We start from the raw sequence: 54,318 nt of genomic DNA on the forward strand, positions 1-54,318 counted from the left end.
AGTTCCTCGGCCGCCGCCGCCACGGTGCCGACGTTGCTGGCCGCCTCCTCGGCCGCGGCCGCGACGGTGGTCGACTGCCCCGCGGTCTCGGCCGCGGTCTCCGTCATGCCGCGGGCCGTGGCCTGCAGGCCGGCCGCCGCGGTCGAGACCTGCGCGACGATCCCGCCGACGGCGTCGGCGAAGCGGTCGGCGACCTGCCGCATCGCGAGGCCGCGCTGACGCTCCGCGTCCTGCCGGGCCGCCTCGGCCTCGGCCTCCAGCTGCCGGGTGCGGATCAGGTTGTCCTTGAACACCTGCACGGCGCGGGCCATGGCGCCGATCTCGTTGCGCCGCCGGAGGCCCGGGACGGCAACGGCGGAATCCCCGGCCGCGAGGGCCTCCATGGCCACGGTGATCCGCCGGATCGGCCGGAGCACGCCGCGGAACAGGGCGAGCAGCCCGAGAGCGACGAGCAGCAGGGTCGCGACCAGGGCCGCCCCGTCGCGCCACAGGGTGCTCCGCGCCGCCCCCGACAGGGCCTCGGCCCGCGCGACCATCTCGTCGAGGCAGACGAAGGCGAGGTCGACGAGGGTCACCTGCTCGGGCGTGTCGAGCTTGCGCGCCTGGGCGAGCGTCAGGCCCGGCGGCGCGCCGCGAGCCAGGGCCTGCGCCACGGCGCGCCGGCGGGCGAGGGGGGCGCCCTCGAAATTGTTCTCCCGGGCCCGCCGGAACGCGGCCTGGACCGTCCCGGACGCCTCGGCCGCGGCCTCGATCGCCGCGTTCCAGGCCGCGTCGAGCCGTCCCCGCTCCTCGGCGGCCGCGACGGTCTCGTCCAGCGACCAGGACGCCCCGGCCGCCAGGGACGTCTGCACGCGCAGCGCGACGGCGCCGTTGGCCATGCGCGTCGCCCACGCCGCCCGCTTCAGGGCGAGGTCGCGCCGGAGGAGCCCGTCGGACAGCGGGATCGCGGCGTCCACGGCGTCGCTCGTGGCGATCAGGGCATCGAGCATGGCCTGGAGGGCGGCCCTGGCCTCCGCCGTCACCGCGCCGTCGCGACGCGCGCCCGGCACGTCCAGGGCGGCGTCGACCCGCGGCCGGAGGCGGTCGAGGCGGCCGCTCGCCTCGTGCAGCCGGCCGACGGTCGCCGCCACGGCGGGGAGTTCGAGGCCGTCGAGGAGCGGCCGGGCCGCGGCGAGCCCCGCGATGGCCCGCTGCCGGTCGGCGTAGAGCGACGCGCGAGTCTCGGCCTCGACGGGCTCGGCGGCGGCGAGGAACTGCAGCGTCGCGCCCCGCTCGAACCGGGTCACGTTCAGCGTCTGGAGGAGGGCGCGGCTCGCCCGCACCAGCGCGATGACCCGCTCGGCCTCGGCGGCGTGCTGCCGCGCCTCCCGCACGGTGCCCGTCGCGAAGCCGAGCATGATCGTGGCCATGACGACGAGGACGAGGCTCATGGTCGTCCGGATGGACAGGTCCCCTACGCGCATCGTGCCTCGGCTCCGGCCGCCCGTTCGATCGGGCATGCCGGAGCATAGCAAGTTTTTCCCCGCACAGCCGGGACAATGCGGGCGGACCAAGGCACAGAACCGTCTTAAAATTTCCCTTTCCGAACTATCTTTCCGCCAAAAGACCGGGAAATGGTCAGGCACAAGCGCAGATATTCTCAGTCACCAATCGATCGGACGCGGATTTTTTGCAGAAACACTTTTATCTTCCCTGTGCGCAACGACACTCACGCTCGGAACGGCGCGCCGTCCGAGGGGTCTAGCGTCCCTCTCAGGGGGCGCCGCGTCAGCCGGCCAGAAGCGCGGCGAAATGGGCGACGAGCCGCCGGGCGACCTCGTCCTTGCCGAGGCGCGGCCAGGTCTCCACGGCGCCGTCCCGCCGGATCAGGTGCACCGTGTTGTCGATGCCGCCCATGACGCCGCCCTCGGCCGACACGTCGTTGGCCACGATGAGGTCGCAGCCCTTCCGGGCGATCTTCGCCCGGGCATGCTCGACCACCGTGTCGGTCTCGGCCGCGAACCCGACCACGAGGGGCGGGCGCCCGGCCGGCCGGCGCGCGATCGTGGCGAGGATGTCGGGGTTCTCGACCAGCGGCATCGGCGCCGGCCCGGTTCCGTCCTTCTTGATCTTCTTGCTGCCCGCCTCCTGCTCCGGGCGCCAGTCGGCGACCGCGGCGGCGAAGACCGCGATGTCGGCCGGCAGCGCTTCCTCGACGGCGGCCAGCATCTGCCGGGCGGTCTCGACCCGCACGACGGCGACGCCCGGCGGGTCGGGGAGCGCCACCGGCCCGGAGACCAGGGTCACGGCGGCGCCGGCCGCGGCGGCGGCGGCCGCGATGGCGTGGCCCTGGCGGCCCGAGGAGCGGTTGGCGATGTAGCGGACGGGGTCGATCGGTTCGTGGGTGGGGCCCGAGGTCACGAGCACGCGCCGGCCGGCCAGGGGCCTGTCCCCGCTCGGGGTGCCGAGCATCTGCTCCAGCGCGTCGGCGATCTCGTTGGGCTCGGCCATCCGGCCGGGTCCGGATTCGGGCTCGGCCATCCGGCCGGCGTTCGGGCCGACGATCCGGACGCCGTCGCCCTCCAGGACCGCGCGGTTCCGTCGGGTGGCGGGGTGCGCCCACATCTGGACGTTCATGGCCGGCGCGATCAGGATCGGCAGGGTCGTGGCCAGCAGGACCGTGGTCGCGAGGTCGGCCGCGTGACCGCCGGCCATGCGGGCCATCAGGTTGGCGGTCGCGGGCGCCACCACCACGGCATCCGCCTGACGGGCGAGCTTGATGTGACCGATCTCGGCCTCGGAGGCGCGGTCGAACAGGTCGGTATGCGCCCGCTCACCGGCGAGCGCGGCCGCCGCCAGCGGCGTCACGAATTCCTGCGCCCCCGCGGTCAGGACCGGGCAGACGCTGGCGCCCCGCTCGCGCAGCCGCCGGATCAGGTCGAGGGCCTTGTAGGCCGCGATGCCGCCGCCGATGACGAGGAGGACGCGGCGATGGGCGAGGGTCTCGGTCATGCCGCCGACCCTCTGCGCGCCGGCGCGCGCGCGTCAAGCCGCCTCAGGCGGCGGCCGGGACGGCCGGCGCCTTCAGGCCGCCGAACCGGCGCTCCCGGCGGCCGAACTCGGCCACGGCCTCGGCGAGGTCGTCGGGCCCGAAATCGGGCCACATCCGCTCGGTGAACAGCAGCTCGGCGTAGGCCGCCTCCCACAGCATGAAGTCGGAGAGGCGGCGCTCGCCACCGGTGCGGATCAGCAGGTCGACATCCACCGGCGAGCCGTGCATCGGACCGGCCACCAACTTGCCGAAGCTCTCGCGCGTCGGCTCCTCGCCGGCGAGGCGCTGCGCCGCCGCGATGATCGCGTCGCGGGCCGAGTAGTCGACGCAGATCCGCAGATGCAGCCGGGTCCCCGCCGCCGTGGCGGCCTCGGCGGCCGCGATCGCCTGGGGGATGCCGTCGGGCAGACGGTCGCGCCGACCGACGACGCTGAGACGGGTGCCGGTGCGGGCGAGGCGCTGGGTCTCGTTGCGCAGGTACGAGCGCAGGAGCCGCATCAGGCCGCCGACTTCCTCGGCCGGCCGCTGCCAGTTGTCCGCCGAGAAGGCGTACAGCGTGAGCGTGCCGATGCCGTGATCCGGGCACGCCTCGGCGGTGCGGCGGATCGCCTCGACGCCCCGGTGGTGGCCGGCCAGCCGCGGCAGGCCGCGCTGCGTCGCCCAGCGCCCGTTGCCGTCCATGATGATCGCGGCGTGCAGGGCTCCCGGCACCGCTTCGCTTTGCATCGTAAAGTCTCCCGGCATGGGCGTGGCGTAGAGGTCTATCGAAACGGGATTAACATTCCCGGCGGGACGGGCGGTCTCACGCCGTTTTCGTGGCCGGATCGAGGCCGCGGACACCGGACTCGGGGCCGCGCTCGGCCGCCTCCGCGGCGTCGCGCACCACCTGCTCCAGCACGCCGAGATAGCCGATGAAGCGCCGACGCCCGACCGCCGTGAGGCGGCAGATCGTCTGCGACCGATTCTGCGCGAAGCGCTTCTCGAGGCTCACCAGATCCGCCTCGCTCAGAACGGCCAGGTGGCGGCTGAGATTGCCGTCGGTCAGCCCGCACAGCCGCTTGAGATCCGGGAAGGGCAGCCCCTTCGGGTGCGCCACCAGGGAGGTCAGCACGCTCAGGCGCGCCCGCTCGTGGATGATCCTGTCGAGCCCCTCGTAGGAGAAGCGCCCCTCGGAACGGTCAGCGGTCGTCATCGAAGGCCCGGGCCCCGTGATGGATGATCCCGGCCAGCCACGCCTGGCCGATCAGGAAGGGCAGGCCCATCGTCCAGGGCGACAGGGCCCGCGTCTCGGCCGAGACCGCCAGCACGGCGAGGCCGGCGAGCAGGTACCAGGCCCCGACGCCCTGAACCGCCCGGGGCAGGATCCGCGCCGAGGCGAACAGGCCGAGGCCGACCAGCACCTGCCAGAGACCCGGCAGCATCCAGACCTCGCCGGGGGCGAAGCGGGCGATGACTAGGGCGAGGCAGGCCCCCGCGCCCGCGGCCGGCAGGAACACCTCGATGGCGTTCCACACCATCGCGTCGGCGAGGCCGGAATGCAGGCGCCGGCTGCGCCGGACCGCCTCGACGCCGATCATCGCGAAGGCCGCGAGGGCCGCCGCGATCCAGAGGCCGAAGAACAGGCCCGGCCGCGCCGCGGGATCGCCGAGCCACAGCGCCTGCCCCGCCGCGCAGGCGAGCGCGAGGCCGCCGGTGCCGGCGACCGTCGCCGCGCCCAAGCCGCGGAACGCCGTATCGCGGGCGATCTGCGAGCGGATGGCCACGATGTCGGCCAGCGCCTTGTCCAGGTCCTGCATGTGCCTCAAGCCCCCGGCTGCAGCATGCCGCACACCCCACTTTGCAGTGCAAAGTATCGACCGGGTCGGCTCACCGCAAGCCGATTTCCCGCGTGCGGAGGCCGATCTTCTCAGCATCCGGCATCGCGGTCGAGTTCGCTCCCAGGGGAATTCTACCTAACGGCTGTATTCGCCACACCGTCTTTAGTGGAATGGCGCAGCGCTCCGCGGCCGGTCCTCGGCATGGCCGGCGGCGGACGAAAGCCGTCAAACCGCACCCGCGCAGGGTTTCTCGGAGCGCGATCCGGGCCCATATTGTTCTCATGCCCGCACCGAAGAAACCGCGCGCCGCCTCCGTGACGGCCACGTCCGCCAAGGCGTCGAAGCCCGAGCTGAAGCCCCTGGACACCTATCTGGCGGAGCTTCTGAACCCGGCGCTCAACCGGAACCGTCCGGCCACCGTCGAGCCGCCCCCCGAGGCGCCGGCACGGCCGGGCCGCAAGGCGGGGGGCAGGAAGGGCAACCCCAAGGACGGGGTGCCCGCGGCCGCGACCCGGAGGGCCGAGATCGCCCGCGACGGCTTCGCGGAGGCACCCCAGGCCGGCTACGCGCTCGGCGACGCGGCCGATGTCGACCCCCGTCTGGCGCAGGCGCTCGGCCTGACGCCGCCCGAGGACGGCCCCGCGCCGGAGGGCGCCGAGCTGCCGGATCCCGGCGGCGACGGCGGCGCCTCGGCGACGGTGAGCGCGCTGGAGCGGCTGCTCACCGAGGGCAACCCGCTGTTCAAGGACGGCAAGACCTGGACGCCCCACCGGCCGGAGCGGCCGCAGAAATCCGAGGGTGGCGTCCGGTTCACGCTCAAATCCGACTTCACCCCGGCCGGCGACCAGCCCCGGGCGATCGCCGAGCTCGTCGGCGGCGTGCAGGCGCTGGAGCGCGACCAGGTGCTGCTCGGCGTCACCGGCTCGGGCAAGACCTTCACGATGGCCAAGATCATCGAGGAGACGCAGCGCCCGGCGCTGATCCTCGCGCCCAACAAGACGCTGGCCGCGCAGCTCTACGGGGAGTTCAAGGCGTTCTTCCCCGACAACGCGGTCGAGTACTTCGTCTCCTACTACGACTACTACCAGCCCGAGGCCTACGTCCCGCGCTCCGACACGTTCATCGAGAAGGAATCCTCGATCAACGAGCAGATCGACCGGATGCGCCACGCCGCCACCCGCGCCCTGCTGGAGCGGGACGACGTCATCATCGTCGCCTCGGTCTCGTGCATCTACGGTATCGGCTCGGTCGAGACCTACACGGCGATGTCGTTCACCGTGAGCCTGGGCGAGCGGATCGAGCAGCGCCAGCTGATCGCCGACCTCGTGGCGCTCCAGTACAAGCGCATCCAGTCGGATTTCGCCCGCGGCACCTTCCGGGTCCGCGGCGATTCGATCGAGCTGTGGCCGGCCCACTTGGAGGATCGCGGCTGGCGGATCGGCCTGTTCGGCGACGAGGTGGAGAACATCGTCGAGTTCGATCCGCTCACCGGCAAGACGATCTCCGAGCTGAAGTTCGTGAAGGTCTACGCCAACTCGCACTACGTGACGCCGCGCCCGACGCTGCAGCAGGCGATCAAGGGCATCAAGCACGAGCTGAAGGGCCGGATCGAGGAGCTGACCAGGATGGGCCGCCTGATCGAGGCGCAGCGCATCGACCAGCGCTGCACCTTCGACATCGAGATGATCGAGGCGACCGGCGCCTGCAACGGCATCGAGAACTATTCCCGCTACCTCACCGGCCGGAAGCCCGGCGAGCCGCCGCCGACCCTGTTCGAGTACCTGCCCGACAACGCCCTGGTCTTCACCGACGAGAGCCACGTCACCGTGCCGCAGATCGGCGGCATGTACCGGGGCGACTTCCGCCGGAAGGCGACGCTCGCGGAGTACGGCTTCCGGCTGCCCTCCTGCCTCGACAACCGGCCGCTGCGCTTCGAGGAATGGGACGCGATGCGGCCGATGACGGTCCACGTCTCGGCGACGCCAGGCAAGTGGGAGATGGAGCAGACCGGCGGCGTCTTCGCCGAGCAGGTCATCCGCCCGACCGGCCTCGTCGACCCGGTGATCGAGGTGCGCCCGGCCCGCAGCCAGGTGGACGACCTGCTGGGCGAGGTCCGCGAGGTGGCGCAGGCCGGCTACCGGACCCTCGTCACCACGCTCACCAAGCGCATGGCCGAGGACCTCACCGAGTACCTGCACGAGAACAGCGTGCGGGTGCGCTACATGCACTCCGACATCGACACGCTGGAGCGGATCGAGATCATCCGCGACCTGCGGCTCGGCGCCTTCGACGTGCTGATCGGCATCAACCTGCTGCGCGAGGGCCTCGACATCCCGGAATGCGCCCTGGTGGCGATCCTCGACGCCGACAAGGAGGGCTTCCTCCGCTCGGAGACCTCGCTGATCCAGACGATCGGCCGCGCCGCCCGCAACGCCGACGCGCGCTGCATCCTGTACGCGGACAATATCACCGGCTCGATGGAACGGGCGATGGCCGAGACCGAGCGCCGACGCGCCAAGCAGCTCGCCTACAACGCGGAGCACGGGATCACGCCGCAGAGCGTGAAGCGCGGCATCGCCGACATCCTCAGCAGCGTGTTCGAGCGCGACCACGTGCAGGTCGATACCGGTCTGGCCAAGGACGCGATCACGGTCGGCCACAACCTCAAAGCCGTCATGGCGGACCTGGAGAAGCGCATGCGGGCGGCCGCCGCCGACCTCGACTTCGAGGAGGCGGCGCGGCTGCGCGACGAGCTCAAGCGGCTCCAGGCGACCGAGCTGCTGGTCTCCGACGACCCGATGGCCCGGCAGGGCGACGTGGAGCGCGAGGCCGGCAAGTTCGGCCGGAAGCCGCCGCGCGGGGGCAGCCGCATCGCCAGGCCCGACCTCGACAATATGGGCCCGGGGACGGACCGGGAGCTGCCGGTGGGCGGCGCGGCGCCGGTCTGGCAGGAGCGGCCGAAGCCGCGCTCGACGCAGGGGCTCGGCGGTCAGAAGCCGAAGTACAAGGGCGGCGGTGGGCGACGGCGGGGCTGACCCGGCCGCCGGGACCTCAGGCGGCCTCGCTGCCGCGGCCGAGGCCTTGTCCCGACCCGGCCTCGCCGGCATCGACGATGGCCTGCGCGATCCGGACCACGAGGACGTGGCAGGCCTCGTCGTAGGCGTGGGAATCCGCGCGGACCGCCGCCTCGACGACGGTCCCCGCCTGCTCGCGCACGATTTCGCGGGCGGTGCGCAGCGCGTCGGCGTAGGGCTCAAACGGTCGGGGCATCGTCGCGCTCCGGAGACGCCGGGCCTGGCCCGGATAGGCGGCTGGAACGAGCCGGGCGACGAAACTGTTCCCCCGGCCGCTGGACGTCGATGCCGCAGCGGCCCAGATCAGCCGCGATGAGTGACGAGCACGCGATGGCCTCAGAGACGAACCCGCCCCCGACCCTCGACGACGAGACCCTGGCCTTCGCGGCCCGGGTCTTCCAGTACGCGCGGATGGGCCACGCCGAGGAGCTCGCCGACCTGTTCGGGCAGGGGCTGCCGGCGAACCTGCGCAACGACAAGGGCGACAGCCTGCTGATGCTCGCCGCCTATAACGGTCAGGCGGAGGCCGCCCGGGTGATCCTGGAGGCCGGCGGCGACCCGGAACTCGCCAACGACCGCGGCCAGACGCCGCTCGCCGGCGCGGCCTTTAAGAACGACCTCGCCGTCGCGCAGCTCCTGCTCCGGCACGGGGCCGCGGTGGACGGGACCGGCGACGGCACCCGCACGGCGCTGATGACCGCGGCCATGTTCGACCGCACCGAGATGGTCGACCTGCTCCTCCAGCACGGCGCCGACCCGGATCGCCGCGACGCCTCCGGCCAGAGCGCCGCCGACATGGCCCGGGCCATGGGCGCCCAGGCGACGCCGGCGCAGCTCGACGGGGCGCCCCGGCGGCAGGCGTGAGGCCGCGTCGCGAGAAGACCTGTTCGGGCGCGACGGGCGCCGCACACGGGAGCACAACCTTGTCGCGATGGATCGGGGCCGCCCTGCTGGCCTGCCTTGCCGGAACCGCCTCCCTCAATACGGCCTCCGCCGCCGAGACGCCCTGGCCGGCCTTCGGGCACGACCCGAGCAACCGCAACTTCTCCGAGCTGACCCAGATCAACCGCGACACGGTCGGCCGGCTGCGTCCCGCCTGGATCTTCCAGACCGGGGTCACCGGCTACTTCCAGGCCCAGCCGGTGATGGTGGACGGCACCCTCTACGTCTCCACGACGCAGAACAACGTCGCCGCCCTCGACGCGAAGACCGGGAAGCCGCTCTGGACCTACACCCACAAGCCGCGCACCGAGAAGATCTTCGGCCCGCCCTCCAACCGCGGGGTCGCGGTGTCGGGGGGCCTCGTCTTCGAGGCGACCATGGACGGGCAGCTCATCGCCCTGGACGCCAGGACCGGCCGGATCGTCTGGGAGAAGGAGGCGGTGCGCCCGGAGGAGGGCGAGACCGAGACCGCCTCGGGTCTCGCCGCGACCCTCGGCGGCAAGCCCGTCCAGGGTTCGAGCCGCCTCGGCTTCAAGATGCCGCCGCTCGTCGCCGACGGGCTCGTCATCGTCGGCGTCACCGGCGCCGGCTACGGCCTCCACATCGAGGACGAGGCGGGCGGCCTCGACGGCGGCTCGGTGGTCGGCATCGAGGGCGGATACGGGCGGCGCGGCTGGCTCGCGGCCTACGACGCGAGGACCGGCGAGGAACGATGGCGCTGGTACGTGACGCCCTCGGAGGGCTGGGAGGGCGGCTTCGTGGAGAAGACCGCCGACGGCACGCCGCTCCACCGCGACATCGCCGCCGAGAAGGCGGCGGCCCCCGCCAACCGCGACGCCTGGCGGGTGGGCGGCGGCTCCCTCTGGATGACGCCCGCCTACGACCCCGATCTCGGCCTGATCTTCCTCGGCACCGGCAACCCGGCGCCGCAGAATTTCGGCCTGTCGCGCCCGGGGGACAATCTCTACACGATGTGCCTCGTCGCCCTCGACGTGAAGACCGGGAAGCTGCGCTGGTACTACCAGCAGGTGCCGCACGACGAGTGGGGCTACGACGTCGCCGCGCCGCCCTTCCTGCTGGACATGCCGGGCGGCGCCAGGGCGGTGGCCTCGGCGAGCAAGACCGGCTGGATCTACGTCCACGACCGCGCCACGGGGAAGCTGCTCGCGCGCTCGGCCCCGCTGATCGAGCAGAAGAACCTGTTCGCGCCGCCGACCCCGCAGGGCACCGTGGTGGCGCCCGGCCCGCTCGGCGCGGTCTCGTGGCCGCCCACCGCCTATGACGGGACGCGCGCCTACGTGCAGGTCCGCCACGGGGCGACGACCTACACGGTGAAGACCGTGCCGGCCGCCGCGGGGCGTCCGGAGATCCGCTACACGGAGACCGGGGAGGCCAGGGGCGAGCCGTCCTTCAGCACGCTCACGGCCGTCGATCTCGCGGACGGCGGCCGGATCGCGTGGTCGGTGCGCGGCGCGAGCCGCCTCTCCGGGGGCACCCTGGCGACCGCCGGCGGGCTCGTCTTCTCGGGCGAGGAGGACGGCCATCTCGACGCCCACGACGCGCGGGACGGCCGGATTCTCTGGCGCTTCCAGTGCGGGGCCGGCATCAGCGGGCCGGCGATGACCTACGCGCTGGACGGCAAGCAGTACGTCGCGGTGGCGGCGGGCGGTGCCTCGTTCACCAGGGCGTCGGGCTTCGGAACCGGCGACGCGCTGCTGGTCTTCGCACTGCCCGATTGACCGCGGCCGGCCCACAGCGCGGACGGATGTCGCGGCGCGCCGGACTCGCGACGCTGCGGCGGGACGGGACGCCCCGGCGCGGTCCCTTGGCTAGTGGGCCACGAAGAGGGACAGCGCGCACAGGGCGCTCACGCCCAGCGCGAACGTCACGTCAGTCCAAGCGAAACGAGCCCTGCCCGGCATGCAGAATCTCCGCGCGAATGCCGACCAACAGTTTCCCGGACAAGTTGTTGCCGTCCGCTATCGGACAGAAGCCTCGCGGACGGGGGACGGAGACGTTCGAGGAGGCAGGCCGGGACGGGTACGCTCACGACGCGCGGCCTTCCGCGGCCGGCGCGTGATGTCCGGGCGCCCGGGGCGCTTCAGCCCGCCGCGACGGCGTAGCGGGTGCGCAGGCGCAGGCCGAACACCGCCATCATGAACATGCAGCAGGTGGCGTTGTTGCCGTTGTAGAGCACCGTCTCGAAGGAGGCCGAGACCAGCCCGAGGAACCACAGCCTCAGGAACAGCAGGGTCTCCGCGTCGAGGCGCGTCCCGCCGGCCACGCGCTGCAGGTCGCGCACCGGGGCGAGCACGAAGGCCACCACGGTCAGGGCGAGGAACGGCAGGCCGCCGATCAGCGCGGTGTCGAGATAGGCGTTGTGGGCGTGGTCGACGGTGTTGACCCAGGTCAGCGCTTCGGAGCCGGCATACATGGTCCGCTCGGTCATCCAGAAGGCGCCGATCCCCCAGCCGCGCCAGGGCCGGATCGCGATGTTGTCGATGGCGAATTGCCAGATCTCGCTGCGGCCCGTGAAGGTCGCGTCGGTGAGCAGCGAGCCCACCGCCTCCTGGATCGGCGGCGCCAGCACCGAGCCGATCGAGATCAGCGAGAACCCGATCACCGGGCCGAGGAGCAGCAGGCGGCGCAGGAACCCGCCGGTCAGGACCTGGCACAGGCCGGTCACGGCGAGGATCACCGGCAGGAGCAGGATCGCGGTCTTGGAGCCGCTCGCCACCAGGAACCCGGCTGCCAGGAGCACGATCGCCCAGCCGAGGACGCGGCTCGCCACCCTGGCGACGTAGAGGCCCACGATCACCAGGATCACCATGGCGGCACCGGCCTCGTTCTTCTGCGGGAAGATCCCGCGCCAGAGGCCCGGGTGGCTCGGATCGGAATTGACGTCGAAGGCCGAGTGGATCGCGAGGTTCGGCACGAAGGCGACCGCGAGGTAGGAGGCGAGCACGATGACCAGGGCGGACCCGGCCATGGTCAGCGCCAGCTGGCGGGGCGAGCGGGCCACGATCAGCACGCCCGCCGAGAGCATCGCCGCGATGGCGAAGAGCGCGAGCCGCCGCAGCGACAGGCTCGGCTCGACGGAGAGCAGCGCCGTCGCCCCGAGCCAGAGGGCGCAGAGCACGAGGGGACGGGTCACCAGGGGGCGGAGGTGGCGCACGCCGATCCGGTGGATCGCCGCCGCCATGGCGGCGCCGGCGCTGAGGAACAGGATCTGCGTCAGCAGGCTGCCGTCCTCGGAGGCCGCGAGCATCGACCGGTCGGACAGGTCCTTCAGCCAGACGTGGTTCCAGAGCAGGACGAAGACGGCGCCGTTCAGGAGCACGCGCAGAACGTCCGGCACGTCGCGACCCGCGACGCCGCGCTGCCGCCCGTCGGCCGGGATCCCGATCGCCGCGTCCGCAGAAGCCATGCCGTCCCACCGCGAGGCCGCGCCGCGCGGCCAGGACCATTCTAGCGGCCCGCAGGTGCGGGGCGATGGAAAATCAGATGTTGCACCCCGCGATCGCGCGATAACCTTGACGCGGTGCCGGCGGGGTCAGCGCCGCATCGTGTACTGCGAGCGGCCGGCGGATTGCCGCATCAGGAAGGACGCCATCTCGGCCAGTTCCGGCGCCTTCGAGCGGAAGGTGACGGACAGCGCCAGCAGCGTGTCCTTGTGGTCGAGGCCCGGGTAGAGCCGCTCCTGGACCGGGACGTGCTCGGCCCGCAGCTTGGCGGCGAGGCTGACCGTGTGCCGCGGCTTCACCACGGTGTCGGCGTCGCCGGTCGCCAGGAAGGCGGGGGGCGAGAGCGGGCCCACGAAGGCGACGGGCTGCGTGGCCTCCGGATCGGGCGCCTTGCCGAACACCTTGACGGTGGTGTCCTGGTCGAACGGCAGGAAGTCGTAGGGGCCGGACAGGCCGGCGACGGCCTTGATCACCTTGGGATCGACCCCGGCGGCGATCACGTAGCGCGGGTCGAGGCCGAGCATCACGGCGTTGTAGGCGCCCGCCGAGTGGCCGGCGAGCACGATGCGGCGCGGGTCGCCGCCGTATCCGGCGATGTTGTCGCGCACCCACGCGATAGCCTCGGCGCCGTCCTCGAGGAAGCCGGGGAACGGCGCCTCCGGGTAGAGCCGGTAATCGGGCAGCACCGTGACGAAGCCCTGCGCCGCGAGGGCGTGCCCGACGAAGGCGTAGTCGTCCTTGGCGCCGCTCTGCCAGGAGCCGCCGTAGAAGAACACCAGGACCGGCGCGTTCTCGGCGCCCGCGGTGGGAACGTAGACGTCGAGCCGCCGCCGCGGACCCTCGCCGAAGGGCTGGTCCTTCGCGGCGAGCCGCCCCCCCGGATCGCGCGGGCCGATCGCGTCGAACAGCGCGAGCGGCGAGGCAGCGGTGAAGCCGAACGCGGCGAGCCCGAGGCAGAGGAGGCTAGCGAGCGCGGTGAGGAGACGTGTCATATCCCATCCGGTTGTCCCGACCGGGCCATACCGCACCGCCCTCGGGGCGGATTGATGACGCTCTCGGGGCGGAGCACGAAAAATCAGGTCCGCAGCACGAAGCAGGCGCCGCCGACCTTGCGGATGCGGCCGCACAGGTCGTCGGCCGCCTGCCGGCTCTGCGCCGGGATGCGGATCCGGTAGAAGGCGCGGGTCCCGCGGTTGCGCAGGCGCGTGCCGATGATCATCGGCCGCACCTCGCCGATCACCCCCGCGTAGGCGCTCCGCGCGCGGTTGAAGCTCTGGAGCGCCAGCGCCTTGGAGAAGTTGCCGGCGAGCTGGATGCCCCAGGGGGCGGCCGGCCCCTCGTTGAGGCCGAGGGCGAAGCGGTCGCCGCGCGACGGGACGCGCAGGCTGGCGGTGACCTGCAGGCAGGTCTGCGGCGCTTCCGGCTTGGTCTCCCCCTTGGCCTCCTTCTGGTCCTTCGCCTCGGACTTGCTGTCGGACTTGCCTTCGGACTTGGCGGGCGCGCCGCCCTCCGGGAACTCGATCGCCTTGCCGGGGCCGGTCCGCCAGTCGTCCACCGGCTGGCCCGTGATGTTGGCCACGTAGGCCCGCGTCTCGGCGGGCAGGCCGCCGTCGCCGGCGAGCCACTTGCTCACCCGCGCGGCGCCGCCGTTATAGGCCGCGGCGGCGAGGCCCAGATTGCCGAACTGGGTCCTCAGGTCGGCGAGCAGGTGGGCCGCGTGCGGGATCGCCTGCTCGGGATCGAACGGGTCGAGGAGGCCGCGCTCCCGGGCGGTCCCGGGCATGAACTGCGCGACGCCCTGCGCGCCGGCCGGGCTCACCACCCCGACGCGAAAACTGCTCTCGCGCCAGATCAGGCGCGTCAGGAACGGCACCGGCAGGCCGCGGGCCTTGGCCGAGTCGTCGATGAGGCGGCACAGGGCCTGCTCGACGGTCTCGGTCGCCCCCTCGGACGGGGCGGCCGCGGCCGGCTGCGCGCAGGCGAGGGCGAGGAGCAGCGCGCCGAGGCGCAGGGGCGGGACGGTCACGCCGCGCATGTAGCGACGCGCGGGGTAGGATCAATCCGCACGGCCAACCTTCCTGGGGGAACATCCGGCCCCGGCGCACGAGCGTTGCACCTTTGCACACTGGCGCGACCGGGCCGCGCCGTCGTAGCGTCCCGGGCTCAGAGAGCCGCCTCCGACGCGGCCCGATGGGAGGAACCGCCGATGTCCGATCCGGCAACCCTGCGCGGCCTGTCCGGCCTCAGCCCCGCGCCGGCCCCGCTCAGGGGCTCGGCGCTCGTGATGATCGACCTGCAGCAGACCTACCGGGAGGGCGTGATGCGGCTCGACGGCGTCGAGCCCGCGCTCCGGGAGGCGGCGGCGCTCCTGCGACGGGCGCGCGAGGCCGGGATTCCGGTGATCCACGTCCGCCACGATGCCGGGCCGGGCTCGCCCTACGACGTGACCGCCCCGATCGGCCAGATCAGCCCGGAGGTGGCTCCGCAGGGCGACGAGCCGGTGATCACCAAGGCCTATCCGAGCTCCTTCGTGGGCACCGACCTCCAGGCGCGGCTCGAGCAGATCGGCGTGAAGGACGTCGTCCTGGCGGGCTTCATGACGCATATGTGCGTCAACTCCACCGCCCGGAGCGCCTTCAACCTCGGATTCCGCCCCACCGTCGTGGCGGCCGCCACGGCGACGCGGGACCTGCCCGGGCCGGACGGCGCCGTGGTGCCGGCCGCCCAGCTCCAGGCCGCGAGCCTCGCGGCCCTCGGCGACCTGTTCGCCGTGATCGCGCGCGGGCAGGGCGATATCCCCGATTGAGACAGCGGACCGCTCCCGGCACCGGTCGAGGCCGCGCGATCAGGCCTGGAGCCGCCCGATCTCGGCGATCACCGCCCCGAGGCCCGGCCGCCCGTCGGGATCCGGCCCGGTGCAGGCCCGCGCCAGGGCGCGCAGGGAGTCCGGCGGCGCCGCGCATCGGTCGAGCAGCTCGCCGATCAGGATGCCGACGGCGCGGACCTCGACCCGCGCCAGCGCCGCGCCTTGCGGCCCGTCCGGCAGGACCGAGGCCGCGCCGAAATCGCTGAGCACGGCCGCGCCGGTCCCGGCATCCCAGAGCGTGTTGTGGGCGTAGACGTCGCCGTGCAGCAGGCCCCGCCCGTGCAGGTGCGCCACCGCCTCGGCCACGGCGCGGGCGATCCGCAGGACCGTGTCGGCGCCGAGGCGCAGGTCCGGGTCGTAGACGTCGCGGCTGCAGCTCGCGAGGCTCGGCGGCCCGGCGAGCGCGCGCCAGTGCGCCGGCAGGAGCCGGAGCAGCAGGCCGCGGGCACCGTCGGGATGGCCCTCGAGCCGGCCGAGCGCGCCCGTGAGGGCCGGGTGCGTCCCGGCGGCGAGGCAGGCCTCCATCTCCCGCTCGGGCAGGCCGTCGCTGGTCATCGCGCCCTTGAACAGCTTCAGGGCCACGTCCTGCCCCCCGGCGGGATCCCGCCACCGCGCCCGGTGGACGCGCCCCGAGGCGCCCTCGCCGAGCAGGTCGCCGACGGCGAGGTCGGCCCACGGCACCGCGGGGGCCGCGACCGGCGCCGTCGCCGGCTCGGCGGGGTTGCCGGCGTAGGCGATCCAGGCGAGGCGGGGCAGGCGCGCGAGCCAGGGCGGGATCGCCGCGAGACGGTTGCAGGCGAGCCGGATCAGCTCGAGGTCGTCCGCCCCCGACAGGCTGTCGGGCAGCGCCGTGAGCCGGTTGCCCGCCAGCATCAGCTTCTGCAGGCGCGGCCGCTCGCCGAGGGCGGCGGGCAGCTCCGCGATCGCGTTGTCGGTCAGGGTCAGCCAGCGCAGGTCGCGCGGCAGCGACACCGCCGGGACCTCGCGGATGCCGCAGCCGCGGAAGCCCAGCTGGCTCAGCGCCGGGCAGGCGCCGAGCACCGGCGGCAGGCGCGGGAACGGGTTGCCGGAGCAGAACAGCACGCGCAGGCGGTGCAGGCGGCCGAGATCGTCCGGCAGGTCGGTGAGGCTGCCCCGGCCGAGATCGAGCACCTCGAGGGTGTCGGCGAGCGCGAAGACCTCGCGCGGCACCTCCGTCAGGCCGTCGGGCAGCCGCAGCTCGCGCGCGCCGCCGAGATCGCCGCGCCGCAGGGCGGCGAGGATTTCGCGCCGGTCCAAGCCTCAGCCCCGCTTGAAGAAGGCGTCGGCCGCGCCCTGCGCCGCCTGCTTGGCGGCCCGCGCCGCCTCGAGCCGGGCGATCTCGGCGCGCAGGAGCGCGACGCGCTCGTCGAGATCCCCGAGCGAGAGCGTGTCGAGGGGCTGCCCGATCTCGTGGGCAACGGCCTTGCGCGGCCGGTCGTCGTCGTCCCGCACGTCGTGTCCTCCCTACAGGAACGGTGTTCCGGCCCCGTCCCAGGCGAGGCCGAGATGGGCCGCCACGGTGGCGCCGATATCCGCGAAGGTCTCCCGCCGGCCGATCGGCCGGCCGGCCACGCCGGGGCCGAAGGCCAGCACCGGGACCTGCTCGCGGGTGTGGTCGGTCCCGGTCCAGGTCGGATCGTTGCCGTGGTCGGCCGTGATCACCGCGAGGTCGCCCGGTGCCAGCGCCGCCAGGATCTCGGGGATCCGCGCGTCGAACGCCTCCAGCTCCGCGGCGTAGCCCGGCACGTCGCGGCGGTGGCCGTGCTCGGTGTCGAAATCGACGAGGTTGACGAAGATCAGGCCGCCCTCCGGCAGCGTCGCCAGCGCGTCGAGCCCCGCGGTCACGCAGGCCGCGTTCGGGCCCGGCCTGATCTCGCGCCCGGTGGCGCGGTGGGCGAAGATGTCGCCGATCTTGCCGACGCTCACCACCGCGCGGCCGGCCGCCTCGGCCCGGTCGAGCAGCGTGCGCCCGGGCGGGGCGACGGCGAGATCCTTGCGGTTGCTGGTCCGGCGGAAGCCGGTCTCCGGCGCGCCGACGAAGGGCCGGGCGATCACCCGGCAGACGCGGTAGGGGTCGCACAGGCGGCGCGCCACCCGGCACAGGTCGTAGAGCCGCTCCAGCCCGAACGCCTCCTCGTGGGCGGCGATCTGGAACACGCTGTCGGCCGAGGTGTAGCAGATCGGCCGGCCGGTCCGGAGATGCTCGGCGCCCAGCGCGTCGATGATCGCGACCCCGGGCGCGTGGCAGTCGCCCAGGATGCCCGGGAGGCCGCCCTCGGCGACGAGCGCGCGGACCAGCTCCGGCGGGAAGGCCGGCCGGGTGTCGGGGAAATGCCCCCAGGGCTCGGTCAAGGGCAGGCCGGCGATCTCCCAGTGGCCGGAGGGCGTGTCCTTGCCGGCGGCCGTCTCCACCGCGTGGCCGTAGGCGCCGCGCGGCGGGCCGGCCGGGGCGAGGTTCGGCGGGATCCGGCCCGAGGCCCCGGCGGCAGCCAGGCCGAGCCCGAGTTCGGCGAGGTGGGGCAGGCGCAGGGGGCCCGCGCGCAGCCCCGCCCGGTCGCCGCGGCCTTCCGCGCAGCGCTCGGCGATGTGCCCCAGCGTGTCCGACCCGGCATCGCCGTAGCGGTCCGCGTCCGGGGCCCCGCCGACGCCCACGGAATCGAGGACGATGATGAGGGCGCGCGCCACGGTCAGGCCGACTCCAGCTCGGCGGGGGCGTCGCTCTCGAGGGCGAAGGCGGCCTTGAACAGGGCGCGGGTGTAGGGCGTCTGGGGGCTCGCGAAGATCGTCTCCGCGTCGCCCTCCTCGACCACCCGGCCGTTCTGCATGACGATCACGTAGTTGGCGAGCGCCCGCACCACCTTCAGGTCGTGGCTGATGAACAGGTAGGCGAGGCCGCGCTCGCGCTGGAGGTCGCGCAGCAGGGTCACGATCTGGGCCTGGACCGAGCGGTCGAGGGCCGAGGTCGGCTCGTCGAGGACGACGAAGCGGGGATTGAGCACCATCGCCCGCGCGATGGCGATGCGCTGGCGCTGGCCGCCGGAGAACTCGTGCGGGTAGCGGTCCATGGCGGCGGGATCGAGCCCGACATCGGTGAGCGCCTTGGCGACCACGGCCCGGCGCTCCGCCCGGGAGCGCGCCGTGCCCTGGACCACCAGTCCCTCGGCGACGATGTCGGCCACCGACATGCGCGGCGACAGGGAGCCGTAGGGATCCTGGAAGACAACCTGCATGTCCTTCCGCAGCGGGCGCATCTGCGCCACGCCGTAGCCGTCGATCGCCTTGCCGAGGAAGACGATCGGCCCTTCCGAGCCCGTGAGCCGCAGGAGCGCGAGGCCGAGGGTTGTCTTGCCCGAGCCGGACTCGCCGACGACGCCGACGGTCTCGCCGGTCCGGACCCGCAGGGAGACGCCGTCCACGGCCCTGACGTGGCCGGTGACGCGCCGGAGCAGGCCCGACTTCAGCGGGAACCAGACCTTCAGGGGGCCGGCCTCCAGGAGCGGGGCGGCGTCGGCCGGGACGGGGTTGGCCCGGCCCTTCGGCTCGGAGGCGATCAGGCGGCGCGTGTAGGCGTGCTGCGGATCCGCGAAGACGGCCTTGGTGGCGCCGGCCTCCACGATCTTGCCCTTCAGCATCACGCAGACGCGGTCGGCGATCCGCTCGACGATGCCGAGATCGTGGGTGATGAACAGCATCGCCATGCCGAGGCGCTTCTGCAGGTCGGCGAGCAGCGCCAGGATCTGCGCCTGCACGGTCACGTCGAGGGCCGTGGTCGGCTCGTCGGCGACCAGGAGGTCCGGCTCGCAGGCGAGCGCCATGGCGATCATCACGCGCTGGCGCTGGCCTCCGGAGAGCTCGTGCGGGTAGGCGCCCATGCGCCGCTCGGCGTCGCGCAGGCCCACGAGTTCCAGAAGCTCCAGGATCCGGCGGCGGGCCGCCTTGCCGGCGAGGCCGCGGTGCAGGCCGAGCACCTCGCCGATCTGCCGCTCGATCGTGTGGAGCGGGTTCAACGAGGTCATCGGCTCCTGGAACACCATGGTGATGTCGGCGCCGCGCACGTCCCGCATCGCCCGCTCGGGCAGCCGCGCGAGGTCGCGGCCCGCGAACAGGATCCGCCCGTCCTGGCGGGCCGCGGGGTCGAGGAGGCGCAGGATCGCCAGCGCGGTCACCGACTTGCCGGACCCCGATTCGCCCACGAGCGCGACGGTCTCGCCGCGGCGGATGGTGAAGGAGACGCCGTCGACCGCCACGGTCTCACCCTCCCGCGCGCGGAACGCCACGGAGAGGTCCTCGACGGCGAGGAGCGGCTGGGGATCGGCCTCTGACATGGACCCCTTATAGCGCGCCCGGCCCCGGACCCTAGCCCGCGCGGACGCCGCACGGGGCGGGCTGGCACGACGCGGCCGGACGGGCGGGCCGGCGGTCCCGGAAGGTCGGCCCGGCGCTCCAGCGCGCCACGGACCTACCGGATCGGCGCCCCGGGATCGATCGCCGGCAGCTCGTTCGCCGGGAGCCCCGTTCCCGCCTGAGCCTGCGGTCCGGCGGCGCCGCGGGCGCGGTTGGCGAGGGCGACAGTCAGGCGCTCGGCGGTCTCGGGCTGCATCACCGCCAGGACCTCGGACATCTTGCGGGGGTTCATGGCCAGCACGATCGGGACCAGCACGTCGAGCCCGAGCCGGTCGAAGACCCGGGCTGCGTCCTTGGGCTTCATCGCCTCGTACATCGTGACGATGTTCTTCAGGGCCTGCTTCTCGGCGTCCTCCTTCGCTTTCGCGACGGCGTCGACCTTGTCCTCGGCCTTCTTGAGGTCGCCGAGCCCGGTCTCGAGCTTGCGCTCGGCCTCGCCCAGCATCTTCTCGCGCAGCTCGAGCTCGTCGCTCTTCTGACGCAGGGCGTCGCGCCGGGCACCGAGCTTCTCAAGGAGCAGGCGCTCGGTGGGCGAGGCCGAGCTCCCGGCCGCGGGCGGTGCGGACTGGGCCGGGGCCAGGGGAGGGGCCGACGGCTGCTCGGGCGCGGCTGCCGGCGCCTCCTTGGCGCCCACCGAACCGGTCGTCACCGGATCGAAGGGCTCGAAGCCGGTGCGCGCCCGGGCGACCGCGCGCCCGTATTCCGGCAGCGCCGCGCTCTCCGGCAGGCCGGCCTGCAGCAGGCTGAGCAGCTTGAGCACGAGCAGCCCACCGGCCGCGAGCGCCACGGCGTCGATGAGGCGCAGCCGAAACTGCCGGACGGGCTTCCGGCGCGCGCGCCGCTCGGGCGTCGCGGCGCGGCGTATCCGCTCCTCGGGATCCGGCTTCGGCGGCGGGATCTTCGGGGCCTTGACCCCGGTCACGCGGCGCGCGCCCGGACGCGGGCGAGGGCGCGCTCGCTCATGGCGAGGGCCGCCGCGGCCGCCACGCCGAGGCGCTCCCCATTCGGGCTGGCGTGCTCCGGCCGGCGCTCGGCCGGGATCTCCGGCGCGCGCGCCGGCTCGGGGACCGCCTGCGGCGCGGGCCTCGGCTCCGGCGCGGGCTCGGGACGGACCGGCACGGCGCGCATCTGCGCCACGATGGCGCCGATGCGGGTGATCACGCCCTCGCCGGCCTCGACCTGCAGCCGCAGCTCGCCGGCGCGGATCGTGGCGGTCTCCAGGCTCGCGTTCAGGGTGCGGTCGCCCTCGTCGATCGCCGCCCGCAGGCCCGCGATGGCCCGCTCGGCCGTGCCGGTCGCGACCATCAGGTCGCCGATGGTCTGGCGGAGGGCGGCCTCGTCGCCCTTCATCTGGCCGATGCGGCGCGAGAGCCGGAGGGACGTGACGATGGTCGCCGCCAGGAGGACGGCGACCAGGATGTCGGCCGCGAGGGTGACGAAGAGACTCATGACCGGACCCTCATCGGCACTAATTGTCCGAGCGGTTGTTCATCGAGGCCTCGTAGGCCTGGATCGTCGTGCGCGAGCGGCGCAGCGGCCGGGTGACCTGGACGGCGATGTGGCCGTCGACCCGGCCGATCCGCCCCTGCGTCAGCGCCCAGTCGCCGCAGCGCACGGTGATGAGGTCCGAGGGCTTGGCCTCGAACATCAGCGTCTCGCCGACCTTCAGGCTCATGACCTGCTTCAGCGGCAGCATCATCTCGTGCAGCACCGCGTCCATGGTCACGTCGGCCTGCCAGATCTCGGTGGCGAGATGGCCCTCCCAGACGTGGTCGCGGCCGAGCTTCTCGCCCATGAAGCTCTGGGTCAGCAGCTCCCGGATCGGCTCGATCGTCGCGTAGGGGAACAGGATCTGCAGCATGCCGCCGCGCCCGTCGACGTCGAGGCGCAGGCTGATCAGGATCGCGGCGTTGCCCGGCCGCGTGATGGTGGCGAAGCGGGGGTTGGTCTCGATCCGGTCGATGCCGAAGCTCACGGGCGAGAGCGGCTGGAACGACATCTCGAGGTCGCCCAGCACGATCTCGACGAGGCGGCGCACCAGCGTCATCTCGATGGCGGTGAAGGGCCGGCCGTCGAGGCGGCTCGACGAGCCGCCGCGCTTGCCGCCGAGCAGCAGGTCGAAGGTCGCGTAGGCGAGGTTCGAGTCGACCGTGACGAGGCCGGAATTCTCCCACTGCTCGGCCCGGAACACGCCCAGCAGCGTCGGCAGCGGGATCGCGTTCAGGTAGTCGCCGAAGCGCACCGAGGTGATGTTGTCGAGGGTCACCTCGACGTTGTCCTGGAACAGGTTGCGCAGGGAGGTCGACAGCAACCGGATCATCCGGTCGAAGACGATCTCCAGCATCGGCAGGCGTTCGTACTGGACGACGCCCGAATCGACGATGGCCTGCACGCCCCCGGCCCCGGAGGCCGAGAGCTCGCGCATGGAGAAGCCGAGGACGCCGTCGATCTCGTCCTGGTTGAGCACCCGGTCGTTGCCGGCGAGTTCGGGGAGGTTGTCGCTCTCCCCGTCCTCGATCATCGTCGCCCATTCGGCGGCGACGTCGCCCGCGTTGCGCGTGGTGCCCTGCTCGGCGAGCGCCGCGCCCCACTCCTCGGCCAGCGACGTGTCGCCGCCCTCGGCCCCCTGCTCCAGGAGGGCTGCCGACCAGTCGTCCTCGGGGAGTTCGTCCTCGGGTTCCATCAGGCGTGCTCGATCGGGGCCCGGCGCGGCGCGGCGCGCGATGGACGGGGCAGGGTCGCGGGCGCGCTCACTGGACGATCACGTCCTTGAACAGCACCGCGTCGACCTTGGCGGGGTACAGGGCGATGTTGATCCGGCGCAGAAGCTCCTCGCGCAGCCGGAACAGGCCCATCGAGTTGGTGATGTCGCTGGCGCGCAGCTCGCGCATGTAGACCTGCAGCGCGTCCTCGACCCGCGGCATCAGGGGCTTCACCTCCTCCTCGACCTTGGCGTCCTTCAGCTCCAGCGAGATCCGGACCTTCGCGTACTTGGCCTTGTCCTGGGGCAGCTCGGGAGAGAGGTTGAGGAGCATCTCGCGCACGTCGACGAAGACTACGGCCTTCTTGGCGTCCGGACCGGCGCCCTTGGCGTCGCCGTGCCCGCCGCCATGGCCGCCGCCCTGCGCGGCTTCCTTGCCGTCGCCCTGGCCGCCGCCGCGCATCATCAGGAAGGCGCCCGCGCCGCCGCCCGCGATCAGGACCGCGAGGGCCACCATGATCATGAGCTTCTTCTTGCCCTTCGGGGCGCCCTCGGCTTTGGCCTCGCCGTCCTCGGCGGAGGCCTTTTTCGGCGTCTTGGCCATGGAATAATGCTCTCTCGCGGGAGACCGCGCGCCAGGTACACCTGGATATCGGAGCATCACGGTTAACGCGCCGTTAAGGAGGCAATTCCTGCCGGGTCAGGTTTGCCGCGGCGCAGCCCCCGCGCCGCCGCGACACGCGAGCGTCGCTAACCAAGTCCCTGTCACAACGCTAAAATTTGCCGCAGACGGGTTTGGCACAGCGGATGCTGAATGGATCGTTGCCGCCTCCGCGGCCCGCGAGTCCCAGAGTCCACGATGCAGAATGCCCTCTTCGTCGGCGTGTCGAGCCAGATGGCGCTCCAGCGGGAGCTGGACGTGATCGCCAACAACATGGCGAACGTCTCGACCACGGGCTTCAAGGCGCGGAGCACCCGCTTCGAGGAATACCTGATGCCGGTGGCGAGCGCGGATTCGTTCGCCCGGCCCGACCGGCGCCTGTCCTACGTCATCGACCAGGGCACCAGCCTCGACCTCGGGCAGGGCCCGATCGAGCAGACCGGCAACCCGCTCAACGTGGCGGTCAAGGGCTCGGCCTTCATCGCCGTGCAGTCGCCCCAGGGCGAGCGCTACACCCGGAACGGCGCCTTCGAGCTCGACGCGCAGGGCACGCTCGTCACCAGCGACGGCTACAAGGTCGTGGGCGAGGGCGGCCCGATCAGCATCAACCCGCAGGAGACCGGCCTCGCCATCGGCCCCGACGGCACCGTGTCGACCAACCTCGGCATCCGCGGGCGGATCAAGCTCGTCACCTTCGCCAACCCGCAGCGGCTGACCAACGAGGGGACCAACCTCTACGCCTCGCCGGAGCCCGCCCGCCCCGCCGGGATCGACGGGCGCCTGGAACCCGAGTCGCTGGAGCGCTCCAACGTCCGCCCGGTGATCGAGATGACCCGGCTCATGGACGTGAACCGGACCTACGCCATGGTGTCGAGCATGATCTCGCGCCTCGACGACCTGCGGGGCACGGCGATCCGCCGCCTCGCCGACGTCGCCTGAGGAGGCCTGACCGATGCGCGCCCTCTACTCCGCCGCCACCGGCATGGCGGCCCAGGAACTCAACGTCCAGGTCATCTCCAACAACATCGCGAACCTGCGCACCACCGGCTACAAGCGCCAGCAGGTGCACTTCCAGGATCTGCTCTACCAGAACATGCGCCGGGCCGGCGCCTCGACCTCGCAGCAGAACACCCAGCTCCCGGCGGGCCTCAGCCTCGGCTCGGGCGTGAAGACCACCTCGACGGCCCGCGTGATGTCGCAGGGGACGCTGTCCTCGACCGAGAAGGATTACGACGTCGCGATCCGCGGCGACGGGTTCTTCCGGGTGACGCTGCCGGACGGCCGGACCGCCTATTCCCGCGACGGCTCCTTCGACCTCTCGGCCCAGGGCCAGCTCGTCACCCGCGACGGCTACCTGCTCGATCCGGCGATCACCGTGCCGCAGAACGCGACGTCCGTGACGATCAGCGCCACGGGCGTCGTGCAGGCGAACATCCCGGGCCAGACGGCGCCGCAGGCGCTGGGCCAGTTCCAGCTCTCGCGCTTCGTCAACAAGGTCGGCCTCGAGTCGATCGGCGACAACCTGTTCGTCGAGACCGCCGCCTCCGGGCAGGCGATCAGCGGCCTGCCGGGCGCCGACGGCTTCGGCAACCTCCAGCAGAGCTACCTGGAGGAGGCGAACGTGAACGCCGTCACGGAGATCTCGTCCCTGATCGCCGCGCAGCGCGCCTACGAGATGAACTCGAAGGTCGTCACCGCCGCCGACCAGATGCTCTCCACCACAACGCAGATGTTCCGCAGCTAACCGCGCGACCCGCACCCCGCTTCAGGTCCCTGAACATGTATGCCGGCATGCATCCCGACCCGCTCGATCCCGACTTCGGGACCCTCGACCTGCCCCGCATCGCCGCGGGGGCCGGGGACGACATCAGCCCGATCGTGCGGCGCGTCCCGCGGCGGGTGATGCCCCTCGGCGCCGCCGTCATCCTGCGCGCGCTGCTGGCCTTCCTCACCTTCGCGGCCCTCGGCGCCCTGGCGATCCCGGCCATGGCGCGGGCGGAGGGCCTGCGGCTGCGCGGCGACGTCACCGCCCGCGGCGACGTCCTGACGCTCGCCGATCTCGTCGAGGGCGCGCCCGAGCGCCTGGCCACGCGCCCGCTGTTCCGCGCGCCCAGCCTCGGCGCCACCGGGACGATCCAGACCCGCCGCATCCTCGACGCGGCCTCCGCCCTGGGCCTCAGCGGCCTGGAGACCGGCGGCCGGCTGCAGATCGCCGTGCAGCGCGCCGCCCGCCGCCTCGGGCCGCCGGAGATCGAGGCGGCGCTCAAGCGCGGCCTCGAGACCGGCTACGGGCTCAACGCCCAGAACATCGCGGTCCGCCTCGACGGCGACGGGCCGACCCTGCTGGCGCCGGTGGACCTCGAAGGGCAGGCCGCGGCCCTGGACCTGACCTACGATGCGCGGACGCGCCGCGTCGCGGGCCTCGTCACCCTCGGCGAGCGGCAGGTCTCGCTGCGCGTCTCCGGCGTGGTCGTGGAGCTGCGCGAGGTGGCGGTGCTCACCCGGAACCTCAACCGCGGCGAGCCGGTCAGAGAGGGCGACGTCGCCCTGGAGCGGCGCCCGCGCGAATCCGTCGCCCCCGACGCGCAGGGCAGCGCCACGACCATCCTCGGCGAGGTCGCGCAGAACACCCTCACGGCCGGCACCGTGCTGCGGGTCACCGACACGGCCCCGCCCGACCTGGTCGCCCGCGGCGAGAACGTGACCATCGTGTACGAGACGCCGAGCATCAGCCTGTCGATGCGCGGCCTGTCGAACGATTCCGGCCGCATGGGCGCCGTCGTCAACGTCGTCAACGTCGCCTCCAAGAAGGTCCTGCAGGCCACCGTGATCGGCCCCGGCCGGGTCTCGGTGAGCCCCAGCCCCGCGGCCCGGCAGGCCGCCGGCGCCGCCCCCGTCCAGGCGACCGCCTCCCTGCGCTGACCGCCCGCCCTGCACGCGTCGAAGAGTGATAGCCCGATGGCCCGTCGCACCGTCCTGAACCCGCTCGCCGCCGCCCTGATCGCCGGCGCGCTCGGCGCCTGCAACACCGCCGACCGCCTCTCGCAGGTCGGCCTGACCCCGGCCCTGTCGGCGATCGAGGACCCGACCGCGCAGCCGGGCTACAAGCCGGTGCGGATGCCGATGCCGGACGTGCAGCCGGTCTCGTACGCGCCGAACTCGCTGTGGCGCACCGGCTCCCGCGCCTTCTTCAAGGACCAGCGCGCCGCCAAGCTCGGCGACATCCTGACCGTGAAGGTCAAGGTCACCGACCAGGCGAACATCAGCAACGAGACCAAGCGTTCCCGGGCCAACACCGAGAGCTTCGGCCTGCCCAACGCCCTGGGCCTGGAGAACAACGCGGTCGGCAAGTCCTTCGGCGTCGGAAGCACCGCGCTGCTCTCCGCCACCTCGGCCATGGCCAATGACGGGGCCGGCTCGGTCCAGCGCACCGAGTCCGTCCTGACGAACGTCGCCGCGGTGGTGACCCAGGTTCTGCCCAACGGCAACCTCGTGGTCGAGGGCAAGCAGGAGATCCGGGTCAATTTCGAGGTGCGCGAGATGATCGTCGCCGGCGTGGTGCGGCCGGAGGACATCGAGTCCGACAACACCATCGACTCGGCCAAGATCGCCCAGGCGCGCATCGCCTACGGCGGCCGGGGCCAGATCACCGACGTGCAGCAGCCGCGCTACGGCCAGCAGCTCGTCGACATCCTGCTGCCGTTCTGAGGCACCTCAGGACGGCTCCTCCGGCTCCGGCCCGCGCGTCACGTCGAGGCCGGAGCCCGCGCCGGGGGGCGGCCCGACCTTGACCGGCGCGCCGGTGCGGGCGGCCTCGTAGATCGCCTCCATCAGGACCTGGTCCTGAAGCCCCTCCTCGCCGGGGGTGCGGGGCCGCAGGTTCTCCTGGATGCACCGCGCGAAGTGGTCCAGCTCCAGGGCGAACTGGTTCTTCGGGCTCAGGACCTTCTCGTCCCGGGCGGCGTTCCTGCCGTCGCGGTGGCCGATGTAGAGACGCTGGCCCTGATAGGCGAAGGCGTTCTGGAGATCGACGGAGGCTGTCCCGGTGTGCAGGGTCAGGCTCCGCGCCTCGTAGACCCCGTAGCTCGTCAGGCACTGGGCGATCACGCCGGACGGGAAGTGGAGGGTGAAGCTCGCCGTCTCCTCGACCTCGCGGTACTTGGGATCGTCCGGCGGCGAGTGGATCTGGGCCTGGATCAGGTTCGGCTCCTCGCCGAGAACCGCGCGGGCGGTGTTCAGGCAGTAGAGCCCGATATCCGGCAGCGAGCCGCCGCCCGCCAGCGCCTTGCGCAGGCGCCACTGCTCCGGAAGACCCGTGGTCTGGCCGTTGAACGCCTGGATCAGCCGCGGCCGGCCGAACTCGCCCGAGCGGGCGAGCTTGATCACGGCCCGGTTGTGGGGCTCGTACTGGCACCGGTAGGCGATCATCAGCTTGACGCCGGCCTTCGCGCAGGCCGCGATCATCTCCCGGCACTCGTCCGAGGTCACGGCCATCGGCTTCTCGCAGAGCACCTGCTTGCCGGCCGCGGCGGCCGCCACGACGTTGTCCCGGTGCACGCCGTTCGGCGTGACGATGTAGACCGCCTGGACGTCGGGGTTCGCCTTCAGGCGATCCCACGCGTCGTAGCCGTAGACGGCGTCGTCCGGCAGCCCGTACTGCCGCGCCACGAGCTTCGCCTTGTCGGGCGAGCCCGACATCACCGCCGCGAGGCGGGCGCGCTTGCTCTCGCCGAACGCCGGGAGGATCTCGTCGAGGCTCAGGCGCCCGAGACCCACCACGCAGTAGCCGACGCGCTGACCCGGCGGCTGCGGCGCCGGACTCGGGGCGGGCGGCCGGTCGCCCGGCCCGCGCCAGTTCGGGAACATCACCTTTCCGCCCTGCACGGCGCCGGTATCGGCCGGGACCGAAGGGGCCGGCGGGGCGGCCGGCGGGGCGGCCTGCGCGCCGCCGCCGGCCGCGGCGCCGGCCAGGGCGCCCCCGGCCGCGAGGAGAGTGCGTCGTGAGAGCCGGGTGTCGTCCGCCATGTGCCTCGCCGTGTCGCCGGATCGGGAGGGCCGCGCCCGGGGCGCCGCCCGCGCCGGGAGCCGCCGGATGGCGGGACCGCGCCCTCAGTGAACGCGACCCGGCTCCGGGCTGTTTCCGTCGAGGAGCGCGGCGCGCAGACGCGCCACCTCCGCCTCGCTGGCGGCGAGCCGGCGCGCGACCGCCTCGGGCTCCGTCGCCGCGCGGGTCTCGGCGAAGCCGAGGCCGACCGACTCGCCCGCGCGCCAGGCCACGAAGGCGCGCCGGATCTCGCCGCGACAGGGGATGAACAGCTCGACGCAGTCGGGGAGCACGGCCTCCGACGGCAGCCGGACCCGCGCCCCGTCGAGGGACACGTCGCGGACCGTGCAGTCGATCTCCGGGAGGAAGGCCGCGACGCGCAGCCGCCCGCCCAGGCAGACGCGGCGTCGGGCAGTGCGGCGGCGCTCGACCACGATCGTCTGACCCTGACGGTTTCGGTTGCGGGGACAACCGCCATCCAGCCCGGACCGCCCCCGCCCGTCCACCTTAACCGTCTGTTTACCTTAACGGCGGCCTCAGGCGGGCGGCGGCGGGTCGGGCGCCTCGACCTCGCCGCGGCGCTGCAGCTGCAGGGCGACGAACCAGCACAGGGATGCCCAGGCAGCGCCGATGCACCAGCCGGCCAGGACGTCGCTCGGCCAGTGCACGCCGAGATAGATGCGGCTGATGCCGACGAGCAGCGTCACGCTCACCCCGAGCGCCAGGACCAGCGCCTTGGCGCGGCGGTTGCGCTCGATCCGGGCGATCAGGGTCGCCAGGGTCAGGTAGGCGATCGCCGACATGGTGGCGTGGCCGCTCGGGAAGCTCGCCGTGAACACCTCCATGCCGTGGGGCACGAGGTCCGGCCGGGGCCGATGGTAGAAGATCTTCAGCACCGTCGAGACCAGCTCGCCGCTCCCCACCGCGGCGAGGACGTAGAGACCGATGCGTCGGCGCCCGGACACGCCGAGATAGGCCGCCACCGCGCAGGTCAGGAACAGCACGGTGAAGACGCTGCCGAGCCCGGTGATGTCGCGCATCGCCTCCTCGAGCCAGGGCGGCCCGATGGGGTCGGCGAGATCGGCGGGGTTGCGCAGGGCGAGCAGGATCCGCCGGTCGAGGGCCGCGGTGGAGCCCTCGCCGACCTCGTGGGCGAGGTAGAAGAACCCGTAGCCGAGGATGCTCAGGCAGAGCAGGGCGACGAGGGGACCGACCTCGTTCAGGCGCAACCGCAGCCACACCGCCATCGCGGGCTCGATCAGCCGGTTCTGCCGCAGGTTGCCCGGCGCCCTCATGGCGCGGTCTCCCGGTGCGCGTCGACATCCATCAGGCATTCTCTCCGAAGGGCAGGCGGGCGACGGCGTCCCAGGGGCCGCCGCGGTAGCGCCAGAGCAGGGTGCCGGGGGCGGTGAACCGGAACGGCACGAACCCCGCCGACAGGTCGGCGTGCAGCGCCTGGGCCGTGTCCGGCGACACCTTGTTCTGCACCGTGACGTGCGGGCGCCAGCCCTGCCGGTCCTGGGCGGTGAGGTGGGCCGCGAATTCCTGCGCGAGGCGGCCCCGGAAGCGCACCAGCGCGTCGGAGTCGAGCGCGTAGGCGACGCCGCGGCCGGTGAAGCGCAGGCCGGTCACCGCGACCTCCGGCGGCGGCACCGTGCGGGCGAGGGCGGTGATCGCCTCGATCACGCCCCGCTCCCGGTCGCCCGGCAGGTGGTGGAACAGGGTCGCGTGCGCCGGGATGCGGTTGAGGGCTTCCGGGAAGTGGCGGCGCCGCTCGCCGTCGAACCGCGCGAAAGTCGGTTCGTCGAAGGCGAGCGTCAGGATCAGGGGGTCCGCGTCGATCATCGGGGCCAGATGGCGCCCGCGGGCGCTCAGGTCCAGTACAGGATCCGAGCGGCCGGCAGGTCGCGGGCGAGACAGGCGGTGAGATGGGCGCGCATCGCCTGCATCAGGGGCTTCGGGAAAACGTGCTTCACCGAGCCGAACTTGGTGCGCTTCTCGACGCGCTCCGCCTCGTCCAGCGGCAGGTCCGAGCCGGGATACCAGCCGCGCAGCACCGCCTTCGAGCCCGGCGTGAACCGGTGGGTGATGAGTTCGGCGGTGAGGTCGAGATCGGGCACGCCGGCCAGCGCGTCGGCGGCGGCGCGGACCAGCCCGGCATAGGCGTCCTCCCAGTCCGGAACCGGCAGGATCGGCGCGACGGTCAGGCCGACCGGGTAGCCGGCCCGCGCCGCCGCCGCCAGGGCGGCGAGCCGCGCGTCGAGGGGATCGGTGCCGCCCTCGTAATGCGCGGCCGCCCGCGGATTGACCGAGAAGCGGATGCGCGTGCGCCGGTTGTGCGGCAGGTCGAGGAGCGGTTCGACCGCGGCGAACTTGGTGGTGAAGCGCAGCTGCACCGGCGCGTCCCAGGCGCCGAAATGCCGGATCGCCGCCGAGAGCGAGCCGGTCAGGTGCTCGATGCCGAGGGGATCGGTGTAGCAGGACGCCTCGAAGGTGGTCCCCTCCCGCGCCCGCTCGGCGGAGGCCGACGTCACCGCGCCGCGCCCCGCATAGTCCGCGAGGTTGTCTAGGATCGTCGCCAGATTGGCGTAGGCGCGGGTCACCGGCGGCCCGGACAGAGAGCCCGCGAGGTAGCAGTATTGGCAATGGGCCGGGCAGCCCTCGGCGAGGTCGAAGCGCCAGTCGGCCGAGGGCGGGATCGGCTGCAGCCGCAGCTTGGTCGGCGGGGCGACCGTCAGCGCGAGGGTCGCCTTGGCGGCCGCGTAGGCGCGCCGAGGATCCGGCTCGCGCGGGCTCGGCAGGCGGTTGGACGCCAGCCGCTCCACCGGCAGGCCCAGCGCCTCGGCGCGGGCCAGCATGGCCCGCCCGTGGGCGTGCTCCAGGGCGGCGGGCATGACCAGCACGCGGCGCGGGCGCCACAGCCGCGCCGGGCGGGCGGGCTCCGGGCGGATGGGCTCCGGGCCGCCGGCATGCTCCGGGCGATCGCGGGTCTGGACGGCCGGTGCGGGCGAGGGCGTCATGCCTGACGAACGCGCGGTCCCGGTGCCGGGTCCGGCCTAGTCGCCCGCTCGCGGTGCGGCTAAAGCACCGTCATGTCTGCAGGCAGGGAGAGCGTACATGTCGGCCGCGACGGCTGGTTATTCCTCACGGGGGGGACCAACCGGGTCATGGACCGGTATCGCGGCGGCCTGTGGCACTGGCTGCTGCTGCGCGGCTGGACACGGCTGATCAAGGCCCGCGCGCGGCGGGCCGAGAGCCTCGGCATCCGCTGCCTGCACGTGATCGTGCCGGAGAAGCTGTCGGTCTACGACGACAAGACCGACGGCCTGCGTTACGCCCCCGGCAAGGCCTCGACCCGGCGGCTGGCCCGCAGCCTCGCCCGGCATCCGGCCTATCTCGACCTTCTCGCCCCGCTCCGCGCCGCCCGGAACGGGCCGGTGCCGCTCTACCTGCGCACCGACACGCACTGGACCGCGCAGGGCTGCCTGCTGGCCTACCGCGCGATCATGCGGGCGCTCGGGGCGATCCCGCCGGCCGACATCGGCGCGCGTCCGGGCATCGTCTCGGACCAGCTCATGGATCTCGGCGAGAAGCTGCCGGAGCGGCCGCGCGAGCGCCTGGAACGGTTCATGCTGCAGCGCGACGCGTCGCGGGTCGAGACCGGGCCGCTGCTCGCCGCCTACGAGGCGGAAGGGCGCGACCGGGAGGTGCATGTCGGCGCGCATGTCGTCTACCGGAACGCGTCACCGGCGGCCGATCCGCGCCGGCTCGTCCTGTTCGGCGATTCCTGCGCCCATTTCGACCCGTTCCTGCTGACCGGGCTACTCGCCGAGAGCTTCAGCGAGGTGCACTTCGTCTGGTCGTCGAGCCTCGACTGGGCCTATATCGAGCGGGTCCGCGCCGACATCCTTCTGTTCGAAATCGCCGAGCGCTTCCTCGCCAAGCTCCCGAAGGACGATTTCGACGTGGCCGTCGCCGGCCAGCGCGGGACCGGCGGCCGCCTCGCGAAGCTCCGGACCGGCGGCCTCGACGCCGTCGGCCGCGGGGCGAAGCCTCAGTAGATGGCCTGATCCAGGCGGGCGAAGTCGGCGACGCTCGCCGCCTGATACTTCGCGAAGGATTCCGGCGCGCAGGCGATGCCGATCATCAGGACGAGGAGCGTCGCGAGGCACGCGAGCGTCGCGGTGACCAGGTCGGCGTGGCGCCGCAGGGCGTGGATCACCAGGCACCCGAACGTGAACAGGGCCGCCTCGGCGACGGGCACCAGCGCGAACGACATCACATCACCTCCATCGATCCCCCACCGGGTCGGGCAGCTGCGGCACGCGCACGGCGACGGGTGGGTGACGCGAGACATGGCGGACTTTGCTGCACCGCAACAGACAGGCGGGCGCAGGCCTGCCTTGCGTGGCGTTCGCGGGCGGACGCGTCCCTTCACACCGACCGCGCGAGGCCCATCTCGGTCGGACCTCTCGGACAGGCGGAGACGACGATGGGCCTCCTCGTAGACGGCATCTGGCGCGACCAGTGGTACGATACCGCCGCCACGGGCGGCCGCTTCGAGCGCAAGGCCTCCGCCTTCCGCAACTGGGTCACCGCCGACGGGTCGGCGGGCCCCTCCGGCGCGGGCGGCTTCCGCGGCGAGCCGGGGCGCTACCATCTCTACGTGTCCCTGGCCTGTCCGTGGGCGCACCGCACACTCATCGGCCGGACCCTGAAGGGGCTGGAGGACGCGATCTCCGTCTCGGTGGTCGACCCGCACATGGGCGCGGAGGGCTGGGTCTTCGGCGACACGCCGGGCGCGACGCCCGACCCGATCCACGGCGCCCGGCGCCTCTACGAGGTCTACCTGGCGGCGGACCCGTCCTACAGCGGCCGGGTCACCGTCCCGACCCTCTGGGACCGGGAGCGCGCCACCATCGTGTCGAACGAATCCGCCGAGATCCTGCGGATGCTGAACGACGCCTTCGGGGGCACCGGCCCCGACCTCTATCCCCCGGACCTGCGCGCCGAGATCGACGCCGTGAACGGCCGCGTCTACGACCGCGTGAACAACGGCGTCTACAAGGCGGGCTTCGCGACGACGCAGGAGGCCTACGCCCAGGCCTTCGAGGCGCTGTTCGCGGAACTCGACGCGCTCGAGGCGCGCCTCGAGCGGAGCCGCTACCTCTGCGGGGACCGGCTGACCGAGGCCGACATCCGGCTGTTCACGACGCTGGTGCGGTTCGACGCGGTCTATGTCGGGCACTTCAAGTGCAACAGGCGCCGGATCGCCGACTACCCGAACCTGTCGAACTACCTCCGCGACCTCTACGCGCTGCCGGGCGTCGCGCCGACCGTGAACCTCACCCACATCAAGCGGCACTATTACGAGAGCCATCCGACCATCAATCCGACGGGGATCGTGCCCCTCGGGCCCGACCTCGACCTCGCCGCGCCGAACGACCGGGCCCTGCGGTTCGCGGGCTAGCGGGCCGCCCCGCCCGGCGTCCCTGCCGCGCCCGTGCGGGTGGGTTGAGGGCGTCCGGCGCGTCCGCGACCCACCTCCCGTCGCGCCGGTCCGGGGGCCGTGCCCCTCGACGGCGTGCGCGGCGCGCCTAGTTCGGCTCTCAACCGGAGGATGCCCGACACGCCATGACCAACAGCCTGCGCCTCGCGCTGCTCTGCGCCCTCGTCAGCCTGCCCTCGGCGGCCCGCGCCCAGGCGGCACTGCGGCTGGAAGGGACCTGCGAGAAGCTCGTCATCGGCACGCAGGACCTGAGCGCGGCCTGCAGCAACGTCCTGACGAACGCGGTGAGCCGCAACCGCACGAGCTTCGACTTCACGACCTCCGACGGTCAGACCCTCAGCTTCAGCGGCAACGGCGCCCAGCAGGAGGCCACCGAGGAGACCGATCCGCTGCAGCCGATCAACGTCGTCACCACGGGCAAGGACGGCGCCCCGATCCTCGCGATCGGCGCCTGCCGCTTCTCGACCCCGGAAGCCGGGCGCACCGCGATCACCTGCGAGGCCAGCACCGCCGACGGGCGTCCCTTCGCTGGCACGTTCGTGACCGCCGCCAAGGCGGCGGCGGGCGCGCCGGCTGCCGCGCCGCCGCGCTGAGGATCCAGGCCTCCGGGCTGGTCAGACCGGGGCGGAAGCCCCATTTAAGGCGCTCCACGAAAAAGGTTCCGAAGCCAGACCGATGCTCAACGACACCCTCGCCGCGGGCGGTACCCCGGCCGGCGACACCGGCTCCCTCATCAAGGACACGACCACCGCGAGCTTCCGTCAGGATGTCATCGCCGAGTCGATGAACCGGCCGGTCCTGGTCGATTTCTGGGCACCCTGGTGCGGGCCCTGCAAGCAGCTCACGCCGGTCCTGGAGAAGGTCGTCCGGGAAGCCGCGGGCGCGGTCGTCCTCGCGAAGATGAACATCGACGAGCATCCCTCGATCGCCGGTCAGCTCGGCATCCAGTCGATCCCGGCGGTCATCGTCTTCCAGAAGGGCCAGCCGGTCGACGGCTTCATGGGCGCGGTCCCGGAGAGCCAGATCAAGGAGCTGATCGCGCGCGTGGCCGGTCCGCAGCAGGACCCGCTGGAGGCGGCCCTCGCCGACGCGGCGGCCCTGATCCAGGAAGGCGACCTCGCCGGCGCCGCCGAGATCTACGCGGCCGTGCTGGAGCAGCAGCCCGACAACGTCACCGCGCTGGCCGGCCTCGCCAAGATGCAGCTCGACGCGGGCGAGATCGAGAACGCCAAGCGCGTCCTGGCGATGGTTCCGGAGGCGAAGGCCGGCGACCCGGCGCTCGTCGGCATCCGCGCCGCCCTGGAACTCGCCGAGCAGGCGGCGTCGCTGGGCGACCTCGCGGGCCTGCAGCGCGAGGTCGAGGCCAACCCGGACGCCCATCAGGCGCGGTTCGACCTCGCACTCGGGCTCGCCGCCCGGGGGGAGCGCGGCCAGGCGGTCGATCACCTGATCGAGCTGCGCAAGCGCGACAAGGACTGGAACGAGGACGGTGCGCGCAAGCAGCTGCTGCAATTCTTCGAGGCCTGGGGCGTGATGGACCCCGACACGATCCGCGGCCGGCGCAAGCTCTCGGCACTTCTGTTCTCGTGAGGCACCGGCTCGCGCGCCGGCCCACCGATCGGCCCCTCTGGGAGGCGCCATGAGCACCCATGCGAGCTACAAGGGCCCCGCGGATTGCCCGGCCGTGATCCCGGTCTTCCCGCTGTCCGGCGCGCTGCTGCTGCCGCGGGGACAGATGCCGCTCAACATCTTCGAGCCGCGCTATCTCGCGATGGTGGACGATGCCATGCGGACGGACCGGATCATCGGGATGATCCAGCCCGACCCGGAAGGGTCGGGCGGATCGAATCCGAAGCTCTACCGCGTCGGCTGCGCGGGCCGCGTCACCCAGTACGCCGAGACCGGCGACGGCCGGTACCTGATCTCGCTCACCGGCGTCACCCGGTTCCGGGTCGAGAGCGAGCTGGCCTCGATCGGCCCCTATCGCCGCTGCCACGTCTCCTACGACGAGTTCGCGGTGGACTTCGAGCCGCGGGCGGGCGAGGAGCAGGTCGACCGCGAGGGCGTCCTCAAGGCGCTGCGCGATTTCGTGGAGTCGAACGACCTCAAGGTGGACTGGGCCGGGATCGACGAGGCGCCCGACGAGGCGCTGGTCAACGCCCTGTGCATGATGAGCCCGTTCGGCGTGCGCGAGAAGCAGGCGATGCTGGAGGCTCCCGACCTGAAGACCCGGGCCGAGATCCTGATCGCGGTCACGCAGATGGAACTGGTTCGCGGCTCGGGTCCCGAGTCGCCGATGCAATAGGTTGCCCTACCGATGTCCAACGATCTCACCGCCCCCGTCGAGGCGACCCGCGTCGACCCGAAGCTCCTGGAGATCCTGGTCTGCCCGCTGACCAAGGGCACCCTGGAATACGATGCGGCCCGGCAGGAGCTGATCAGCCGCTCGGCGAAGCTCGCCTACCCGATCCGCGACGGGATCCCGATCATGCTGCCCGAGGAAGCCCGGCCGCTCACCGACTGAGCACCGCGAGTCGCTCCGGCCGTCCCGCGCGGCCCGTCACAACCCGAGAGGGCGGCGCGGCGCGCTGGTCGGCTGCCCGCGCCCGCGGACGGATCCGATCATGGATCCCGCCCGGCCCGATCGAGGCCGGTTGCTCGATCGCCGGCCCGCCCCGAGGCGCCCGAGGCTCTCCCGCGCGGGCAGGTTCGGCCGCGGTCTCGCGGGCGCTTTCCCGCGGGTCCGGCGATCCTCGACAGGCGCGTGCAGGACCTCGGCCGCCTCCGTCTCCTCCGTGATGAGCGGAGACTTGGACGCTCCGGTCGGCAGATCAGTCCACAGCATCGTCCGCAACGAGCTTGACTATTGGTCGGGAGACTGTCGGCCGTAATCTATCTTGAACAGGCGGGAGGCAGCCATACTCTTGCCGCTTCCATCGTTCAGCGTCGAGTCATCCTCGATCGATGATTCTGACCGTGCACGCCGCTTCCGGCGGTGTCCGCTTCGCTGAAAGATTGCATCGCATGACCAAGCTGACCGCGGTCGCGGCCCTCGCCGCCGGCCTTCTCCTCCCGACGTGCCTGCCCGCCAGCGCGGGGCCGAGCGCGCATAACGGGCGGTGGTCGGTGGAGCTGGTGACGGAGAGCGGCCTGTGCAGCGCCCGCTACACCTACGCGCTCGCGATCCGCGAGGGGCAGGTGCAGCTCATTTCCGGCAGCGCCGGGGCGCAGGTCAACGGCCACGTGCGGCCCGACGGCAGCGTCGGCATCACGGTCAGCAACGGGACGGCGAGCGGCACCGGCACCGGCCGGCTCCAGGCCGGCAGCGGCGCCGGCACCTGGAAGGTCTCGTCCCTGTGCTCGGGCCACTGGACCGCGCGGCGCAGCGACACCCGCACCGCGCAGGCCGACTGAGGTCGCTCAGGCGGCCGCGGCGAGCCAGCTCCGCGCCTCGTCGATGCGGGCGCGCTCGAACACCTTGATCTGGGTCGGCGACACGAAGTTGAAGGTCTCGGCCAGCGCCTTCAGCCAGGGCGCGTCCGTCACCAGGGCGACGTGGCTGATGCTCTTCATCATCGAGATGCCGAAGCGCGGGTCCTTGAAGAAGGCCGCGGGCTCCATGCCCTCGAAGGCGCGGATATCCTCGAGCAGCTTGATCTTGCCGCCCTTGTCGAGGTCGGCCTTCATCGCGGTCATCGCCGCGTTCATCTCCTCGTCGGTGATCTTCCCGTCGACCACGATCTCGGCGACATTCGAATCCGGCGTCTTGGTGTAGGTCAGCACTGATCGCTCCTCCGGGAACCGCATGCGTCCCGTAGCCGGTCTCCGACCAGGGTCCGCCGCCCGTGACCTGAGCCATACCCGATCGCGGGACGAACCGGTATGGCTCCGGACCCTCGCTCTGACATGCCTCCCGACGGCGAACCGGCGTTCACGAGACCGGGAGGCCCGCGAAGTCTCCTACAAAAAGCTCTGCGGGTCGACATCGATGGCGACCCGGACGTTGCCCCGCACCTTCGGTCCCCGGGTGATCCAGGCGCGCAGGTAGGCCTGGAGATCGACGTTGCGCTCGGTCTTCACGAGCAGCCGGAACCGGTAGCGGCCGCGCACCAGGGCGAGGGGCGCCTCGGCGGGGCCCAGGACCATCACGCCCTCCGGCGGCTCGGAGGCGCGGGCGAGCGCCTGCCCGTGCGCCTCCGCGACCTCGCGCTCGCTCGCCGAGACGATCAGGGCCGCGAGCCGCCCGAACGGCGGCAGGCCGGCCGCCTCGCGGGCCTGGATCTCCTCCGCGTAGAAGCGCTCGGCGTCGCCCGAGAGGAGCGCCGCGATCACCGGGTGGTCCGGCTGGTAGGTCTGGACCAGGGCGCGCCCGGGCTTCTCGCCGCGTCCGGCGCGCCCGGTGACCTGCTGGAGCAACTGGAAGGTGCGCTCCGCCGCCCGCGGGTCGCCCGAGGTCAGGCCGATATCGGCGTCGAGGACGCCGACCAGCGTCAGGAACGGGAAGTTGTGGCCCTTGGCCACGAGTTGCGTGCCGATCACGACGTCGCACGCGCCGGCCGCCACCGCCTCGAGTTCCTGGCGCAGACGCTCGGCGCCGCCGGGAAAGTCGCTCGACAGGACGACGATGCGCCGGTCCGGGAACATCTCGGCGGCCTCCTCGGCGATCCGCTCGACGCCGGGCCCGCAGGCGGTGAGATTGTCGAAGGTCCCGCACTCGGTGCAGGCCTCCGGCCGGCGCTCGGCGTAGCCGCACTGGTGGCAGACCAGCGCCCGGCGGAACCGGTGCTCCACGAGCCAGGTCGAGCAGTTCTTGCACTGGTAGCGGTGGCCGCAGGCGCGGCAGAGGGTCAGCGGCGCGTAGCCCCGGCGGTTGAGGAACAGCAGCGCCTGCTCGCCGCGCTCCAGGGTGCTCTTCACCGCGTTGACCAGCGGCGGGCTGAGGAAGCGGCCGCGCTCGGGCTGGTCGAGGCGCATGTCGATCGCGGCGATGTCGGGCAGGCGCCGGCCGCCGAAGCGCTCGGGGAGCAGGACGTGCCGGTAGCGCCCCCGCGCGGCGTTGACGCGGGTCTCGATCGCGGGCGTCGCCGAGGTCAGGACGACCGGGCAGCCCTCGAGGCGTCCGCGCACCACCGCCATGTCGCGGGCGTGGTAATGGACGCCGTCCTCCTGCTTGTAGGCGGTCTCGTGCTCCTCATCGACCACGATCAGGCCGAGCCGCGCGAAGGGCAGGAACAGGGCGGAGCGCGCGCCGACCACCACGAGCGCCTCGCCCTCGGCCACGGCGGCGCGCAGGCGCTCGCGCCGCTTGCCGCCGATCCCGGAATGCCACGCCGCCGGCCGGACCCCGAACCGGGCGGCGAACCGGTCGAGGAACTGCGCCGTCAGGGCGATCTCGGGCATCAGGATCAGGGCCTGCCGCCCGGCCCGGACGCAGGCGGCCACCGCCTCGAAATAGACCTCGGTCTTGCCGGAGCCCGTGACGCCCTCCAGCAGGACCGGGCGGAGATCGTCGGATTCCCGCGGCTGCGGCCGGTCCCACGGGAAGGGGGCGACGAGGGCCGCCACCGCCTCGGCCTGGGCGGGCGAGAGCGGCGTCCGCGGGAAGTCCGGGTCGGGCCGCGGCGCGACCGGCTCCGGCTCGACCGCGACGGTCTCGAGGACGCCGTCGTCGATCAGCCCGTCGACCACCGAGAGCGAGACGCCCGCCTCCTTGGCGAGCGCGCTCTTGCCGCGCAGGGCGCCGTCGGCCGCCGCGGCGAGCACCTTGGTGCGGGCCGGGGTCGGCCGGGACGGGGGCTTGTCGGTGAGGCGCACGGCGACGCGGGCGGTCTCGCCGGCGGCCGCCTCGTCGGGCAGCCGCAGGACCATGGCGAGTGCCGAGCCCTTCGGCGCCAGCGTGTAGCGGGCGATCCAGTCGACGAGGCTGCGCAGCGGCTCCGACAGGGGCGGGAAGGGGAGGCGGCCGGTCACGGGCCGCAGGTTCGAGCCGCCGGGCGTCTCGGCGACGCCCCAGACCACCCCGACGATCTCGCGCGGGCCGAGGGGCACCTGCACCACGTCGCCCGGGGCGAGGTCGAGCCCGGCCGGCGCCACGTAGCTGTAGGGCGTATCGAGGGCGAGCGGGATCAGGATCTCGGCGACGGCGGGCATGCGGGGCTTTTCGGGCGGGTCCGTTCCGGGTCCGTACCATAGGCGCGGGAAAAGAACCCGCCGCTTCAGCGATCCCGCAGCGCCGGCACGAGCGGCAGGGCCGCGAGACTCAGCGCCGCCATGGCCCAGAAGGCCGAAGCGCCGAACGCCCCGTAGAGCGCCCCGGAGGCCAGGGTCGCGGCCACCCCCGACAGGCCGAGGCCCAGCGTGCCGTAGAGCGCCAGCGCGGTCGTCCGGAGATCGGCCGGCGTCGACGCCTCGATGAGCCCCAGGCAGGCGAGGTGAAGGAGGGCGAAGCTCAGCCCGTGCAGGGACTCGGCGGCGGCGAGCCAGGGAAGCGCGGTCGTGGATGCCAGCACCGCCCAGCGCAGGGCGCCCGCGCAGGCCGCCACCGCGATGCCGGTCGCCGGGCCGATCCGCGCCAGCAGGGGCGGTCCGACCAGCAGGAAGACCAGGACCTCCGCGGCCACCGAGACCGACCAGAGCAGGCCGGCGGTGGTCGCCGGGATCCCGGCGGAATGCCACAGGATCATGGCGAAGCCGTCGTGCATCGCGTGCGCGCCGATCACCAGGGCGGCGACCAGCACCGTGCGGCGGAAGCGCGGCAGGGCGACCAGGGCGCCGAAGCCGTGCCACGGCGCCCCGGCCTCGGCCGCGCCGCCCGGAGCGGCGGGCAGCGGCAGGGTCGCCGCGCCGGCGGCCAGGAACAGGCCGCCGCTCGCCACGAGGGCGGCGGCGAGGCCGTGGAGGCCGATCAGCCAGCCGGCCGCGGCGGTGCCGACGATGAACGCGGCCGAGCCCGCGCCGCGGACCCAGCCGTACTGGAACGCCGCGCCGCCGCGCGCGGCGGCCAGGGCCAGCGCGTCGGCGAGGGGCGCCGGGGCCGCGGTGCCCGCCGCGTAGAGGAGCGCCGGCCCGATCAGCTGCGCCAGCCCGGCGCCCGGCAGGTGCGCCAGGGCGCTGAGCCCGGCCAGCGCGAGGCTCGCCGCCAGGACGGATCGGCCGGCCCGGTGGCGGTCGGCGAAGGCGCCGGCCAGGGGCCCGACCGCGAGACGCAGGGCGCCCGCGGCGGCGAGGAGGAGGCCGATCTCGCCGGGCGTCAGGCCGCGCGCGGCGAGGAAGCCCGGCAGGACCGGCGACAGCACCCCGTAGGCGCCGTAGAGCGCCGCGTAGAGGACGAGGAATCGGGCGAGCCCGCCCCACCGTCCCGCCCCTGTCGCCCGCCGCTCCATCGGCGGAGCGTAGCACCGGCGGGCGTCCCGGTGTCAGGTCCGCGCCGGGCTTTCGTCAGCAGGGTCGGCGGACGGCGTAGCGGTAGCGCCGCCCCTGCGCGTCGAGCAGCTCGCTGTCCGGCCCTTCCTGCCACACGACCTCGTCCTCGGGACGGGCCGCGTCGGTCAGGGTCGCCCCGCGGACGATGTCGAGGCTGAGGCCGAACCCGTAATTGGTCGCGGTCGCGTCGGTGATCGCGGCCGAGATGTCGGCCTCGTCGGGCAGGCAGGCGAACAGGACGCCGTCGGCGATGGCGAGGGTGTAGGTTTGCACGGATGGCCTCCAGGAGGCTCGAGGAGCGTGGACCGGCTGCGAGGGGCCGAACCTAGGCATCGCGGCCCGGATGTGAACCCTCTCCACCGAGATGCTGCATTGCACCATTTCGTGAGCACGAGTTCCGCGCGAGCCCGCGCCGCCGCCCCTCAGCGACCCAGATGATCGTCGAAGAAGTGCGCCATTTCTCCGAAGACTTCCCTGGTTTCGGGCGCGTCCGGCGTGAACAGGTACTGGGCGTGAGACATGCCCTCGAACACCTGCAGCGACGCCTCGATCCCGGCGGCGCGCAGCTTCCGGTGGGTGCGCACCGTGTTCGACAGGAACAGGTCGCGGGTGCCGGTGACCAGGATCGCGGGCGGGAGGCCGGCGAAGTCGCCGTAGATCGGCGAGAGCTGCGGGTCCTTCAGGTCGCGGCCGGCGGCGTAGAGCTTGGCGGCCGGCGTCAGGTAGCCGGAATAGCTGACGAGCACGTTGTCGAGCCACTCGTTGGTCCGGTAGCTGTCGCCGGTCTCGGTCATGTCCGACCAGGGCGTTCCGAGACCGATCGCCGCGGGCAGCGCCAGCCCCTCGGCCTTGGCGCGGAGCATCAGCGCCAGCGTCATGCCGCCGCCCGTTGAGGTGCCGAACACCGCCATGTTCCCGGGCTTCTGCATGGACAGCATGGCCCGCCACACGGCGGTCGCGTCGTCCATGGCGGCCGGGTAGGGCGCGTCCGGCGGCATGCGGTAATCCACCGAGATGACCTTGTAGCCGCCGAGGCCGGCCATCAGGATCGCCTCCAGCGTTCCGGCCTCGCCGGCATTGTAGACGTAGCCGCCCCCGTGGATGTGCAGGAGGAGCCGGTCGCGGTTGGCCTCGGGGATCTGCCGGGGCTGGATCACGAAGGCCTTCACGCCGCCGATCACCGCGGCCTCGCTGGTGACGCCCAGCTTCTCGCGGAGCGCCGGCAGGGTGGCGGCTCCGGCGGCAGCGAGCTTGTCGACCAGCGCCTTCCAGGCCGCGGCGTCCGGCGGGTTCGCGTTCCAGGCCGGCACCCGGTAGGGCGCCGCCACCGCGGTGCGGAATTGCGGGCTCGTCGTGTCGGGGACCGGCACCACCTTGGCCGGCACCGTCCGCGGCCCCGGGGCGGCGTTGGCCGCGCCCATCTCGGCCTCCAGCTGGGCGAAGCGCGGCACGGCCCGCTCCGCGGGCGCGGCCTGCCCGAGGGCGGCCTGGGTGCCGCAGGCGATCATCAGCAGAGCGGACAGGCTCAGGCGCATCTCGATTCCTCCCGCGGCAGCCCGTTCCGCGACCCGTCTCGGCGGGTGCCGGCCGCGCTCGGCCGATACTTATCGGACCGGGCGGCCCGCGACAGCCGCCCGGGTGACGATCGCGGCCGCGCGTTCACGCACCGAGCCGCGGGAGCGCGGCCGGCGTCTCCGGCTCGACCACCAGGGTCGCCGGCACAGCGCCGTCGCCGGCGAGGGCCTCGGCGATCGCCTCCGGCCCGATCGGGTCCTCGGCCGCGTCGGCGACGCCCGACGGTTCCGGCGTGATCCGGGCGGTCTCCCGGCGCGGCCCGGTCTCGGCCGCCGCCGCGTGCTCGTCGGCGACGCCGGTCACCGCCCCGGGCGCGATCAGCCCGATGGCGGCCGCGTGCTCGGCCATGGCGACGCTGTCGGCGGCGAGCACGAGGCTCGATCCGGCCCGGGCGACGGCGCCGGCGAGCCGGACGATCTCCTCCACTCGCGCGGAGCCGCGGGACACGTTGCGGATGTAGACCGCCAGCACCCGCCCGGGATTCTCCTCGACGATCTGCGCGTAGACCTCCGGGTCGTGCTGGCCGCTGTCGCCGATCAGCACGAAGGGCAGGTCGCGGTAGAGGGCGAGCATGTGCCGGATCAGCGCCTGCTTGTGGTCGGTGGCCCGGCGCGGCAGCGGGTGGGTCCAGGACAGGCCCCATTCCCGCAGGAACAGCACCGGCCCCGCCGGGATGCCGTGGCGCTGGAAGAACTCCGACAGCATCTCGTAGAGGCCCCAGGGCGCGCGGGAGACGTAGAGCATCGGGTTGCCCTCGCCGCCGCCGGCGCCCGCGTGGAGGGCGCGGTACAGGGCGGCGACGCCCGGGAAGGCGACCCGGCTCTCGGCATCCTCCACGAACAGGCGCCAGAGCATCTTCAGCTTGTTGGCGACGCCGGTGCGCATGACCGTGTCGTCGATGTCGCTGACCACGACGCAGCGGCAGCGGTCGGGCGGGATGAACACCGCGCCCTCGGCGGGGATCGGCGGATCGGCCTCGAGGCGGAGTTCGACCGCGTGCCAGTCACCTGTCTCGGCCGGAGGCGAGCGCGGGTGCAGGTGCACGCGGAAATAGCCGTCCCGGTCGGTCTCGACCCGGACGGCATCGTCGCCGAACCGGGCGGTGACGGCCGCACCGGCGATCGTCCGCCGGGCGATGCGGCGGCGCAGGTCGCGCCACTGCGCCCGCAGCGATTCGGGATCCTCGCCGGGTATCCCCGGCGACTGCCGGAAGACCCGGCCGATCAGGAACACCTCGTCCCGTGACCCGTAGCCGCGGTAGGGCTCGACCACGAGCCCGCCGCGGCCCTTGCCGCCATGGCCCTGCGCGCGGCGGACCGGCCGCGTGAGGACCCGCAGCGCCTTCGTGGCGCCCCTGCGCGCGCGCGAGGCCATGGCGACCGGCCCCCGTCCGGGCGCTCAGGCCTGCGGCAGTTCGGGGCTGAGCCCCATCGCGTCGAGGCCTTCCTCCAGGAGGTCGCCGGCGTCGGGAGAGCCCAGCAGTTCCCGCGCGGCGCCCTCGCCGGCGGCCTCGCGCTCGCGGGCGAAGCGGACAGCCTCGCTCCACTCCTCCGGCTCCATGTCGCCGCGCCCGACGTAGAGGAGGGCGAGCAGCTCGGCGCGGGAATCGTCGTCGAGCCCGGCGATCAGGCCGCGGACCTCGGACTCGGTGGCGTCGTCGGTGCCGGAGACCAGGACGTCGGTGGCGCCGTCGTCGATCGGGTTCGAACCCGAATCCGGGTCGGTGTTGCCCTCCTTCACCTCGATGGCGCGCAGCCGCATGACGATGTCGGTGACGGTTTCGACGGCGATGTCCATGCGCTGATCTCCGGGCGCTGAAAGGGTCGGGCCAGCGGGGCCCTCAAGCCGCGACAACGGGCGAGCGGGCGCCGGGTTCGCCCCGTCCCCATCGAAGGGGGCTTGCGTGGTCCGCGCCACTTTCCGGCTCAGCGGCCGTGAGTTAGAGGCTGCGAGACTGTTCCGACATCCGGATCGACATCGGCGATAGACGTGATTTCTACAAAGACTGCCACGACATCGCCTCCCGATACCGTCATTCCCCCTGCACGCGACGCCGCGTCCCGGCGCTCGGGCGGGCGCTCGGGCCTGCGCTCCGGCATGCGCCTCGCGGCCCTCGCGGCGCTCTCGGCGCAGGCCGGATTCGCGCTGATCGGGACGCGCCCCGCCGAGGCCCGGCCCGCGGGCTACGAGGGCAGCGCCCCGAGCTGCTTCCTGACCGGGGGCGGCGCGCTGGAGATCTGCCGCGAGGGCTCGGAGGCCGAGGGCGTCCTCATCGCGCCGGCGCCCTGCGCCTTCGTGCGCGGCGTGCAGATCCTGCGGCTCGCCCGCTCCGAGGCGCCCGGCCCGCTCCAGGCCGTGTTCCAGGGCCAGACACCGGTGGCGTCCCGCCGGGACGAGCCGTGCCCGGAGCGGCGCGCCACCGACAGCCGCGACGGCGGCGCCCTGCGCACCGGCCGCACCTTCGAGGCCCTGGTCACGACGCTGCCGCCCTCGGCCGACCGGTTCTGGGTCGACCTGCCGGAGGAGCGCGCGCGGACGCGCGGCTGGTCCGAGCCGACACCGTCCGCGGAGGGCATCGGCCCGCGCGACCCCATCGCCGTGACGGGCCGGACCTGGGCCGGCGAGGCCTACAGCTACGTCTTCCTGCTCGGGCAGGAGCGCGTGGGCGCCACCGGCGGCGACGCGGCCGAGCCCGAGCGCCGCGGCCGGCGTCGGCGCCGGCGGGCGGAACCGGACGCGCCGGCGACGGGCCCGGCCGACGTCCGGCGCCGCGTCCAGATCGAGGCGCGCACCCTCGACTTCCAGACCTTCGAGATCCGGACCCGCACCGCCGACGGCTACGGGCTGGCATGGACGCCGTTCGAGGCGGGCGCCGGCCGCGGCCGGCGCGCCGACCCGCCCGTCCCCGCCGCGGTGGTCGACGAGGCGGGCAAGCCGGTCACGTCGGCCTGCACGGCGCCGGCCTTCGAGACCCACGGGCTCGCCGGCTCGATCAGCGTCGTCGACCGCACCTATCACTACGTCTACACCGACGTGCTGCCCGAGGATTGCGGCCTCGCCCCCGAGAAGCGCCGCACCGGGCTGTTCCTGCGTACCGCGCAGGACCTGTCGGGGCCGAAGGTCTGGTCGACGGCGCGCAAGCTCGCCGGGCCGCTGCCGCCCGGGACCCTCGTGCGGGTGGCCCGCGCCAAGGGCATGCCGCGCTGGGCGGTCTCCTACACGTGCCAGCGGCCCGCCAACGCCCCGGGCGGTCCGGTGGCGGATATCTGCCTGCAGTACACGGCCGACATGAACCTCGACGGGATCGGCGCCCTCAAGCTCTACGCCGATCCGGTGGACGCGGGCCGCTCCGCCGCCTATCTCGGGCTGCGCTCGGGGGGCGACGGCAGCGGCCGGTACGACCGCAGCGCGCATTTCTGGATGACCGACGCGGAGGGCAACCTCGACACGCCGGCGATCTACCCGAACAAGGCGGGCTTCCTGACCTGGCTCGACCGGCTCGCCCCGACCGCCTCCGGGCGCGACGCGTCGAGCCTGTACGGGCGGCCCGTCTACTGGGGGACGTGGACGGTGCGCCCGATCGGCGCGCAATAAGTCGCAGGAGGCGCTATATGGGCGGCCGACAAGCCGCGCGAGGCGTGCCTGACGGACCCGATGGAAACCCATATCGACCTGTGGTTCGCCGCGAGCATCGTGGCGATCTCGCTGCTGCTCTCGGCCTTCTTCGCGGGCGCGGAGACGGCCTTCACGGCCGCCTCGCGAGCCCGAATGCACGCCCTGGAGCAGGCGGGCGACCCGCGCGCCGCGATCGTCAACCGCATCCTGGCGATCCGCGAGCGCTTCATCGGCGCGATGCTGATCGGCTACAACATCGTGGCGATCGGCGCCTCGGCCTTCACCACCAGCGTGCTCACGGCGCTGTTCGGCAAGAGCGGCGTCATCTACGCGACGGTCGGCATGTCGGTGCTGGTCATCGTCTTCGCCGAGGTGCTGCCGAAGACGCTGGCGATCTCCAAACCCGACAAGGCCGCCCTGCTCACCGCCCGCCCGGTGGCCTTCGCGGTGGCGCTGATGGGCCCGCTGGCCATCGCCATCGAGCACGTCGTGCGGGTGATGCTGAAACCGTTCGGCGTCACCATCGGCGAGCACCAGTCGATCCTCACCGCCGCCGAGGAGTTGCGCGGGCAGGTGGCGCTGATGCACCGGGAGGGCGGCGTCGCCAAGGCCGAGCGCGACATGCTGGGCGGCCTCCTCGACCTGTCGGACCTGTCGGTCTCCGACGTGATGGTCCACCGCACGAAGATGCGGGCGATCGACGCCGACCAGCCCTCCGAGGACATCGTCCGGGCGGTGCTGGCCTCGCCCTACACCCGCATGCCGCTGTGGCGCGGCACGCCCGAGAACATCGTCGGCGTCCTCCACGCCAAGGACCTGCTGCGGGCGCTCGACGCCGCGGGCGGCGACGCCTCCGGCCTCAAGGTCGAGGCGCTGGCCCTGGAGACGTGGTTCGTGCCGGGCACGACGTCGCTGCGCGCCCAGCTCAAGGCCTTCCTGACCAAGAAGACCCACTTCGCCCTCGTGGTCGACGAGTACGGCGAGGTGATGGGGCTCGTGACCCTGGAGGACATCCTGGAGGAGATCGTCGGCGACATCGCCGACGAGCACGACGTCACCGTCTCGGGCGTGCGCCCGCAGGGGGACGGGTCGGTGAACGTGGACGGCGGCGTGCCGATCCGCGACCTGAACCGGGCCATGGACTGGGACCTGCCCGACGAGGAGGCGACCACCATCGCCGGCCTCGTCATCCACGAGGCGCGGACCATCCCGGACCAGGGCACCGCCTTCAACTTCCACGGCTTCCGCTTCCAGGTGCTGCGGAAGGCCAAGAACCGGATCACCACGCTCCGCATCACGCCGCTGACCGCGGCGGGGATCCAGGCCGCCGCGCTGCCGGACGCGCCGCGCGACGCGGTGTGACGGCGGCAGGCGACCACCGCGGCCGGGGTCCGCGCCCGCGCAGCGACGCGCGGGGCGGTCTCAGCCCGGCATCGCCTCCAGCCCCTCGGCGCGGATCCAGTCGCGGGTGCGGTCCAGCGCGCGGCCGAGCCGGTCGAACAGAGCGTCGATCTCGTCCGGCGCGATGATCAGCGGCGGGCAGACGGCGACGCGGTCCCCGGCAAGCGCCCGCACGATCAGCCCCTCGCCCTGCGCGAAGGCGACGCAGCGGGCGGCCACGCCCTTCTTCGGATCGTACTGCCGCTTGCTGGCCTTGTCGGCGACGATCTCCAGGCCGCCGATCAGCCCGAGGCCGCCGGCCTCGCCCACGATGTCGTGCCCGGCGAGCGCCGCCAGACGGCGCTGGAACTGCGGCGCCTTCTCGGCCGCGCCCTCGATCACCCGGTCGCGGCGGTAGATCTCGATCGCCTTCAGGGCCACCGCGGCGGCCACCGGGTGCCCGGAATAGGTGGTGCCGTGGCCGAAGGTGCCGATCTTCTCGCTCTGGCCGATCAGCGCCTCGTAGAGCGGTTCGTCGATGCTCACGCCGCCGAGCGGCATGTAGGCCGAGGTCAGGGCCTTGGCGAAGGAGATCGAATCGGGCCGGGCCCCCAGCGCCTCGCTGCCGAACCACGTGCCGAGCCGGCCGAAGCCGCAGATCACCTCGTCGGCGATGAAGCGGACGTCGTACTTGGCCAGCACCGCCTGGATCGCCGCGAAGTACCCCCGCGGCGGCACGATCGCGCCGCCCGCGCCCATCACCGGCTCGGCGATGAAGGCCGCGACCGTCTCGGGTCCCTCGCGCAGGATCGTCTCCTCCAGCTCGGCGGCGAGGCGCGCCGCGTAGGCCTCCTCGCTCTCGCCCGGCTCGGCGCCCCGGTAGTGGTGCGCGGGCGAGACGTGCAGGAAGCCCGGCAGCGGCAGGTCCCAGTCGGCGTGGTTCGCGGCGAGCCCGGTCATCGAGGCGCTCGCGACCGTGACGCCGTGGTAGCCCTTCTGGCGGGCGATGATCTTCTTCTTCTGCGGCCGACCCAGGGCGTTGTTGTAGTACCAGGTCAACTTGACCTGCGTGTCGTTGGCCTCCGACCCCGAGGAGGTGAAGAAGATCTTCGAGGTCGGGACCGGCATCAGCTCCTTCAGCGTCTCGGCGAGCTCGATGCCCGGATCGTGGCTGCGGCCTGAGAACAGGTGCGTGAAGGGCATGCGCGCCATCTGCGCCCGGGCCGCCTCCACGAGCTCCGCGTTGGAGTAGCCCAGCGCCGTGCACCACAGACCGGACATGCCCTCGATGTAGGAGCGCCCCTCGGTGTCGTAGACATGCACGCCCTCGCCCCGTTCCAGCACCAGCGGGCCGGTCTGTCGGTGCGTCGACAGGTTGGTGTAGGGATGGAGGAGGGTTTCGACGTCGCGGGTCGCGAGGTTCGAGAGCATGGTTCGCAAGGTCCTCGTGCGCGGGTGACCGCCGCCACACTACCGACCCGATGCCCCGTCAGGTAGCCCGGAGGATCCGCGTCCGGCCGTTGCCGGACGCATGCCGCCAGCGCTACTCCAGCACCGCCCCTCGCCGCGCCCGACCGATGCTCAATCCGGAAGCCTACGTCGCCCAACCCGCCCCCGGCCGCGCCTGCGGCGCCTGCACGCTGTGCTGCAAGGTCTACGACGTGCCCGCGGTCGAGAGCGTCGCGGGCCAGTGGTGCCGCCATACGAAGGCCGGCCAGGGCTGCGCCATCCACGCCACCCGCCCGGACCATTGCCGGGCCTTCCACTGCCTCTGGATGACGGAGGGATGGCTCGGCCCGGAATGGAAGCCGGACCGCGCCAAGATGGTGCTGAGCCTCGATCCGCTCACCCGCAACATGAACGTGCAGGTCGATCCCGGACAGGCGAACGCGTGGCGGCGCGAGCCCTATTACGGGCAGCTCAGGCGCTGGGCCGTGGCCTCGGTGCCCCTGCGCCGGCACGTGCTGGTCCACGTCAACAAGAGCACCACCGTCATCCTGCCGGACCGCGACGTCAGCCTCGGCATCGTCGGCGCCGACGAGCGCATCGTCACCACCGACCGGATGACGCCCCAGGGCCCGAGCTTCGACGTCCGGAAAGTGCCGGCCTGAACCGGGCGACCGGCCGGACCCGGGGCCGGCTCAGCGCTCGGTGCCGGAATGCCGCCGCATGACCGGGGATTCGACCACCAGGAACGTCATCTGGAACAGGATCAGCCCCGTCTGGTCCGTCACCTCGATCCGCCAATCCTCGCCGAGGGCGATGCGCTGGGCGTCCTGCTTCAGGATGTCGCCGGCGCGCCGGACGGCTTCGAGCCGGGCGGATTGCCAGTCCGGCAGCTCCGTTCCCGCGCCGTCCAGGATCGTGGATCCGTCGTGTATGTTGAAGTGATAGCGCGGCATCCACACGTCCCGGTCGGGTCCAGGCGGGGGATGCGAGTACCCCTCACTCGCGGCCGTGCCGAGTCTCGTCGCCGCGATTGACGGACTCGTTACGCCACGCGCGCCGGCTCGGCCATATACGGGGTTAGAGTCGCGGCCGGGATCGCCGGGCCGCGCCGCGGGCCGACGCCATGTCGCGACGCGCGAGCCTTGCGGATCCGGCCGGTTTGCCCGAGTGATCGGCCATGACGACCGTTCACGATTTCAGCGTCTCCGCGGCCGACGGAACGCCGTACCCGCTCGCGCAGCACCGCGGTCAGGTGCTGCTCATCGTGAACACGGCCTCCCGCTGCGGTTTCACCCCGCAATACGAGGGGCTCGAGGCGCTCTGGCGCCGGCACCGGGATGCGGGCCTGACGATCCTGGGATTTCCCTGCAACCAGTTCGGCGCGCAGGAGCCGGGCGACGCCGCCGAGATCGCGAGCTTCTGCGCGCTGCGCTACGACGTGAGCTTCCCGGTGCTCGCCAAGGTCGCGGTGAACGGGTCGGGCGCCGATCCGCTCTACGCCCATCTCACCCGGGCCCGGACCGGGCTGTTCGGCACGCGGGCGGTCAAGTGGAACTTCACCAAGTTCCTGGTGGGACGCGACGGCCGGGTCGTCGCCCGGTTCGCACCCGGGACGAAGCCCGCGGCCCTGGAGGCGAAGATCCAGGCTGCCCTGGCCGAGCCCGCCTGAGCCGCGCCCGCGTCAGACCGCGTCGAGATCCGCGGCCTCGGCGGAGACCGCGCGGCGCGCGTCGATCCGTTCGCGCACGCGCAGCACCGTCCGCAGGGGCGCGATCGGGAACGGGCGCACCGACTCGCGCAGGATGCCCGCCAGGAACCGGATCTCGGCAATCTTGCGCAAGGTGAGAGCGGGCGCGCCGGCGCCCTGTGCTCGGCGCTCGAGGTCCGAGAGGGCGTCGAACAGCGCGTAGCGCCCGTCAAGATCGCGGGAAAACTGTTTCGACGCGATCAGATTGGCCAGTTCGCCTTCAAAACTGCAACGGACAGGCTGATCGGAACGCATCGTCGACTCGAACACAATGTGCGTCGAACCCTAAAACAGTGTTCGCGCTTTGTCAGCCGCCGACGCGGGGCGGGCGCCGCGAATGCGGGATTGTTGCGCAATTGCATCTGCGCGACCGCGCCGAGTCGCGGCCCGGGCTCAGCCGCCGGCCGCGACGAACGCGGCGGCCGCCTCGAACTCCGTCCGGCGCGCCTCGAGGCGGGCCTCCGCCTCGGCGTCGCGCCCCCAGACGGCGGCCTGATAGGTCTCGTCCACGTGGGCCGCGGCCCAGGCCTCGGCCGGCGTCAGCCGGCCCTCGAGAACCGCCAGGGCGATCAGCAGGGAGCCGGTCAGCGTGGTCAGGGTGTGCAGGCCCGCCAGCCGGAACGGGTCGGTCACCGCATTCACCGCAGCGGAGAGCGCCTGGATCGTGTCGGCCGGCTGCGCGACGTGCATGACGCCCTCGCTCAGGATCACCCGCGCACCGAACGCGTCCCGTGCCCAGGCGAGGATCGGATCCCAGGCCTCCGCCTGGGCCGCCACGAGGCGCTCCGGATCCCCGGCGCGGTAGGCCACGAGATCGGTGCCCGCGTAGGCGCAGAGATCCGCCGCGACCTCGGCGAGGCGGGGCGTGACGCCGTCGATCGCCGTGTTGGCCAGCCGGGTCAGGGGCATCCGCGCGGGGTCGATCGCCGTGTCCTGGGCCTGCCACTCCGCCGCGACGCGCTCGGCCAGGGTCCGGCTGGGGAGACGCAGCGGGTTGCGGGCCGGCGTGTTGGCCGGACGTCCGTCCAGGGTCAGCCGGAACCCGTCGTCATCCTCGGAGAAGCCGGCTTCCTTGTAGAAGCGGTGGGGCAGGGTCGGCTTGGCGTGGCCGCGGGCGGCCCGGACCGGATCGGGCCTGTCACCGTCGCTCGGTTGCCCGAGCCAGTCTGTCGTCTGATCGCTCATGGAGGCGAGATAGGCGCTTCCGGCCCCGCGCGCGAGCCTCCCGCGATCAGGAGCCGGTCGCGAGCCCCTCGAGGAGCAGCGCCTCCAGCGCGGCGGCACTCGGGACCACCGTCACGGCCCCGGCCCCGTAGAGCGCGTCCGGCGGATGGTAGCCCCAGGCGACCCCGACGGCCGTCGCACCGGCCGCCACGCCCATGGCGATGTCGAAGGTGGTGTCGCCGACCATCACGGTGGCCTCGGGCTCGCAGCCGGCCTCGCGGATCGCCTGCTGCAGCATGGTCGGATCCGGCTTCGACGGCGCGTCGTCGGCGCTCTGGGTCGTGGCGAACCAGTCCGCCCAGCCGTAATGCGCGATCAGCCGGTCGACACCGCGCCGCGACTTCCCGGTGGCGAGGCCGATCAGCACGTCGGAGCGCCCGTGCAGCCGGGTCAGCAGGTCGGCCATACCGGGGAACAGGGGTTCCTCGTGGGCGGGGTCGAGCCGCAGGCGGTTGTAGGCCTGCTTGTAGCTTTCCGAGAGTTCCGCGACCGGGCCGTCCTCGCCGACGAGGCGCCGGAAGGCCTGCGGCAGCGACAGGCCGACCACCGACAGGGCCTCCCGCCGTCCGGGCGCCGGCAGGCCGTTCTCCGCGAACGCCACCTCCTGGGCCGCCACGATCAGGTGCTGGCTGTCGACGAGGGTGCCGTCGACGTCGAAGACGACGAGCCTCATCGCGACCGACGCGCAGGAAGTCGCGCCGCGAGCCGCCCCGACGGCGCGGGTGAAAGGAGGCGGGTCCCCGTCACGGCTTCCGGCCCGGCTGGGCCGGCGCGGCCGCGGCGGGCTGGCCGCCGGGGATCCGGGTCCGCTCGTAGCCGAGCCGGCACCGGATCAGGAAGCGCCGGCGCTTGCCGCCGCGCAATCCGCGCTGATGCGAGGCGCGGTTGCAGGCCGCGTAGGAGCGCCGCCGGCGCTCCGCGCGGGCACTGTTGGCGGTGCGCGGGGCGGCCTGCGCGGGCGCAGCGCCCGGGGTGGGCACCGGGGCCGGATGCGGGGCCGCCGTCTCGGGGGGGTGGGTGCCGTTCGCCGTCGGCGCCGCCCTGGTCGTCTCGCCCGGCGCGGCATGCGCGATCGGCCCGGTGAGGCACAGGGCGGCGAGGCAGGCCAGCATCGCGAGCTTCATGTGTCAGGGTCTCGAACCGCCGGGAACAGGCCCCGCGGCGGATCGGCGGGGCGCGGGGCAGCATATGAGGCGGCGCGGCCGGTTGCCAAGGCATGCGCCGCGCGGGACGCCCGGACCGCACCCGACTTTCACCGGAGATGCCGCGACGCTGACGGACGCTCGCGTGACGGTTATCTGGGGGACGGGAAGGGTGATCCGGCGATGAACCTCGTGCTGCTGCCCGGCTTCATGACCGATGCCGACCTCTGGTCCGACGTGGTCGCGCGCCTCGCCGAGGTGGGGCCGATCACCCACGGCGACCTCGCGGGGGACGCCGCCATCGCCGACATGGCGCGCCGCGTCGTCGCGGAGGCGCCGCCGCGCTTCGGGCTCGTCGGCTTCTCCATGGGCGGCTACGTCGCCCGCGCGGTCGCCCGGCTCGTGCCGGACCGGGTGGAGGCGCTGGTCCTCGTCGCCACTTCGTCGCGGGCCGACACGCCGGCCCAGGCGCGCCGGAAGGCCGCCGCGGTCGCCCATATCCGCCAGCAGGGCTACCGGGGCCTCAGCCGTGCGGCGATCCTCCAGTCGGTGCACCCGGACCGCGCCGGCGACGGCGCCCTCCTGAGCCGGATCCGGCAGATGGGCGACCGGCTCGGCGGAGAGGTCTTCCTGCGCCAGGCCGGGCAGGCGCGCGAATCCGATGACGACCGCCTCGGCGCGATCGGCTGCCCGACCCTGGTCGTGGCGGCGGCCCAGGACGCCCTGCGCAGCCTCGACGAGGCGCGGGAGCTTCGCGACGGCATCCCGGGCGCGACGCTGAGGGTGATCGACGGGTCGGGCCACATGCTGCCGCTCGAGGCCCCGGACGCGCTGGCGGACGCGATCGTGCCCTGGCTGCGGGCTCAGGCCTCCGGAGCCTCGACGATCGGGTCGTAGCGGGCGGCGTCGAAGCCCAGGAGGTTCCAGCTCTGCGCCATGTGGGGCGGGAGCGGCGCGCTCACGTCGACCGGCTTGCCGGTCCGCGGGTGCGGGATGACGATCCGCCGGGCGAGCAGGTGGAGGCGGTTCTGGATGCCGCCCGGCAGCTCCCAGTTCTCGACGGAGAAGTATTTCGGGTCGCCCACGATCGGGTGGCCGATATGGGCCGCGTGGGCGCGCAGCTGGTGCGTGCGGCCGGTGACCGGCTTGAACGACAGCCAGGACAGCTTCTGGGCCGCCTGATCGACCATCGCGTAGTAGGTCAGCGCGTGGCTCGCGCCCTCGTCGCCG

Annotated in this window: 57 protein-coding genes (1 of these 57 only partly in view); 20 read left to right on the forward strand and 37 right to left on the reverse strand. The window is 73.1% G+C overall.

Annotated elements, in window-relative coordinates; all coding sequences use genetic code 11:
• The 5 genes from ACLBX8_RS27840 to ACLBX8_RS27860 all read right to left on the reverse strand — a co-directional run.
• Positions 1-1,463: HAMP domain-containing protein (locus tag ACLBX8_RS27840; RefSeq protein ID WP_447716161.1), on the reverse strand; the 1,463-nt coding region annotated here is incomplete at its 3' end.
• Positions 1,464-1,767: 304 nt separating this feature from the next.
• The gene (gene coaBC / locus ACLBX8_RS27845; RefSeq protein WP_447716162.1) at positions 1,768-2,991 is read right to left on the reverse strand and encodes a bifunctional phosphopantothenoylcysteine decarboxylase/phosphopantothenate--cysteine ligase CoaBC; all 1,224 of its coding nucleotides are present in this window, start codon (positions 2,989-2,991) and stop codon (positions 1,768-1,770) included.
• 43 nt (positions 2,992-3,034) lie between these two features.
• Positions 3,035-3,757 (reverse strand): di-trans,poly-cis-decaprenylcistransferase, encoded by a 723-nt coding sequence (locus ACLBX8_RS27850; protein WP_020093610.1) that lies wholly within the window; start codon positions 3,755-3,757, stop codon positions 3,035-3,037.
• 76 nt (positions 3,758-3,833) lie between these two features.
• Positions 3,834-4,223: a transcriptional regulator gene (locus ACLBX8_RS27855; RefSeq protein ID WP_020093611.1), complete on the reverse strand. Its 390-nt coding sequence runs from the start codon at positions 4,221-4,223 to the stop codon at positions 3,834-3,836.
• Positions 4,210-4,827 (reverse strand): hypothetical protein, encoded by a 618-nt coding sequence (locus ACLBX8_RS27860; protein ID WP_056525429.1) that lies wholly within the window; start codon positions 4,825-4,827, stop codon positions 4,210-4,212. Before ACLBX8_RS27860 ends, ACLBX8_RS27855 begins: the two co-directional genes overlap by 14 nt.
• Before the next feature lie 302 nt (positions 4,828-5,129).
• On the opposite strand from ACLBX8_RS27860, the gene uvrB reads away from it, so the two are divergent.
• Positions 5,130-7,883 carry an excinuclease ABC subunit UvrB gene (gene uvrB / locus ACLBX8_RS27865; RefSeq protein ID WP_447716163.1) on the forward strand — a complete coding sequence of 918 codons (2,754 nt, stop codon included), beginning with the start codon at positions 5,130-5,132 and terminating at the stop codon, positions 7,881-7,883.
• Between the two features lie 16 nt (positions 7,884-7,899).
• Here the strand turns inward: uvrB and ACLBX8_RS27870 are convergent, their stop codons facing one another.
• The gene (locus ACLBX8_RS27870) at positions 7,900-8,118 is read right to left on the reverse strand and encodes a hypothetical protein (protein WP_020093614.1); all 219 of its coding nucleotides are present in this window, start codon (positions 8,116-8,118) and stop codon (positions 7,900-7,902) included.
• A gap of 134 nt (positions 8,119-8,252) precedes the next feature.
• On the opposite strand from ACLBX8_RS27870, the gene ACLBX8_RS27875 reads away from it, so the two are divergent.
• A complete protein-coding gene (locus ACLBX8_RS27875; protein ID WP_447716164.1) occupies positions 8,253-8,786 on the forward strand; it encodes an ankyrin repeat domain-containing protein in 534 nt (177 codons plus the stop codon).
• Positions 8,787-8,845: 59 nt separating this feature from the next.
• Positions 8,846-10,603 carry an outer membrane protein assembly factor BamB family protein gene (locus ACLBX8_RS27880; RefSeq protein WP_447697489.1) on the forward strand — a complete coding sequence of 586 codons (1,758 nt, stop codon included), beginning with the start codon at positions 8,846-8,848 and terminating at the stop codon, positions 10,601-10,603.
• A 362-nt stretch (positions 10,604-10,965) separates the two neighbouring features.
• On the opposite strand, the gene ACLBX8_RS27885 is transcribed toward ACLBX8_RS27880, so the two are convergent.
• The 3 genes from ACLBX8_RS27885 to ACLBX8_RS27895 form a co-directional block, all read right to left on the reverse strand.
• Positions 10,966-12,291, reverse strand: coding sequence for an O-antigen ligase family protein (locus ACLBX8_RS27885; RefSeq protein WP_447697488.1), 1,326 nt, complete (start codon positions 12,289-12,291; stop codon positions 10,966-10,968).
• A gap of 126 nt (positions 12,292-12,417) precedes the next feature.
• Entirely contained in the window at positions 12,418-13,320 is a 903-nt protein-coding gene (locus ACLBX8_RS27890; protein ID WP_042674716.1) for an alpha/beta hydrolase, read from the reverse strand.
• Positions 13,321-13,403: 83 nt separating this feature from the next.
• Positions 13,404-14,363 (reverse strand): lytic transglycosylase domain-containing protein, encoded by a 960-nt coding sequence (locus ACLBX8_RS27895; RefSeq protein WP_447716165.1) that lies wholly within the window; start codon positions 14,361-14,363, stop codon positions 13,404-13,406.
• Between the two features lie 171 nt (positions 14,364-14,534).
• Here ACLBX8_RS27895 and ACLBX8_RS27900 point away from each other — a divergent pair, with 171 nt between their 5' ends.
• Positions 14,535-15,134, forward strand: coding sequence for a cysteine hydrolase family protein (locus ACLBX8_RS27900; protein ID WP_103985426.1), 600 nt, complete (start codon positions 14,535-14,537; stop codon positions 15,132-15,134).
• Between the two features lie 39 nt (positions 15,135-15,173).
• On the opposite strand, the gene ACLBX8_RS27905 is transcribed toward ACLBX8_RS27900, so the two are convergent.
• The 8 genes from ACLBX8_RS27905 to fliL all read right to left on the reverse strand — a co-directional run bounded on the left by ACLBX8_RS27905 (position 15,174) and on the right by fliL (position 22,924).
• On the reverse strand, positions 15,174-16,472 hold the full coding sequence (locus ACLBX8_RS27905; RefSeq protein WP_447716166.1) for a leucine-rich repeat-containing protein kinase family protein: 1,299 nt from the start codon (positions 16,470-16,472) through the stop codon (positions 15,174-15,176).
• 3 nt (positions 16,473-16,475) lie between these two features.
• A complete protein-coding gene (locus tag ACLBX8_RS27910; RefSeq protein ID WP_012317818.1) occupies positions 16,476-16,667 on the reverse strand; it encodes a DUF1192 domain-containing protein in 192 nt (63 codons plus the stop codon).
• 12 nt (positions 16,668-16,679) lie between these two features.
• Complete coding sequence (locus ACLBX8_RS27915) at positions 16,680-17,900, reverse strand: phosphopentomutase (protein WP_447697486.1); 1,221 nt, start codon at positions 17,898-17,900, stop codon at positions 16,680-16,682.
• Positions 17,901-17,902: 2 nt separating this feature from the next.
• A complete protein-coding gene (locus tag ACLBX8_RS27920) occupies positions 17,903-19,540 on the reverse strand; it encodes an ABC transporter ATP-binding protein (RefSeq protein ID WP_447697485.1) in 1,638 nt (545 codons plus the stop codon).
• 134 nt (positions 19,541-19,674) lie between these two features.
• The gene (locus ACLBX8_RS27925; protein WP_244539974.1) at positions 19,675-20,541 is read right to left on the reverse strand and encodes a MotE family protein; all 867 of its coding nucleotides are present in this window, start codon (positions 20,539-20,541) and stop codon (positions 19,675-19,677) included.
• Entirely contained in the window at positions 20,538-21,068 is a 531-nt protein-coding gene (locus ACLBX8_RS27930) for a DUF6468 domain-containing protein (RefSeq protein WP_100252657.1), read from the reverse strand. Before ACLBX8_RS27930 ends, ACLBX8_RS27925 begins: the two co-directional genes overlap by 4 nt.
• Before the next feature lie 19 nt (positions 21,069-21,087).
• Complete coding sequence (gene fliM / locus ACLBX8_RS27935; protein WP_091681367.1) at positions 21,088-22,305, reverse strand: flagellar motor switch protein FliM; 1,218 nt, start codon at positions 22,303-22,305, stop codon at positions 21,088-21,090.
• 64 nt (positions 22,306-22,369) lie between these two features.
• A complete protein-coding gene (fliL, locus tag ACLBX8_RS27940) occupies positions 22,370-22,924 on the reverse strand; it encodes a flagellar basal body-associated protein FliL (protein WP_020093627.1) in 555 nt (184 codons plus the stop codon).
• Positions 22,925-23,179: 255 nt separating this feature from the next.
• Here fliL and flgF point away from each other — a divergent pair, with 255 nt between their 5' ends.
• Genes flgF through flgH form a run of 4 tightly spaced genes read left to right on the forward strand, consistent with a single transcriptional unit; the run spans position 23,180 to position 26,689 of the window.
• Positions 23,180-23,920 carry a flagellar basal-body rod protein FlgF gene (flgF, locus tag ACLBX8_RS27945; RefSeq protein ID WP_042671790.1) on the forward strand — a complete coding sequence of 247 codons (741 nt, stop codon included), beginning with the start codon at positions 23,180-23,182 and terminating at the stop codon, positions 23,918-23,920.
• A 13-nt stretch (positions 23,921-23,933) separates the two neighbouring features.
• Positions 23,934-24,725, forward strand: a complete 792-nt coding sequence (gene flgG / locus ACLBX8_RS27950; RefSeq protein WP_020093629.1) for a flagellar basal-body rod protein FlgG — start codon at positions 23,934-23,936, stop codon at positions 24,723-24,725.
• A gap of 35 nt (positions 24,726-24,760) precedes the next feature.
• Entirely contained in the window at positions 24,761-25,903 is a 1,143-nt protein-coding gene (gene flgA, locus ACLBX8_RS27955) for a flagellar basal body P-ring formation chaperone FlgA (RefSeq protein WP_447697483.1), read from the forward strand.
• Positions 25,904-25,939: 36 nt separating this feature from the next.
• Positions 25,940-26,689: a flagellar basal body L-ring protein FlgH gene (flgH, locus tag ACLBX8_RS27960; RefSeq protein ID WP_020093631.1), complete on the forward strand. Its 750-nt coding sequence runs from the start codon at positions 25,940-25,942 to the stop codon at positions 26,687-26,689.
• Between the two features lie 6 nt (positions 26,690-26,695).
• Here flgH and ACLBX8_RS27965 read toward each other — a convergent pair whose 3' ends face one another.
• From ACLBX8_RS27965 to ACLBX8_RS27985, 5 genes are all read right to left on the reverse strand, one after another.
• Complete coding sequence (locus ACLBX8_RS27965) at positions 26,696-28,006, reverse strand: Gfo/Idh/MocA family protein (RefSeq protein WP_427508119.1); 1,311 nt, start codon at positions 28,004-28,006, stop codon at positions 26,696-26,698.
• Positions 28,007-28,090: 84 nt separating this feature from the next.
• Complete coding sequence (locus ACLBX8_RS27970; protein WP_447697482.1) at positions 28,091-28,459, reverse strand: PilZ domain-containing protein; 369 nt, start codon at positions 28,457-28,459, stop codon at positions 28,091-28,093.
• A 102-nt stretch (positions 28,460-28,561) separates the two neighbouring features.
• Positions 28,562-29,320, reverse strand: coding sequence for a phosphatase PAP2 family protein (locus ACLBX8_RS27975; RefSeq protein WP_020093634.1), 759 nt, complete (start codon positions 29,318-29,320; stop codon positions 28,562-28,564).
• A 31-nt stretch (positions 29,321-29,351) separates the two neighbouring features.
• On the reverse strand, positions 29,352-29,870 hold the full coding sequence (locus ACLBX8_RS27980; RefSeq protein WP_447697481.1) for a 2'-5' RNA ligase family protein: 519 nt from the start codon (positions 29,868-29,870) through the stop codon (positions 29,352-29,354).
• 26 nt (positions 29,871-29,896) lie between these two features.
• On the reverse strand, positions 29,897-30,919 hold the full coding sequence (locus tag ACLBX8_RS27985; protein WP_447698122.1) for a spore photoproduct lyase family protein: 1,023 nt from the start codon (positions 30,917-30,919) through the stop codon (positions 29,897-29,899).
• A 198-nt stretch (positions 30,920-31,117) separates the two neighbouring features.
• Here ACLBX8_RS27985 and ACLBX8_RS27990 point away from each other — a divergent pair, with 198 nt between their 5' ends.
• On the forward strand, positions 31,118-32,086 hold the full coding sequence (locus ACLBX8_RS27990; RefSeq protein WP_447716167.1) for an alginate O-acetyltransferase AlgX-related protein: 969 nt from the start codon (positions 31,118-31,120) through the stop codon (positions 32,084-32,086).
• On the opposite strand, the gene ACLBX8_RS27995 is transcribed toward ACLBX8_RS27990, so the two are convergent.
• Complete coding sequence (locus ACLBX8_RS27995) at positions 32,080-32,304, reverse strand: hypothetical protein (RefSeq protein ID WP_447697479.1); 225 nt, start codon at positions 32,302-32,304, stop codon at positions 32,080-32,082. The two genes, ACLBX8_RS27990 and ACLBX8_RS27995, sit on opposite strands and share 7 nt — an antisense overlap.
• A 213-nt stretch (positions 32,305-32,517) precedes the next feature.
• Here ACLBX8_RS27995 and ACLBX8_RS28000 point away from each other — a divergent pair, with 213 nt between their 5' ends.
• From ACLBX8_RS28000 to ACLBX8_RS28025, 6 genes are all read left to right on the forward strand, one after another.
• Positions 32,518-33,495 (forward strand): glutathione S-transferase family protein, encoded by a 978-nt coding sequence (locus ACLBX8_RS28000; protein ID WP_447716168.1) that lies wholly within the window; start codon positions 32,518-32,520, stop codon positions 33,493-33,495.
• A gap of 164 nt (positions 33,496-33,659) precedes the next feature.
• Positions 33,660-34,127 carry a hypothetical protein gene (locus tag ACLBX8_RS28005; protein WP_020093640.1) on the forward strand — a complete coding sequence of 156 codons (468 nt, stop codon included), beginning with the start codon at positions 33,660-33,662 and terminating at the stop codon, positions 34,125-34,127.
• Positions 34,128-34,209: 82 nt separating this feature from the next.
• A complete protein-coding gene (gene trxA / locus ACLBX8_RS28010) occupies positions 34,210-35,124 on the forward strand; it encodes a thioredoxin (protein ID WP_020093641.1) in 915 nt (304 codons plus the stop codon).
• Positions 35,125-35,173: 49 nt separating this feature from the next.
• Complete coding sequence (locus ACLBX8_RS28015; protein ID WP_020093642.1) at positions 35,174-35,839, forward strand: LON peptidase substrate-binding domain-containing protein; 666 nt, start codon at positions 35,174-35,176, stop codon at positions 35,837-35,839.
• A 12-nt stretch (positions 35,840-35,851) separates the two neighbouring features.
• Positions 35,852-36,058 carry a Trm112 family protein gene (locus tag ACLBX8_RS28020; RefSeq protein ID WP_042671780.1) on the forward strand — a complete coding sequence of 69 codons (207 nt, stop codon included), beginning with the start codon at positions 35,852-35,854 and terminating at the stop codon, positions 36,056-36,058.
• A 500-nt stretch (positions 36,059-36,558) separates the two neighbouring features.
• Positions 36,559-36,948 (forward strand): hypothetical protein, encoded by a 390-nt coding sequence (locus ACLBX8_RS28025; protein ID WP_020093644.1) that lies wholly within the window; start codon positions 36,559-36,561, stop codon positions 36,946-36,948.
• A gap of 6 nt (positions 36,949-36,954) precedes the next feature.
• Here ACLBX8_RS28025 and ACLBX8_RS28030 read toward each other — a convergent pair whose 3' ends face one another.
• The 7 genes from ACLBX8_RS28030 to ACLBX8_RS28060 form a co-directional block, all read right to left on the reverse strand.
• On the reverse strand, positions 36,955-37,317 hold the full coding sequence (locus ACLBX8_RS28030; RefSeq protein ID WP_020093645.1) for a SpoIIAA family protein: 363 nt from the start codon (positions 37,315-37,317) through the stop codon (positions 36,955-36,957).
• A gap of 177 nt (positions 37,318-37,494) precedes the next feature.
• The gene (locus ACLBX8_RS28035) at positions 37,495-39,684 is read right to left on the reverse strand and encodes a primosomal protein N' (RefSeq protein WP_447697477.1); all 2,190 of its coding nucleotides are present in this window, start codon (positions 39,682-39,684) and stop codon (positions 37,495-37,497) included.
• A gap of 65 nt (positions 39,685-39,749) precedes the next feature.
• Positions 39,750-40,916, reverse strand: a complete 1,167-nt coding sequence (locus ACLBX8_RS28040; protein ID WP_447697476.1) for an MFS transporter — start codon at positions 40,914-40,916, stop codon at positions 39,750-39,752.
• A gap of 55 nt (positions 40,917-40,971) precedes the next feature.
• The gene (locus tag ACLBX8_RS28045; protein ID WP_020093648.1) at positions 40,972-41,229 is read right to left on the reverse strand and encodes a hypothetical protein; all 258 of its coding nucleotides are present in this window, start codon (positions 41,227-41,229) and stop codon (positions 40,972-40,974) included.
• 149 nt (positions 41,230-41,378) lie between these two features.
• On the reverse strand, positions 41,379-42,491 hold the full coding sequence (locus ACLBX8_RS28050; protein WP_447716169.1) for an alpha/beta fold hydrolase: 1,113 nt from the start codon (positions 42,489-42,491) through the stop codon (positions 41,379-41,381).
• 124 nt (positions 42,492-42,615) lie between these two features.
• Positions 42,616-43,905, reverse strand: a complete 1,290-nt coding sequence (locus tag ACLBX8_RS28055; RefSeq protein WP_447716170.1) for an App1 family protein — start codon at positions 43,903-43,905, stop codon at positions 42,616-42,618.
• 24 nt (positions 43,906-43,929) lie between these two features.
• The gene (locus tag ACLBX8_RS28060; protein ID WP_056525497.1) at positions 43,930-44,328 is read right to left on the reverse strand and encodes a DUF3775 domain-containing protein; all 399 of its coding nucleotides are present in this window, start codon (positions 44,326-44,328) and stop codon (positions 43,930-43,932) included.
• Between the two features lie 300 nt (positions 44,329-44,628).
• Here ACLBX8_RS28060 and ACLBX8_RS28065 point away from each other — a divergent pair, with 300 nt between their 5' ends.
• Both ACLBX8_RS28065 and ACLBX8_RS28070 read left to right on the forward strand, forming a co-directional pair.
• Complete coding sequence (locus ACLBX8_RS28065; protein WP_447716171.1) at positions 44,629-46,125, forward strand: hypothetical protein; 1,497 nt, start codon at positions 44,629-44,631, stop codon at positions 46,123-46,125.
• Between the two features lie 60 nt (positions 46,126-46,185).
• Positions 46,186-47,508, forward strand: a complete 1,323-nt coding sequence (locus ACLBX8_RS28070; RefSeq protein ID WP_447716172.1) for an HlyC/CorC family transporter — start codon at positions 46,186-46,188, stop codon at positions 47,506-47,508.
• Positions 47,509-47,568: 60 nt separating this feature from the next.
• Here the strand turns inward: ACLBX8_RS28070 and ACLBX8_RS28075 are convergent, their stop codons facing one another.
• The gene (locus ACLBX8_RS28075; protein WP_447716173.1) at positions 47,569-48,957 is read right to left on the reverse strand and encodes an aminotransferase; all 1,389 of its coding nucleotides are present in this window, start codon (positions 48,955-48,957) and stop codon (positions 47,569-47,571) included.
• Between the two features lie 146 nt (positions 48,958-49,103).
• On the opposite strand from ACLBX8_RS28075, the gene ACLBX8_RS28080 reads away from it, so the two are divergent.
• Positions 49,104-49,637: a hypothetical protein gene (locus ACLBX8_RS28080; protein WP_042671766.1), complete on the forward strand. Its 534-nt coding sequence runs from the start codon at positions 49,104-49,106 to the stop codon at positions 49,635-49,637.
• Positions 49,638-49,667: 30 nt separating this feature from the next.
• Here the strand turns inward: ACLBX8_RS28080 and ACLBX8_RS28085 are convergent, their stop codons facing one another.
• Complete coding sequence (locus ACLBX8_RS28085) at positions 49,668-49,928, reverse strand: DUF6894 family protein (protein WP_042671770.1); 261 nt, start codon at positions 49,926-49,928, stop codon at positions 49,668-49,670.
• 224 nt (positions 49,929-50,152) lie between these two features.
• Between ACLBX8_RS28085 and ACLBX8_RS28090 the strand changes: the two genes are divergently transcribed.
• The gene (locus ACLBX8_RS28090; protein ID WP_132366862.1) at positions 50,153-50,644 is read left to right on the forward strand and encodes a glutathione peroxidase; all 492 of its coding nucleotides are present in this window, start codon (positions 50,153-50,155) and stop codon (positions 50,642-50,644) included.
• A 12-nt stretch (positions 50,645-50,656) separates the two neighbouring features.
• On the opposite strand, the gene ACLBX8_RS28095 is transcribed toward ACLBX8_RS28090, so the two are convergent.
• The 4 genes from ACLBX8_RS28095 to ACLBX8_RS28110 all read right to left on the reverse strand — a co-directional run bounded on the left by ACLBX8_RS28095 (position 50,657) and on the right by ACLBX8_RS28110 (position 53,070).
• Positions 50,657-50,977, reverse strand: coding sequence for a hypothetical protein (locus ACLBX8_RS28095; RefSeq protein WP_331298521.1), 321 nt, complete (start codon positions 50,975-50,977; stop codon positions 50,657-50,659).
• A gap of 138 nt (positions 50,978-51,115) precedes the next feature.
• Complete coding sequence (locus ACLBX8_RS28100; RefSeq protein ID WP_447697471.1) at positions 51,116-51,907, reverse strand: ATP12 family chaperone protein; 792 nt, start codon at positions 51,905-51,907, stop codon at positions 51,116-51,118.
• A gap of 46 nt (positions 51,908-51,953) precedes the next feature.
• Complete coding sequence (locus ACLBX8_RS28105; protein WP_020093660.1) at positions 51,954-52,619, reverse strand: HAD-IA family hydrolase; 666 nt, start codon at positions 52,617-52,619, stop codon at positions 51,954-51,956.
• Between the two features lie 70 nt (positions 52,620-52,689).
• Positions 52,690-53,070, reverse strand: a complete 381-nt coding sequence (locus tag ACLBX8_RS28110; protein ID WP_447697470.1) for a hypothetical protein — start codon at positions 53,068-53,070, stop codon at positions 52,690-52,692.
• Positions 53,071-53,271: 201 nt separating this feature from the next.
• Here ACLBX8_RS28110 and ACLBX8_RS28115 point away from each other — a divergent pair, with 201 nt between their 5' ends.
• Positions 53,272-53,985, forward strand: a complete 714-nt coding sequence (locus tag ACLBX8_RS28115) for an alpha/beta fold hydrolase (protein ID WP_447697469.1) — start codon at positions 53,272-53,274, stop codon at positions 53,983-53,985.
• Here the strand turns inward: ACLBX8_RS28115 and ACLBX8_RS28120 are convergent.
• Positions 53,952-54,318 carry part of the coding region annotated (locus ACLBX8_RS28120; RefSeq protein ID WP_447716174.1) for an RluA family pseudouridine synthase on the reverse strand (this coding region is incomplete at its 5' end). Its footprint extends 776 nt past the window's final position, so 367 of the 1,143 annotated nt are shown. The genes ACLBX8_RS28115 and ACLBX8_RS28120 overlap by 34 nt on opposite strands.

Source organism: Methylobacterium sp. D48H (assembly GCF_053345715.1).

Excerpts from the sequence above, each read along its gene's own strand:
- ACLBX8_RS28095 (WP_331298521.1), bottom strand. The coding sequence starts at position 50,977 with ATGCGTTCCGATCAGCCTGTCCGTTGCAGTTTTGAAGGCGAACTGGCC.
- ACLBX8_RS28050 (WP_447716169.1), bottom strand. The coding sequence starts at position 42,491 with ATGCGCCTGAGCCTGTCCGCTCTGCTGATGATCGCCTGCGGCACCCAG.
- ACLBX8_RS27860 (WP_056525429.1), bottom strand. The coding sequence starts at position 4,827 with ATGCAGGACCTGGACAAGGCGCTGGCCGACATCGTGGCCATCCGCTCG.
- ACLBX8_RS27990 (WP_447716167.1), top strand. The coding sequence starts at position 31,118 with ATGTCTGCAGGCAGGGAGAGCGTACATGTCGGCCGCGACGGCTGGTTA.
- ACLBX8_RS27995 (WP_447697479.1), bottom strand. The coding sequence starts at position 32,304 with ATGTCGTTCGCGCTGGTGCCCGTCGCCGAGGCGGCCCTGTTCACGTTC.
- ACLBX8_RS28005 (WP_020093640.1), top strand. The coding sequence starts at position 33,660 with ATGACCAACAGCCTGCGCCTCGCGCTGCTCTGCGCCCTCGTCAGCCTG.
- ACLBX8_RS27890 (WP_042674716.1), bottom strand. The coding sequence starts at position 13,320 with ATGACACGTCTCCTCACCGCGCTCGCTAGCCTCCTCTGCCTCGGGCTC.
- ACLBX8_RS28100 (WP_447697471.1), bottom strand. The coding sequence starts at position 51,907 with ATGAGCGATCAGACGACAGACTGGCTCGGGCAACCGAGCGACGGTGAC.
- ACLBX8_RS27870 (WP_020093614.1), bottom strand. The coding sequence starts at position 8,118 with ATGCCCCGACCGTTTGAGCCCTACGCCGACGCGCTGCGCACCGCCCGC.
- ACLBX8_RS28080 (WP_042671766.1), top strand. The coding sequence starts at position 49,104 with ATGCTCAATCCGGAAGCCTACGTCGCCCAACCCGCCCCCGGCCGCGCC.
- ACLBX8_RS28075 (WP_447716173.1), bottom strand. The coding sequence starts at position 48,957 with ATGCTCTCGAACCTCGCGACCCGCGACGTCGAAACCCTCCTCCATCCC.
- ACLBX8_RS28105 (WP_020093660.1), bottom strand. The coding sequence starts at position 52,619 with ATGAGGCTCGTCGTCTTCGACGTCGACGGCACCCTCGTCGACAGCCAG.
- ACLBX8_RS27885 (WP_447697488.1), bottom strand. The coding sequence starts at position 12,291 with ATGGCTTCTGCGGACGCGGCGATCGGGATCCCGGCCGACGGGCGGCAG.
- flgF (WP_042671790.1), top strand. The coding sequence starts at position 23,180 with ATGCAGAATGCCCTCTTCGTCGGCGTGTCGAGCCAGATGGCGCTCCAG.
- ACLBX8_RS28015 (WP_020093642.1), top strand. The coding sequence starts at position 35,174 with ATGAGCACCCATGCGAGCTACAAGGGCCCCGCGGATTGCCCGGCCGTG.
- coaBC (WP_447716162.1), bottom strand. The coding sequence starts at position 2,991 with ATGACCGAGACCCTCGCCCATCGCCGCGTCCTCCTCGTCATCGGCGGC.
- ACLBX8_RS27895 (WP_447716165.1), bottom strand. The coding sequence starts at position 14,363 with ATGCGCGGCGTGACCGTCCCGCCCCTGCGCCTCGGCGCGCTGCTCCTC.
- ACLBX8_RS28060 (WP_056525497.1), bottom strand. The coding sequence starts at position 44,328 with ATGGACATCGCCGTCGAAACCGTCACCGACATCGTCATGCGGCTGCGC.
- ACLBX8_RS27850 (WP_020093610.1), bottom strand. The coding sequence starts at position 3,757 with ATGCAAAGCGAAGCGGTGCCGGGAGCCCTGCACGCCGCGATCATCATG.
- ACLBX8_RS27930 (WP_100252657.1), bottom strand. The coding sequence starts at position 21,068 with ATGAGTCTCTTCGTCACCCTCGCGGCCGACATCCTGGTCGCCGTCCTC.
- ACLBX8_RS28115 (WP_447697469.1), top strand. The coding sequence starts at position 53,272 with ATGAACCTCGTGCTGCTGCCCGGCTTCATGACCGATGCCGACCTCTGG.
- uvrB (WP_447716163.1), top strand. The coding sequence starts at position 5,130 with ATGCCCGCACCGAAGAAACCGCGCGCCGCCTCCGTGACGGCCACGTCC.
- ACLBX8_RS28065 (WP_447716171.1), top strand. The coding sequence starts at position 44,629 with ATGCGCCTCGCGGCCCTCGCGGCGCTCTCGGCGCAGGCCGGATTCGCG.
- ACLBX8_RS28090 (WP_132366862.1), top strand. The coding sequence starts at position 50,153 with ATGACGACCGTTCACGATTTCAGCGTCTCCGCGGCCGACGGAACGCCG.
- ACLBX8_RS27855 (WP_020093611.1), bottom strand. The coding sequence starts at position 4,223 with ATGACGACCGCTGACCGTTCCGAGGGGCGCTTCTCCTACGAGGGGCTC.
- ACLBX8_RS27975 (WP_020093634.1), bottom strand. The coding sequence starts at position 29,320 with ATGAGGGCGCCGGGCAACCTGCGGCAGAACCGGCTGATCGAGCCCGCG.
- ACLBX8_RS28035 (WP_447697477.1), bottom strand. The coding sequence starts at position 39,684 with ATGCCCGCCGTCGCCGAGATCCTGATCCCGCTCGCCCTCGATACGCCC.
- ACLBX8_RS28055 (WP_447716170.1), bottom strand. The coding sequence starts at position 43,905 with ATGGCCTCGCGCGCGCGCAGGGGCGCCACGAAGGCGCTGCGGGTCCTC.
- ACLBX8_RS28085 (WP_042671770.1), bottom strand. The coding sequence starts at position 49,928 with ATGCCGCGCTATCACTTCAACATACACGACGGATCCACGATCCTGGAC.
- ACLBX8_RS28025 (WP_020093644.1), top strand. The coding sequence starts at position 36,559 with ATGACCAAGCTGACCGCGGTCGCGGCCCTCGCCGCCGGCCTTCTCCTC.
- fliL (WP_020093627.1), bottom strand. The coding sequence starts at position 22,924 with ATGGCCAAGACGCCGAAAAAGGCCTCCGCCGAGGACGGCGAGGCCAAA.
- ACLBX8_RS27965 (WP_427508119.1), bottom strand. The coding sequence starts at position 28,006 with ATGGCGGACGACACCCGGCTCTCACGACGCACTCTCCTCGCGGCCGGG.
- flgA (WP_447697483.1), top strand. The coding sequence starts at position 24,761 with ATGTATGCCGGCATGCATCCCGACCCGCTCGATCCCGACTTCGGGACC.
- ACLBX8_RS28000 (WP_447716168.1), top strand. The coding sequence starts at position 32,518 with ATGGGCCTCCTCGTAGACGGCATCTGGCGCGACCAGTGGTACGATACC.
- ACLBX8_RS27980 (WP_447697481.1), bottom strand. The coding sequence starts at position 29,870 with ATGATCGACGCGGACCCCCTGATCCTGACGCTCGCCTTCGACGAACCG.
- ACLBX8_RS27875 (WP_447716164.1), top strand. The coding sequence starts at position 8,253 with ATGGCCTCAGAGACGAACCCGCCCCCGACCCTCGACGACGAGACCCTG.
- flgH (WP_020093631.1), top strand. The coding sequence starts at position 25,940 with ATGGCCCGTCGCACCGTCCTGAACCCGCTCGCCGCCGCCCTGATCGCC.
- ACLBX8_RS27920 (WP_447697485.1), bottom strand. The coding sequence starts at position 19,540 with ATGTCAGAGGCCGATCCCCAGCCGCTCCTCGCCGTCGAGGACCTCTCC.
- trxA (WP_020093641.1), top strand. The coding sequence starts at position 34,210 with ATGCTCAACGACACCCTCGCCGCGGGCGGTACCCCGGCCGGCGACACC.
- ACLBX8_RS28040 (WP_447697476.1), bottom strand. The coding sequence starts at position 40,916 with ATGGAGCGGCGGGCGACAGGGGCGGGACGGTGGGGCGGGCTCGCCCGA.
- flgG (WP_020093629.1), top strand. The coding sequence starts at position 23,934 with ATGCGCGCCCTCTACTCCGCCGCCACCGGCATGGCGGCCCAGGAACTC.
- ACLBX8_RS28070 (WP_447716172.1), top strand. The coding sequence starts at position 46,186 with ATGGAAACCCATATCGACCTGTGGTTCGCCGCGAGCATCGTGGCGATC.
- ACLBX8_RS27985 (WP_447698122.1), bottom strand. The coding sequence starts at position 30,919 with ATGCCCGCCGCCCTGGAGCACGCCCACGGGCGGGCCATGCTGGCCCGC.
- ACLBX8_RS28020 (WP_042671780.1), top strand. The coding sequence starts at position 35,852 with ATGTCCAACGATCTCACCGCCCCCGTCGAGGCGACCCGCGTCGACCCG.
- ACLBX8_RS27900 (WP_103985426.1), top strand. The coding sequence starts at position 14,535 with ATGTCCGATCCGGCAACCCTGCGCGGCCTGTCCGGCCTCAGCCCCGCG.
- ACLBX8_RS28110 (WP_447697470.1), bottom strand. The coding sequence starts at position 53,070 with ATGAAGCTCGCGATGCTGGCCTGCCTCGCCGCCCTGTGCCTCACCGGG.